The 45,755-nt window shown below is 45.6% G+C and carries 45 protein-coding genes (1 of these 45 only partly in view); 31 read left to right on the plus strand and 14 right to left on the minus strand.

From position 1 onward, the window contains the following. The 3 genes in view from ACN6NF_RS03020 to ACN6NF_RS03030 are tightly spaced (at most 42 nt apart) and all read left to right on the plus strand, a layout consistent with a single transcriptional unit that may run on beyond the window. On the plus strand, window positions 1-452 hold the 3' end of the coding sequence (locus ACN6NF_RS03020; RefSeq protein WP_474314992.1) for an ABC transporter permease. The gene continues 505 nt to the left of window position 1, outside the view; 452 of the gene's 957 nt are visible here — the last part of the coding sequence; the start codon falls outside the window, past its left edge; it ends in the stop codon at window positions 450-452. Between the two features lie 14 nt (window positions 453-466). Next, window positions 467-1,405 carry a carbohydrate ABC transporter permease gene (locus tag ACN6NF_RS03025; RefSeq protein WP_016819521.1) on the plus strand — a complete coding sequence of 313 codons (939 nt, stop codon included), beginning with the start codon at window positions 467-469 and terminating at the stop codon, window positions 1,403-1,405. Window positions 1,406-1,447: 42 nt separating this feature from the next. Continuing rightward, a complete protein-coding gene (locus tag ACN6NF_RS03030; RefSeq protein WP_474314995.1) occupies window positions 1,448-3,127 on the plus strand; it encodes an ABC transporter substrate-binding protein in 1,680 nt (559 codons plus the stop codon). Between the two features lie 226 nt (window positions 3,128-3,353). On the opposite strand, the gene ACN6NF_RS03035 is transcribed toward ACN6NF_RS03030, so the two are convergent. Further along, on the minus strand, window positions 3,354-5,324 hold the full coding sequence (locus ACN6NF_RS03035) for a glycosyl hydrolase (RefSeq protein ID WP_165084228.1): 1,971 nt from the start codon (window positions 5,322-5,324) through the stop codon (window positions 3,354-3,356). A gap of 444 nt (window positions 5,325-5,768) precedes the next feature. On the opposite strand from ACN6NF_RS03035, the gene ACN6NF_RS03040 reads away from it, so the two are divergent. From ACN6NF_RS03040 to ACN6NF_RS03050, 3 genes are all read left to right on the plus strand, one after another. Next, window positions 5,769-6,563: a GNAT family N-acetyltransferase gene (locus ACN6NF_RS03040; protein ID WP_165084230.1), complete on the plus strand. Its 795-nt coding sequence runs from the start codon at window positions 5,769-5,771 to the stop codon at window positions 6,561-6,563. 21 nt (window positions 6,564-6,584) lie between these two features. After that, the gene (locus ACN6NF_RS03045) at window positions 6,585-6,851 is read left to right on the plus strand and encodes a hypothetical protein (RefSeq protein WP_474314997.1); all 267 of its coding nucleotides are present in this window, start codon (window positions 6,585-6,587) and stop codon (window positions 6,849-6,851) included. 71 nt (window positions 6,852-6,922) lie between these two features. After that, window positions 6,923-8,257: an SMI1/KNR4 family protein gene (locus tag ACN6NF_RS03050; RefSeq protein ID WP_474314999.1), complete on the plus strand. Its 1,335-nt coding sequence runs from the start codon at window positions 6,923-6,925 to the stop codon at window positions 8,255-8,257. Between the two features lie 46 nt (window positions 8,258-8,303). Here the strand turns inward: ACN6NF_RS03050 and ACN6NF_RS03055 are convergent, their stop codons facing one another. Continuing rightward, window positions 8,304-9,065 (minus strand): SDR family oxidoreductase, encoded by a 762-nt coding sequence (locus tag ACN6NF_RS03055; RefSeq protein ID WP_474315065.1) that lies wholly within the window; start codon window positions 9,063-9,065, stop codon window positions 8,304-8,306. 219 nt (window positions 9,066-9,284) lie between these two features. Beyond that, window positions 9,285-11,717: a UvrD-helicase domain-containing protein gene (locus ACN6NF_RS03060; protein WP_474315002.1), complete on the minus strand. Its 2,433-nt coding sequence runs from the start codon at window positions 11,715-11,717 to the stop codon at window positions 9,285-9,287. A 312-nt stretch (window positions 11,718-12,029) separates the two neighbouring features. On the opposite strand from ACN6NF_RS03060, the gene ACN6NF_RS03065 reads away from it, so the two are divergent. Together ACN6NF_RS03065 and ACN6NF_RS03070 are read left to right on the plus strand one after the other, a co-directional pair. Beyond that, window positions 12,030-12,875 (plus strand): zinc ribbon domain-containing protein, encoded by an 846-nt coding sequence (locus tag ACN6NF_RS03065; RefSeq protein WP_474315004.1) that lies wholly within the window; start codon window positions 12,030-12,032, stop codon window positions 12,873-12,875. A gap of 65 nt (window positions 12,876-12,940) precedes the next feature. After that, window positions 12,941-13,729, plus strand: coding sequence for a TrmB family transcriptional regulator (locus ACN6NF_RS03070; protein WP_474315067.1), 789 nt, complete (start codon window positions 12,941-12,943; stop codon window positions 13,727-13,729). Between the two features lie 8 nt (window positions 13,730-13,737). Here ACN6NF_RS03070 and ACN6NF_RS03075 read toward each other — a convergent pair whose 3' ends face one another. After that, entirely contained in the window at window positions 13,738-14,370 is a 633-nt protein-coding gene (locus ACN6NF_RS03075) for an NUDIX hydrolase (RefSeq protein WP_474315006.1), read from the minus strand. Between the two features lie 173 nt (window positions 14,371-14,543). Between ACN6NF_RS03075 and ACN6NF_RS03080 the strand changes: the two genes are divergently transcribed. Together ACN6NF_RS03080 and ACN6NF_RS03085 are read left to right on the plus strand one after the other, a co-directional pair. Then, on the plus strand, window positions 14,544-14,837 hold the full coding sequence (locus tag ACN6NF_RS03080) for a hypothetical protein (RefSeq protein WP_016819532.1): 294 nt from the start codon (window positions 14,544-14,546) through the stop codon (window positions 14,835-14,837). Window positions 14,838-14,913: 76 nt separating this feature from the next. Further along, window positions 14,914-15,615 (plus strand): histidine phosphatase family protein, encoded by a 702-nt coding sequence (locus ACN6NF_RS03085; RefSeq protein ID WP_474315008.1) that lies wholly within the window; start codon window positions 14,914-14,916, stop codon window positions 15,613-15,615. 85 nt (window positions 15,616-15,700) lie between these two features. On the opposite strand, the gene mscL is transcribed toward ACN6NF_RS03085, so the two are convergent. Beyond that, on the minus strand, window positions 15,701-16,195 hold the full coding sequence (mscL, locus tag ACN6NF_RS03090; RefSeq protein ID WP_474315010.1) for a large conductance mechanosensitive channel protein MscL: 495 nt from the start codon (window positions 16,193-16,195) through the stop codon (window positions 15,701-15,703). Window positions 16,196-16,345: 150 nt separating this feature from the next. Between mscL and ACN6NF_RS03095 the strand changes: the two genes are divergently transcribed. Together ACN6NF_RS03095 and ACN6NF_RS03100 are read left to right on the plus strand one after the other, a co-directional pair. Continuing rightward, window positions 16,346-16,789, plus strand: a complete 444-nt coding sequence (locus tag ACN6NF_RS03095) for a carboxymuconolactone decarboxylase family protein (RefSeq protein WP_016819535.1) — start codon at window positions 16,346-16,348, stop codon at window positions 16,787-16,789. A gap of 17 nt (window positions 16,790-16,806) precedes the next feature. Further along, a complete protein-coding gene (locus ACN6NF_RS03100; RefSeq protein WP_474315012.1) occupies window positions 16,807-17,763 on the plus strand; it encodes a sigma-70 family RNA polymerase sigma factor in 957 nt (318 codons plus the stop codon). A gap of 57 nt (window positions 17,764-17,820) precedes the next feature. Here the strand turns inward: ACN6NF_RS03100 and ACN6NF_RS03105 are convergent, their stop codons facing one another. The 5 genes from ACN6NF_RS03105 to ACN6NF_RS03125 form a co-directional block, all read right to left on the minus strand. Next, the gene (locus tag ACN6NF_RS03105; RefSeq protein WP_019686043.1) at window positions 17,821-18,159 is read right to left on the minus strand and encodes a DUF4870 domain-containing protein; all 339 of its coding nucleotides are present in this window, start codon (window positions 18,157-18,159) and stop codon (window positions 17,821-17,823) included. 144 nt (window positions 18,160-18,303) lie between these two features. Next, window positions 18,304-18,987, minus strand: coding sequence for an MOSC domain-containing protein (locus ACN6NF_RS03110; protein ID WP_474315015.1), 684 nt, complete (start codon window positions 18,985-18,987; stop codon window positions 18,304-18,306). Between the two features lie 444 nt (window positions 18,988-19,431). After that, entirely contained in the window at window positions 19,432-19,713 is a 282-nt protein-coding gene (locus tag ACN6NF_RS03115) for a transposase (protein ID WP_474315016.1), read from the minus strand. 30 nt (window positions 19,714-19,743) lie between these two features. Beyond that, on the minus strand, window positions 19,744-20,895 hold the full coding sequence (locus ACN6NF_RS03120; protein WP_474315018.1) for an MGDG synthase family glycosyltransferase: 1,152 nt from the start codon (window positions 20,893-20,895) through the stop codon (window positions 19,744-19,746). Between the two features lie 44 nt (window positions 20,896-20,939). After that, window positions 20,940-21,977, minus strand: a complete 1,038-nt coding sequence (locus ACN6NF_RS03125; RefSeq protein WP_474315020.1) for a serine hydrolase domain-containing protein — start codon at window positions 21,975-21,977, stop codon at window positions 20,940-20,942. A gap of 363 nt (window positions 21,978-22,340) precedes the next feature. On the opposite strand from ACN6NF_RS03125, the gene ACN6NF_RS03130 reads away from it, so the two are divergent. From ACN6NF_RS03130 to ACN6NF_RS03140, 3 genes are all read left to right on the plus strand, one after another. Continuing rightward, complete coding sequence (locus ACN6NF_RS03130) at window positions 22,341-22,529, plus strand: hypothetical protein (protein WP_007428354.1); 189 nt, start codon at window positions 22,341-22,343, stop codon at window positions 22,527-22,529. 105 nt (window positions 22,530-22,634) lie between these two features. Beyond that, a complete protein-coding gene (gene map / locus ACN6NF_RS03135; RefSeq protein ID WP_474315022.1) occupies window positions 22,635-23,417 on the plus strand; it encodes a type I methionyl aminopeptidase in 783 nt (260 codons plus the stop codon). A 182-nt stretch (window positions 23,418-23,599) separates the two neighbouring features. Next, entirely contained in the window at window positions 23,600-24,109 is a 510-nt protein-coding gene (locus ACN6NF_RS03140; protein WP_474315068.1) for an N-acetyltransferase family protein, read from the plus strand. Here the strand turns inward: ACN6NF_RS03140 and ACN6NF_RS03145 are convergent. Continuing rightward, the gene (locus tag ACN6NF_RS03145; RefSeq protein ID WP_474315024.1) at window positions 24,101-25,366 is read right to left on the minus strand and encodes a DUF438 domain-containing protein; all 1,266 of its coding nucleotides are present in this window, start codon (window positions 25,364-25,366) and stop codon (window positions 24,101-24,103) included. The genes ACN6NF_RS03140 and ACN6NF_RS03145 overlap by 9 nt on opposite strands. Before the next feature lie 14 nt (window positions 25,367-25,380). After that, entirely contained in the window at window positions 25,381-25,608 is a 228-nt protein-coding gene (locus ACN6NF_RS03150) for a DUF1858 domain-containing protein (protein ID WP_474315026.1), read from the minus strand. A 236-nt stretch (window positions 25,609-25,844) separates the two neighbouring features. Here ACN6NF_RS03150 and ACN6NF_RS03155 point away from each other — a divergent pair, with 236 nt between their 5' ends. The 10 genes from ACN6NF_RS03155 to ACN6NF_RS03200 all read left to right on the plus strand — a co-directional run bounded on the left by ACN6NF_RS03155 (window position 25,845) and on the right by ACN6NF_RS03200 (window position 34,210). Beyond that, window positions 25,845-26,564 carry a hypothetical protein gene (locus ACN6NF_RS03155; RefSeq protein ID WP_474315028.1) on the plus strand — a complete coding sequence of 240 codons (720 nt, stop codon included), beginning with the start codon at window positions 25,845-25,847 and terminating at the stop codon, window positions 26,562-26,564. Window positions 26,565-26,605: 41 nt separating this feature from the next. Continuing rightward, a complete protein-coding gene (locus ACN6NF_RS03160) occupies window positions 26,606-27,007 on the plus strand; it encodes a GntR family transcriptional regulator (RefSeq protein ID WP_474315030.1) in 402 nt (133 codons plus the stop codon). Between the two features lie 5 nt (window positions 27,008-27,012). Beyond that, the gene (locus ACN6NF_RS03165; protein WP_474315031.1) at window positions 27,013-27,978 is read left to right on the plus strand and encodes an ABC transporter ATP-binding protein; all 966 of its coding nucleotides are present in this window, start codon (window positions 27,013-27,015) and stop codon (window positions 27,976-27,978) included. Then, window positions 27,975-28,877: an ABC transporter ATP-binding protein gene (locus tag ACN6NF_RS03170; protein WP_474315032.1), complete on the plus strand. Its 903-nt coding sequence runs from the start codon at window positions 27,975-27,977 to the stop codon at window positions 28,875-28,877. Before ACN6NF_RS03165 ends, ACN6NF_RS03170 begins: the two co-directional genes overlap by 4 nt. Beyond that, window positions 28,870-30,192 carry an ABC transporter permease gene (locus ACN6NF_RS03175; protein ID WP_474315034.1) on the plus strand — a complete coding sequence of 441 codons (1,323 nt, stop codon included), beginning with the start codon at window positions 28,870-28,872 and terminating at the stop codon, window positions 30,190-30,192. Before ACN6NF_RS03170 ends, ACN6NF_RS03175 begins: the two co-directional genes overlap by 8 nt. Window positions 30,193-30,218: 26 nt before the next feature. Continuing rightward, window positions 30,219-31,424 carry a TraB/GumN family protein gene (locus tag ACN6NF_RS03180; RefSeq protein ID WP_474315035.1) on the plus strand — a complete coding sequence of 402 codons (1,206 nt, stop codon included), beginning with the start codon at window positions 30,219-30,221 and terminating at the stop codon, window positions 31,422-31,424. Window positions 31,425-31,860: 436 nt separating this feature from the next. Next, the gene (locus ACN6NF_RS03185) at window positions 31,861-32,013 is read left to right on the plus strand and encodes a hypothetical protein (RefSeq protein ID WP_220388326.1); all 153 of its coding nucleotides are present in this window, start codon (window positions 31,861-31,863) and stop codon (window positions 32,011-32,013) included. Window positions 32,014-32,021: 8 nt separating this feature from the next. Further along, window positions 32,022-32,522: a hypothetical protein gene (locus ACN6NF_RS03190; protein ID WP_474315036.1), complete on the plus strand. Its 501-nt coding sequence runs from the start codon at window positions 32,022-32,024 to the stop codon at window positions 32,520-32,522. Window positions 32,523-32,915: 393 nt separating this feature from the next. Continuing rightward, window positions 32,916-33,650 (plus strand): SDR family NAD(P)-dependent oxidoreductase, encoded by a 735-nt coding sequence (locus tag ACN6NF_RS03195; protein WP_474315037.1) that lies wholly within the window; start codon window positions 32,916-32,918, stop codon window positions 33,648-33,650. A 131-nt stretch (window positions 33,651-33,781) separates the two neighbouring features. Beyond that, the gene (locus ACN6NF_RS03200) at window positions 33,782-34,210 is read left to right on the plus strand and encodes a MarR family winged helix-turn-helix transcriptional regulator (RefSeq protein WP_474315039.1); all 429 of its coding nucleotides are present in this window, start codon (window positions 33,782-33,784) and stop codon (window positions 34,208-34,210) included. 69 nt (window positions 34,211-34,279) lie between these two features. Here the strand turns inward: ACN6NF_RS03200 and ACN6NF_RS03205 are convergent, their stop codons facing one another. Next, window positions 34,280-35,254: a bile acid:sodium symporter family protein gene (locus ACN6NF_RS03205; protein WP_474315041.1), complete on the minus strand. Its 975-nt coding sequence runs from the start codon at window positions 35,252-35,254 to the stop codon at window positions 34,280-34,282. A gap of 121 nt (window positions 35,255-35,375) precedes the next feature. Between ACN6NF_RS03205 and ACN6NF_RS03210 the strand changes: the two genes are divergently transcribed. After that, window positions 35,376-37,229, plus strand: coding sequence for a beta-galactosidase (locus tag ACN6NF_RS03210; RefSeq protein ID WP_474315042.1), 1,854 nt, complete (start codon window positions 35,376-35,378; stop codon window positions 37,227-37,229). A 109-nt stretch (window positions 37,230-37,338) separates the two neighbouring features. Here the strand turns inward: ACN6NF_RS03210 and ACN6NF_RS03215 are convergent, their stop codons facing one another. Beyond that, complete coding sequence (locus tag ACN6NF_RS03215; RefSeq protein ID WP_474315044.1) at window positions 37,339-38,322, minus strand: glycoside hydrolase family 5 protein; 984 nt, start codon at window positions 38,320-38,322, stop codon at window positions 37,339-37,341. Between the two features lie 498 nt (window positions 38,323-38,820). Between ACN6NF_RS03215 and ACN6NF_RS03220 the strand changes: the two genes are divergently transcribed. The 5 genes from ACN6NF_RS03220 to ACN6NF_RS03240 all read left to right on the plus strand — a co-directional run bounded on the left by ACN6NF_RS03220 (window position 38,821) and on the right by ACN6NF_RS03240 (window position 45,135). Then, window positions 38,821-39,384 (plus strand): 5' nucleotidase, NT5C type, encoded by a 564-nt coding sequence (locus tag ACN6NF_RS03220; protein ID WP_474315046.1) that lies wholly within the window; start codon window positions 38,821-38,823, stop codon window positions 39,382-39,384. A gap of 127 nt (window positions 39,385-39,511) precedes the next feature. Beyond that, complete coding sequence (locus tag ACN6NF_RS03225; protein ID WP_474315047.1) at window positions 39,512-40,306, plus strand: Nif3-like dinuclear metal center hexameric protein; 795 nt, start codon at window positions 39,512-39,514, stop codon at window positions 40,304-40,306. 82 nt (window positions 40,307-40,388) lie between these two features. After that, window positions 40,389-42,737, plus strand: a complete 2,349-nt coding sequence (locus ACN6NF_RS03230) for a glycoside hydrolase family 2 TIM barrel-domain containing protein (protein ID WP_474315048.1) — start codon at window positions 40,389-40,391, stop codon at window positions 42,735-42,737. Between the two features lie 328 nt (window positions 42,738-43,065). Continuing rightward, the gene (locus ACN6NF_RS03235; RefSeq protein ID WP_474315050.1) at window positions 43,066-43,731 is read left to right on the plus strand and encodes an ArsR/SmtB family transcription factor; all 666 of its coding nucleotides are present in this window, start codon (window positions 43,066-43,068) and stop codon (window positions 43,729-43,731) included. A 120-nt stretch (window positions 43,732-43,851) separates the two neighbouring features. Beyond that, entirely contained in the window at window positions 43,852-45,135 is a 1,284-nt protein-coding gene (locus ACN6NF_RS03240) for an MFS transporter (RefSeq protein ID WP_474315052.1), read from the plus strand. Window positions 45,136-45,755 lie beyond the last annotated feature (620 nt).

Below are 45,755 nucleotides of genomic sequence, written 5' to 3' on the forward strand. Positions count from 1 at the left end.
TCCAGTTTATGGCCCAAGGTAAATTATTTTGGTGGGTTGTAACTTTCGGAGACATGTGGAAGGAAACCGGTTGGAACGCCATTATTTATCTGGCTGCCATCGCCGGTATTGGTCCTGAATTATACGAGGCTGCGCGGGTGGACGGCGCTAGCCGATTCCAGCAAATGTGGCACATTACGCTGCCGGGAATCCGGCCGACCATTATCATTCTCCTGATTATGTCTATTGGCCATCTGCTCGGTACGGGATTCGAGAAACAATTTCTGCTGGGCAATCACCTGGTCATCGATTACTCTGAAGTACTTGATTTGTATGCGCTTAATTATGGTCTGGCGATGGGACGTTACTCTTTCGGAACGGCCATTAATATTTTCAATTCGGTGATAAGCCTAGTCCTATTGTTTGCGGCTAACGGAATCTTTAAGCGCTATACCAACGAGAGCATTATGTAAGGAGGAGAATGGACATGGAGGCTGTCAAAAGCACTACGCCGGTCGGCGGTTTAAACAACAAGCTTCAGGCGAAATCACCACAAGACCGAATCCTGGGGGTAGTTGTTTATCTTTTCATGATTGTGGTCACCGTTCTGACGATCTACCCGTTCTTAAATGTGTTGGCTATCTCTTTTAACGATTCGGTAGACACCATTAGAGGGGGAATCACCATCTGGCCAAGGCAATTTACGTTGAAGAATTACGATTTGATTTTCACCTATGAGGGGTTAATCACTGGATTCAAGATCTCCTTTCTGCGGACCATCATTGGCACCGTAGCGGGTTTGGTCAGCGGCTCGATGCTTGCCTATACGCTTGCCCGAAGTGATTTTCAAGCTAGAAGGTTCATCTCCATCTTTCTTGCCGTCACTATGTATGTTTCCGGGGGGTTAATTCCAGGTTTTATCCTGATGAAGGAACTGCATCTAATTGATACATTTGCCGTCTATATTTTACCAGGTCTTGTAAGTGCGTTTAACGTCTTCATTATTCGTTCCTTCATTGACGGTCTGCCTTATGCGTTACAGGAATCAGCTAAGCTGGATGGTGCCAACGATTTCACAATCTACTGGCGCGTTATACTTCCTCTTTGCAAACCTGCATTAGCGACCGTAGCACTCTTCTTGGCGGTTGGGCAATGGAATTCTTGGTTCGATACTTATCTGTTTAATGGGTCCAATGAATCGTTGACCACCCTGCAATATGAATTGATGAAAATTTTGCAAAGTACGACAACAAGCGCAACCAATTCCCAGGACGCTGCCAATATGGCGGAGCGTATGGCACAGGTATCCCCGGAATCGGTTAAAATGGCAATTACCATCATTGTTACCGTGCCGATTCTTATCGTCTATCCTTTTTTACAAAAATATTTTGTTAAAGGTATGACGCTTGGAGCGGTAAAAAGCTAAAACGAAGCAGCAAACATTCATTATACAGGGAGGGTTCACTCCATGAAGTCAAGAAAAAACAGAATGATCGTATCTTTCGTAATGTCACTGACTTTAGTGGCTACCCTAGCAGGGTGCAGTGGTAATAATCCGTCTGAGGCTACCAAGGCCGTAACTACAGGTGACATCACGCTTACTTATTTTTCGGAAGACTCCAGCACGAATTGGAATAATATGGAGGATGAAGTCGGCAAGGTCATCGCCGAAAAAACCGGAGTAACTCTAGATGCTGAATTCGCTGTCGGTGACCCGGTCCAAAAGATTTCATTGATTGCAGCCACAGGAAACTATCCTGATTTAATCGCTGCTAAGGCGGATGTCGGCAAACTTGTCGATGCTGGCGCAATCATTGATTTGACGGATTTGATCGACAAGCATGCACCAAACATCAAAAAAATGCTAGGAGACAAGCTTGTTCGGGCGAAGTACAGTTTGGATGACCAATCCATCTATGTTATTCCGACCTGGTCCGCTGTCGAAGAAGAAAAAATCAAACCCGACGTAGGATTTAAACTCCAGCACCGTGTCGTCAAGGAAGCGGGATTCCCGGACATTCGTACAGTACAGGATTTCGAAAAAGTCATTAAGGACTATATAACCAAGCATCCGACGGACGAAAATGGCAACAAAAATATCGGACTGTCCCTAAATGCCGACGATTGGCATATGTACCAGGTAACCAACTCAGGCTTCCAAACGACCGGGGGACCAGACGACGGCGAATACTACATTGATCAAAAAACTCACCAAGCGACTTATCATTTCCGCCGACCGGAAGAAAAGGAATATTTCCGTTGGTTAAATCACATGAATGCCATTGGATTGCTTGATTCGGAAAGCTTCGTGCAGAAGACCGATCAGTTTAAGGCAAAAGTGGCTTCTGGCCGCGTACTGGGTCTAGCCGATCCGGAATGGGACTATGGCGATGGACAAAATGCGCTGAAGGCGGAGGGCAAATTCGACCAGACTTACGGTCATTACCCAGTCACCATGAGCAAGGAGTACAAGGATACCAACTTCTGGTTGCCTGGTTTTGATGGGGGATACGGAATCTCGATCTCAAGCAAGTGCAAGGACCCGGTACGCGCTATTAAGTTCCTCGACTTTCTGGCATCAGAAGAGGGTCAAGTCCTGAATAACTGGGGAATTGAAGGCAAGCATTACACAGTTAAAGATGGCAAACGGACGATTATTCCGGCAGTACTTGAACGGATGAACAATGACAATGCGGCTTTCCAAAAAGAGTCCGGAATCGGTCTATATTGGAACTTGATGGTCCATTATGGTGATGGCATCAAGGACTCAACTGGCAACTATTTTACTCGTAATTATCCGGAACTGCTGACGGCGACTTATAACAAGTCGGAGAAGGAAGTTCTGAAGGGCTATAAGATTGAGCACTGGAAGGATCTATTCCCGAAGGAAGATGAATTCCAACCGAGAGCATACGGAGCAGCTTACACGATGTCTCTCCCCAATGACGATCCGGCTGTTATTCTCGGAGCCAAGATGAAGGATATTACATGGAAACGAATTCCGGAAGCTGTCATGACCAAGCCGGAAAACTTCGACAAGGTTTGGGATGCCTATATGGCAGAACTGGAGAAAGCCGGAGTACAAGAAATGGAAGAATCTTTTACCAAGCATATCCAAGACCGAATTAAGCTGTGGTCCACTAACTAACTTGATTCACATAAAAGAACGGGGCCGCTTCCACTTTCCTGCCGGAAAGGAGACGGTCCTTTTTCATAATGGTTTGCCATAGACTTTTGCTCAAGGCACAAACAAACAGCGGCTACCCCGGATATTTTAGAGGTGGCCGCTGTTTGTTTAAAGTAGGCTACTTCGTTACTTCATGACGCTGACGGGACGGTATAGTTACGGATATGGTAATTCCCATAAAAGCGCCTTACTCCGCTTTATTTTCGGATAAAGTAAACAGGTCTTGAGGAAGCTCATCCCTTGTGAGCACGTAATCGCTATTGAACACTTTTATGAGATGATCCAGGGAGTTATATTGTCCATTGCGGATGAAGTCGCCCGTCCACGTCGTGAAAAAGAGCCAATGCGCTGAATATGTTTGAAGTAATTCGGGATCGCTAATCGGGCCGTTTTCAGACAGACCAACCAGCTTCTTTCCCTGCACGAGATTCACCAAACTGTCGTACTTGCCAATACTTGGGCTATAATTAGCCGCCTGGTTGTAAATATCCACACTTACAATATCGACGACATCGTCCCCCGGATACCATTCGGGGCTCTCGGAGTTCCATACCCAGATCAGGTTGTTCAGGTGATGGTAGTGTGTTAGCCGGTCGTACATGATACGGTACAGCTGCTTGGCAGAGTCTGGACCTTGGGCGCCCCACCAGAACCATTTGCCCTCCGCCTCGTGCAGCGGTCTCCACAGCACCGGAACGTGAGCGTCTTGGAGGCGTTTCAACTGAGCAGCAATGGCATCGATATCCCTTAGGATAAGCTGATACTCTTCCGACTCGGGATGACTAAGTGCATATTGAACGTCGAATGTAGTAGCGTCCGTGTAAAACCCGCGCCACCATTCTTTACCGGGAATATCATGCAGTCCCTTAGGAGCATTCCAGTGCCATGCAAATGTGACAAGTCCACCTTCTTGGGCCCATTGAATTGCCTTTTCCACCTCAGTTGAGGTGGCGCCATGCTCGATGCGAGAGGGGGAATAATCCATCATGTCCATTGATAACATGGCAGGATACTTTCCAGTTTGGTCTTTAATCCACTGTGCATCCTCCAAAGTGTGCTGACCGGAAAGAATGTGGCTGCCGTAACTATCCACGAGATAACCCATGAGTGCCTTGGTTTCCGCAGTCGCATTCGGGTTTACTGGCTTTTTCTCAATTTGATGCAGTTTCGGGGGGGACACTGCTGATAGCTTGACGTAGTCGATATGATATTGATCCGAGTCGACATTGAACTGTATAGTATTGTTTCCCGAATTCAGCATTAGTTTACCGCCAGATACCTCTGTGTAACTTGCTGTTGTCGGCAGTAATATTTCGCTGGTCTGGCCGTTGACCACCAATTGGGTCTTTTTGTCTTCATTGGGGTTACTGTAACCGATTGCAAGATTGTAAAGCCCGCTTGAAGGTGCGTTATAGGCAAAGGTTAACGAACCTGTGCTTTTGAAGGCTGCGTAACCGCTACCCGAATAGCCTGTATCAGCGGCTTCGATGTTGACCTCACCAGTAATGACTCCGTCTTCGGCTTCCATTTTGCTAATTGCAGCAGGCAGATTGGCGAATTCAACCTTCACGTATTCGATCCCGTAATATCCCCAGCCTCTTGCAAAAGTAAGCTCATTTGTGCCGGCATTCAGCATGATCTTGGTTAACATTTTCTCGTTCACTGCCGCACCCTTCGGAGGAGCAGCCAGCGTTATGTTCTCAGCCATTGTGCCATTGACCTCGATGCTGGTATCCTTGGAGCCAGTGCCCGCCGGAATGTAGTAGCCGAGGCTCAGTCTATAAAGACCTGCTGTAGGCACGTTCACTTTAAACGTGGCCGTCCCGTCAGACTTGCCGGAATTTGGGTCGTAGTCATAAAAGAAGGATACATAGCCATCGCCTTTATAAAGCGTATCGCCGGTATAGGGGGTATCCCGTTTTTCTACACCGTAACCTTGAAGAATTGCATCTTTGGAGCTGACGACGATAGAAGAGGAATTGTCGTTAGTGGATGAATCTTGACTTGCATTCATCAACGTTCGGTCTTCAACATCGGTGACCAAGTGAGCTGATTCTGCTTTAGCAAAGCTTGGAATTAAATCAAGAGATACCAACAAAAAGGATAAGAGAACAAAACTGAGAATACTGAAAAACCTTTTTTTCCATGGATCTGGCATATGACTCACTCCTTGAATTAGTAGTTGTTACCGCCTCAATTGACCTGCAACATACATTGCGGAAAACGCTTTCATTTTTGTGTACATATGAAGTACGCTGTGAAGTAATCGATGACAGGTGATTAAGGACCAGCTTGCACTTTTAAGTGTTTTTTCTTCATTTGTATACGTTTTCAATATTTGGTATTCGTTTTTTGGCACCTCACCTCTCTTTAATTTCATCATAAATTAGAGGCGAGGCAGGAACCATACAATGAATTTCGGAGAAAATCATCCTTAAATTATGGATTTTTATACTCTGGTGGCAAGCAATCTTCATATATTTTTTGAAATGTATAACCCAAGATTATTAACGCTATATGGGGTAAGCGGGAAGGATAGTTTCAATTTGTGGTATCATGCCCATAAGAAGATTACCCACATGGAAATGAAAGGGACTAATACATGATTTCTCATCGACTGCTTACCTATGAAACTATTTATCAATTAACGGATCAGATTCATAGGGATCAACACTTGTTATTCTATAGCTATTTAACTCAACGTAAAGAGCAGGCTAAATTCGTTGGTCAATATGTAGACGACAAGCTGACGGCGGTTTTAGCATATTTTTGGGGGCTTCCTTTCCCTGCGTTTTCTTTCCACTGCATCAACCGAGAGCAGCTTAACTTTCTAGCTCTTATCGCTTTTACTGAGGAAACCATTCAACTTAAGAAAAATACCGTTTGTGGTACAATCCTCTGTGATTGTGACCTACAACTTTTTCAGTCTCATGGGCTCATAACGGGTAACCCACAACGTTTCTTAACAATGAAGCATAGGGATCAATCGAAACTGCTCGATTCAAACTGGGCTGAGTTAGTTAAGGAAAATGACATTTCAGATATAGTGGATTTTTTACGAAATGGAGGCATGAAATTTTTTACGAGCAGCGAACTCGAACATTATCCTTTCCTTGGGATCAAAGAATGTGGCCATTTTATTGCCGCAGGCGGCTTCCACTTTTATGATTCTAAGCTCGTAGAGCTCGGAAACATATATACAAGCCCTGCTCACAGGGGGAAAGGACTAGCAAAGCACTTGACGAGCCAACTTACAAAACTGGGTAGAACGCTATCATCAGATGTCTATCTGGGAGTACTGGAGGAGAACCAGGCTGCTGTACAACTTTACAAAGGATTAGGATATGAGGTTACGGCTGAGCAAACGATTGTTGATTTTAAACTATCTATTGATTGACGAACGAGGAGGGAGAAGGCCTTGGAACAGAATGATATTAAGGTTCATCAACTGGCTGGCGAGATCCATCAAATTGTACATAAGAGAATGGATAAACTAGGTATAGCATACGGCATCGTTAGCGAATTTAGTTATAATCCTGAGGAGCCACCATCTTGGATTATTAGTATCGAGGATTCTGAAATCGTACTCACTTCGACCATCTTGTTCCAATATCTGAAACGGCATCATAATTTGAAGGATGCATTAACTCATTTTATGCGCGATCACTTTTCATGCTTTAATTAAATAGTATCCACTGGATTATATAAAACTTACTTAAAGGTACATATCATATAGTCAACAGGAGGGTACAAAATATGTGGTTTGGGAAGAAAGAAACGCAACTGGATCGAATACAAAACAAACTGAATCAGGCTATGAGCAAAGACAAGGATTTCTTGGTGTTTGGAGCATCCTCACACCAATATAAGGTCAATGAGAAACTTACAGCAAAAGAGCTGGCGGACTGGCAAGCCCACCATCAGGTCACACTTCCTGAGCCTTACGCACAATTTTTAACGAACGTCGGCAACGGAGGCGCCGGACCCTATTATGGAATTTATCCGATTAAAAAGGCAACTTCCTATACCGATCGCCAGGCAATCCTTGCAAAATCCGTTCTGCATCCCGGAATGACCAAAGAGGAATGGAACCATCTGATTGAGCCCCTGACCAAGGATGAGGACATCCCCGACGAGGAATACGATGACGCCCGTAATAAGGTGCTGGGCGGCATGTTGTGCATAGGCACCCAAGGCTGCGAATACGACATGTATCTCGTACTTGAAGGGAAATACAGGGGGAGAATTGTGTACACCTCCGATTTTCATCCCGATCATCCCTTTTTCTTTGTCTATGAAGACAGCTTTCTGGACTGGTACGAACGCTGGCTGGATGAAATTATTCTGGATTATGATATTGGGTGGTTTGGCAGTCGAATGCCGGGTGATGAGAATGCGCTGATCCAGATTTATCAGAGCGCTCCAAACGAAGAAATTCAAGCAAAAGCGCTTGATGGAATGTTCAAATTTAAAGTAGTTTCTCAGCCAACCCTTGTTTTTTTGAAAAATATTGCGGAGCAAAGTCCAAAAAATCGGGCTACAGCCATTAGGCTAATTTGCAAAACTTCTTTTGATACGGGTAGAAAATATCTTCTGGAGTTGTTGCGATCGGATGAACATGAGGATTTTCTGCAAGCTTTAATGATTCTGCACGCTTCCAGTAAAACAGTAAATTTAAAGGAATTTATTCCAGTGATTTTGCACAGTCTTGATAGGATTCACGACCCGGAAACGTTGCGTTATGCAGGATACATCCTGGAGGATTACGGTGCGATTACGCTCCAGAACTTTGCGCCTTTCTTGTGTGACGCCGATCCGAAAATGCAAACCACTGCCATCTATGCCACACGCAGTTGCGAAAACAAGCTGGGAAGCTGGCAGATCATTGAACAGATGTTGGTGGGGAGCGACTCGCATGTTCTGAAAAACTCTATTTTATATTGGGGCATTATTCCACATGAGAAGTTGCTGCCTCACTATAAGGCGGTATGGCCTGAATATAAAAGAAATCCGAATTTCAAAGAAAAATTTATCGGTTGTTTGCGAGAACTGCATTTGCCAGATTATTATTTCGACAAAGACGAATCGTGAGAAATGAAAAAGGGCAATCCCGCAAAAGGACAGCCCCATAAGCGAGCTATTCTATTGAATTTTTCGTTGCCTTATACATATTTTCTACGTGTTCGTCTACTTCGTCTCGTGACATGCGTAAGCGAGGCACAGAGGTACCAAATCCGATTTCTATTTTTCCCTCTTCTAAACCTTTGAAAATTCCATCTGCGAAAGCATTTAACGGCTCTCCATGCGTATGCAACCCAGCTCCACCTAAATCTGTATTCACTGCTGGCGGGACAACTTCAATTACCTCTACAGACGTATCAGAAAGCTGGTGTCTTAGGCTGATTGTAAATGAATGAAGGGCCGCTTTCGTTGCTGAATAAATCGGAGCAACCACAAACGGTGTAAAAGCTAGCCCAGAAGTGACGTTAATGATAGTCGCCTCTTCTTTTGTTGCAAAATATGGAGCGAACAGCATAGATAGATGGAATGGTGCTTCAATGTTAGTTGTGATTTCTTTGCTAAAAAAATCCCAATTGTTTTTTGCATCCGTTTTTAGAACGTTAAAGCGTTGTTGGATACCGGCGTTGTTAACTAACACATTTACTTCTGAATAGTTGGCTGTTACCCAATCCGATAATGCTATACGCTCGGATTCAATAGTCAAATCACTGACATGAGTAATAAGGCCAGGCCATTTTTCTTTCGCTTTTTGAAGCACATGTTCACGTCGCCCAGAAACAATGACTTTATTTCCAGCTTTTAAAAATCGTTCTGCAAAAGCTAATCCTATTCCAGAACTTCCACCAGTAATTAGTATTGTATTTCCTGAAAGTTTCATTTTAATGTTCTCTCCTTTTATCAGTTTTCGTTCTTGTTTCATGAAGGCGTTGTGCCTAAACTGTAATTAGATGAAATTATAGATAAAAAAACGGCAGGCTAGGATTTTATTCTCATATCCTAGTCTACCGTTTTTTTATTTTATTTAGTCTGTCCAAAATTTATTCCGCAGGTTGTCGTTAAAATGGTACAGTTCCATCCGGCTATGCTCGCCTCACATTTATCTGGCCGGGATGTTGCGTGTTCCCTCCGTCATCGGGGAAGAGCAGAGCGGACACACTGGCGGCGTGCCTGCACTCGCCGAATTTGTGCGGCGCCCACCTACGGTGTCGCGCCGCATCCATGCCTTGCAGGCGGCGTCCGTGCATTTCCACACAGGCACATTGACGCGTGACTCTGTCTGTGACCTAGCCGCCGCCGAGGTTGTACGTGCTGTAGTGGCGGCTGGGGCTGGTCCCGGCCTGCTACTCACACGGATTGTCGTGCCAGATGCTGGCGAACCACCGCCAGCACGGCTGCCATACCCTGAAGTACCCTTCGGTTGGCCGAAGCTGGTGCGGCGCGTTTCTGGCTTGGAGACCTCAGGGGTGACCCCATAGGCTTCCAGCAGAAAACGCGACACGGCGGCAGGCTTGCCGTGATTGGAGGCGGGGGAGGTGATATACAGCAGCTCCTTCGCCCGGGTAACGGCTACGTAAGCGAGGCGACGCTCTTCCTCCAGCGCAGCATCGTTATCCACGGCTGTTGCGGGAGCAGCGCCTGCCCGACGGTCCTCCGGCAGCTCGCTGTGTAGTGCGGAGCTGTGCGGCAGGATGCCTTCGCTGGCCCCGATCCAATATACGCAAGGGAACTCCAGTCCCTTGGCGCGGTGGATCGTCATGAGCCGAACAGCATCGCTGTCTTCCTCTCTGCGCAGCGATTCCATCTGGCGGTGGCGCTCGGAAAGCTCGTCCGCAAAGTTGACGAATTCCTCTACCGTGTCGAAGCGCTTGGCTGCCGTTTCGAGTTCCTCCAGACTTTCTTGCATCGTTTCCTTATAATGTGTCCACGCGCCCGTATCCCCGCTTTCCAAATATTTGTCATAGAAGACGCGCCGCATTTCTTGAATGGCATAGACCGGTTTCATGGTAGTGAGACTGCGAATCAGACGAATGCGTTCTTTCACCTGCTCACGCTGAAAATCACGTAGTCGATCCCAGCGGCTGAGGTGGATTAGCGGGTATTTTTTTGCCTGCTGCTTCTCTTCACGCATAATCCATTCCATCCCAGCCTCACGGGAGACATACAGCGGTCCAAGGGTGCTCGGAATGGCTTCCATTCGCCGGGGGTTCAGTGACAAACGCAAGTGATCCATTAAGGGACGAATCAGAGACTGATCGTAAAATACGGCTCCTGCTCCATACTGAATAAATGGAACATCCCGCATAATTAATTGCTCAAAAATAGATCGGCTTCCGCTGGCTGTCCGGTGCAAAATAGCGATATCCCGGTAACGAAGTCGACCTTCCTCTACCAGCCCTAGCAGATGAGTAACAATATGCCCCGCTTCCTCCTCAGGCCCGGATGGGGTGGCAAACTGCGGCGGCAAGCCCTCACGCCCGGCAGCCGAAAGACGTTTGGAGCGTCGATGAACATTTTTGGCGACAATGTTAGAACCCAGCCCCAAAATGCGCGCATCGCTGCGATAATTAATATCAAGGGTGATGACCTTTGCATCTTTATAGACCTTGTCAAATTCCAGAATGGATTCCTGGCGGGCTCCATTAAAGGTATAGATCGTCTGGTCATCATCTCCGACGACCATCAGATTGCGGTGCCTCGCAGCCAATCGCTGCACCATTTCGTATTGCAAGGCATTCGTATCCTGAAATTCGTCGACCATAATATAGGAGAAACGCCGTTGAAGCGGCTGAAGGACATCCGGGTCACGCAGGAGAACGGAGGCACGTAGCAAAATATCGTCAAAATCCATTTTGCCCCGTTCCTGTTTCCACGCTTCATAGGCGAGCAAGGCACGCTTGGCATCCGCTTCCTCGCGTATGGTTTCCGGCAGCTCATCTGCGCTACGGCCTTCCGCTTTCCAGGCGGAGAGGGCGGACAGCAGGCTTTCCGGCTGGAAAGCCTCGCTCAGTCCCAATTGGCGCAGCATCATTTTCATAACGGTATGCTGGGCCTGCGTTTCACCGAACACTTCGTCTTGCACGCCGCGATGTCGCAGCATCGCCAAAGCAAATGAGTGGAAGGTACGCGCCTGTACTGCACGTGCAGCGGCAGGTCGCACACCGGGTAATCCCGCGATGCGCAGCTTCATTTCGGCAGCTGCTTTGCTGGTGAAGGTCACCAGCAGGATAGACGATGCAGGGACATCCCGCATCGCCATGAGATAGCCTGCACGGGCTGCCAGCACCGTGGTTTTGCCGCAGCCAGCCCCTGCCAGGGTTAGAAGGGGGCCTTTACCATGGCGTACAGCCTGAATCTGCGGGCGGTTCAAATGAATGCCCGCGTTCTCTATAGCACGAAAATAAGCCGCGTCTTGGTCGGTGTCGGGTACCAGCGTTATACTGGTATCCATAGAAGCTCGACGTGCCTGAGGGCTAGTCGTTGAATAAGGAACCCCGATGGGTCGGGGGTGAAATGCAGGATTTGGGTTCATGATCCTGAAACCCCTTTCGTTCTTAAAATCTTCCATTTTCACAAATGGGGGTAGTTTTTGGTATGATAGAGTTCTAGTCAGCTTTATGTTGATGATAAGAAAAAGGCGATGGACTAAAATGATACTGAATTCATGCCGGTCTAGAGCTTGAGCGTCAGAACGTCAACATGTTGACGCCAATGCCTATAGCCTTCAAACAGGCGATATGACCGCATTCCATTATACAGGAGTTCGAGGCTTGCCAACAGAAAAAAACTTTGGGATATACGGACGGTAGAGTGAAATCCGGCTGGATATGGGGAGGAAATAACGATGAAGCTGATTCAACGTATAAAGGAAGGCGCTAATCGCGCAACAGAAAAGGCGCAGCATGCTGTCGAGATTAGTAAGATCAATTCGCAAATTACAACAATTCAGCAGGAAATGGATGTTCATTTCTTACGAATGGGTCAAATCTTTTACGAAGGTTACCGGGCATCCGATATGTCAGTGGCTGAAACCGAGATGACACAGTTGTCTACTGCTTGTGATGAGCTTCAGGATGAAATTGATGAGCTGCGCAGTAGAATTGCAGAATTGAAAAATGCCCATTTATGTACCTGTGGTGCAGTTGTGCCCCTGGATGCGAACTTCTGCCCCAAATGCGGACGCAAGCTGAATGAAGGGCAGGCTGCCTCCAAGCAAGTAGCGGCTGTGCGGGAGGAGGTGCCAGTAGACGCCTATTCTTTTGATCTGCGCAAGTCAGAGGCATTGAAGGATGCTGCGCCTGCTTACATGGAGTATGCAGAAGATGAAGTAGTCGATCGGCATGAACAGGATGAGCGGTATGAAACGCATGATCCGGCGGGATTAGACCGCAATTACACGGTGTCTGATTTTACTCCGGAGGAAAAAGCGGCATTCGACGAAGAGTGGGAGCGCCGTCGTCAGGAAGAATTGGAGAAAGAACATCGCCGTCTTGAAGAACTGGAACGTGAGCGGGAGCGTCAAGAGGAGCTGGACGAGCGCATTCGATATTGGAAGGCCAACAATTCCTTGGGTGAGAAGCCAACAATGACGTCTACACAGATACGTGAAAATGTAAAATGCCAAATCTGCACAGCGGAACTACCCAAAGGCTCCAAATGGTGCCCGCGCTGTGGAGCTGAACAGATTTGACGCAGCCGAACAGGCTGCCGCAGGACACAGACATAACGCCGGGCAGCATAGGGGGAACAGAACATATGGAGCGTTTGCTGCAACATCTGCGGAATCTGGGTTTTACGGAGATGGAAGCCAAGGTGATGGTTGAGCTTTCAAGACAAAATGCGGCTTCCGGCTATGAAGTGGCTAAGCGACTTGGAGCATCGCGCTCCAATGTGTACGCAGCTTTGCAGCGTTTGGCCGGGCAGGGATATCTCAGAGCCAGTGCGGGAGAACCTGTACGCTACAGTATGCTGCCACCGGGTGAGCTGACCCGGATGATCGAAGGACAGATGCGGGAATCCCTGCTGGCGGTGGAGAAGGAGATGCCACGAACAGAAGCAGCCAAGCCGACCTTTTATAATGTGGAAGGTGACCGGAAGGTGCTGGAAAGCCTCACACGCGAATTGGAACGGGCAAAGCATGAGATTGTGCTGGATTTGTGGCGAGAGGAAGCCGAACTGCTGCGGGAAGCGTTGAAAAAAGCCGAGAGTCGGGGTGTGCGTCTGTTATGGTCCTGCGACAATGGAGAAAGTATGTTGGGACCGTGGCTACCGCATACGTCTGGTGCAGACGGCCAGGAACCGTCAGGGCGCAAGTTTTCCTTTGTTATTGACCGACGTTGGTGCATGCTGGGGATGCGGGGAGACAATTGCCCGACACAGGCGCTTATTACCGAGCATCCGGTGATGACAGGTTTGCTGCTTGATCATTTTGCCCAGGATATTATTCTGTATGAGCTGGAGCATGATATGGGCAGCGAGCTGTCGACCCGGTATGGCTGGCGGTATGAAGGCATTATTGGCAAATATATGTCAGCCGGAGAATAGCATAAGGACTACAGTGAAGGAAGTTTCATCAGAGCTCGGCATATAGCTGTAATGTAGCCTGCTTGATGAGGCACGAATTGATCTGCTGTAATCAGGCGGCGAGTTCTTTCTGGGTTCGGCCCCGACGTAATGCCTTGGGCTTCGATAAAGGAAATATGGCCTTCAAACAGGGCCAGTGCTTGGTCAAGGTCTGCTTCGTACAGTCCGGCTACTTCTTCCTGCTGGAGACGATAGGCCTCCAGGGGCTGGTTAGACAGCAGTCCAAACACCGAGCTGACCTCCCGATCCCAAAAGGAGGTGCCCTGTGCGGTACCTTTACTTTCATACCGAACGGTCATCAGCGGTGTTAAGGAAGTAAAGGGAACATGAAGGCCCAGTTCTTCCTCCAGCTCGCGAGCCGCCTGGGACATATCCTCGCCTGAAGTCAAATGCCCAGCTGCTGTAATATCGTAGCATCCGGGGAAGGTATCCTTTGTATCCTGGCGCTGTTGAAATAGCAGGCGGCGGCCTGTCGAAGTGTCCCGTGCCAGCCAGCAGTGAAAGGTATGGTGCCAGTATCCCTTGGCATGTGCTTCCTGTCGGGAGGCTGTGCCAAGGGGGGTGTCTTCATCGTCATAGATATCCAGAAGCTCGCTAGTCATCGTGGTACCTCCTAATCATAAGCACAAAATCAAAGTCTACTTTACAGTATAACGTGTTTTCCGCCCTGACGATATGATGGTCGATGTGGAATGTGAAGTAGCTTTTGGGGTATGCTGGGAACATGGAGATTTGCGCCATAACATAGGTTTATGATTGAAAGGAGCGATTTTACATGGAATGTATTGTACATTTCCGAGTTATGCATCCAGAGGAGCCCAAAGAACTGCGCGGGCTGATTATGCTGGAAAGCGGAGGCAAGCCGGGGATTGACCAAATAACAGATATGTTCAAAAATATGGGCTATGATGTGCGTCCAGACAACCCGGAGGAATTGATTTTTAAACCAGTCGATGCCAGAGCGAACTATACATATATCCGGGTTATTGAGCTGGATACGGGTGAGGAAGTTTACCAAGAAGACAGAGATTTGCGCGCGATTTTGGAAAATTTGCTGAATAAACATTAATTAAAGATCAGGAGAGCTAATCGATGGAATGAGATCAAGCGATCCTGTCGCCATTCTTAGGAACGGAGAACCAATGATGAGATTGTATATTATCCGACATGCAGACCCTGATTACCCTAACAACACCATTACGCCGGAGGGACATTTGGAAGCCAAGGCACTGGCCAAACGACTGTCCAGTCATGGATTGGACCGTATTTACGTCTCTCCATTGGGGCGGGCTTTGGACACAATGCGCTACACCACCGACTCTCTCGGTATGAGTTATGAAGTAGAGGACTGGACGCAGGAGTTGGCTCTAAAGCTGGAGGATACTCCATATGGTCGTCTTTCCCATTGGGATTTGCCTGGTGAAGTGATTCGTTCCGGGTCGCCTCTGCCGACTCATGATTCTTGGAAGGAAATTCCCTATTATCAGGGGACGCAAAGTCCCGAAACCTTCGAGCGACTGAAGGTTCATTCTGATGAATTCCTGAAGCGGCAAGGCTTTGAGCGGGTGGAGGGCAGGTACCGAATTTTGAAGCATACCGAAGACAGGGTAGCCGTATTTTGTCATGGCGGCTTCGGGCTGACCTGGCTTGCACATCTGTTGGAACTACCTTTGGCTTTGGTCTGGTCCGGTTTTTGGATGCCGCCTAGCTCTGTAACCACCATCTTGTTTGATGAACGCTCCAAGGAATGGGCAGTTCCCCGTTGCATTGGCTTCGGTGATGTCTCCCATCTGTACGCAGAAGGTTTGCCAGTCAGACCTCGGGGTATTATCACCAACTTCAATTAATTAGGTTTATATACTAATGCCAAAACGGCTTAAGACGATACACCGTCTTAAGCCGTTTGTTGTATTTATAGGAGTGTAGGTTGAGTCAGCGTGATTCAACGAATCCCTCTAGCTTGGAAGTGCAATGTGCGCAGCGAGTAGCAGCTATAGGAATATTGGACAGGCAATGAGGGCACTCCTTGATCGTTTTTTCCTCGAGAGGTTTTTCTTCCTCTTTGCGCTTCAGCATGTTAATCCCTTTGACCAGCATGAACACACAGAAGGCCACGATGAGAAAGTCCAGCAGGACATTAATAAACTGACCATAGGCAAGGACCGCAATTCCTGCTTCTTTGGCTTGTGCTAGGGTTTTGCGTGTACCGTCAGAATTTAGAGGATCGGCAGCTTGTAAAGCTACATATAAGTCTGGAAAATTCATGCCGCCCAGAAGTTTACCAATCGGAGGCATAATAATATCGTTCACCACAGAAGTGACAATCTTGCCAAACGCTCCACCAATGATAACGCCGACCGCGAGGTCAATCACGTTACCCCGTACAGCGAATTCTTTAAATTCTTTAATAAAACCTTTTCCGCTCATGTGATGTACACCTTCTTTACATAAAATCATTTATTTATAATACATGCTATGCCTACTGAGGGCAATTCCAAATTGATGTATTGCACTTTGTCACAAAACCACATGTTCATTTGTCTTCTATATGTAAACCAATAATGGAGGCGATATATCGTGAGTTTAAGATTTAATCACAGAGCAGTGAGTCCTAGTACATTCAAGGCAATGATGGAGATGGAAAAATATATTTCCGGCCGTTTTACAGACAAAGTATTGTACGAACTATTGAAAATTAGAGTATCCCAAATCAATGGCTGTTCCTATTGTCTTGATATGCATGCAAAGGATTTGCTAAAACTAGGCGATTATGCTGACCATATTTTGCAGCTTGCTTTATGGCGGGAGGTTCCTTTGTTCACGGAAAAAGAACGTGCTATGCTTGAATTAGCCGAAGCGGTCACTCATATCTCAGAGCAAGGGGTACCTACAGACTTGTATAATCGGGTCAGAGAACATTTTACAGAGGAAGAGTACGTAGATTTGATTACCGCAATTAATGTGATCAACAGCTGGAACCGGATTGCCATAGCGACCGGAATGTATCCAGGCAGTCTTTAATGAATGGGGGCTATGTTTTGTCTGGCAAAGAATACGGAATTGAACAAGAATCGGTGGATGTAAGTCTGGAGGAGCTGTATCAGAAATATCGCAAATATTCTTTTGCCATTGCTTATCGCATGCTTGGAACGGTGACGGATGCCGAGGATGTCGTTCAAGACTGCTTTGTCGAGCTGGAGCATAAGCCCCTGAATGACATACAGAACCCCAGAGCCTATGTAGCCAAAATGACGATGAATCGGTGCTTGAATCTGCTGAATTCTGCGCGCAAGCAAAGAGAGACGTATGTAGGACAGTGGCTGCCGGAGCCGCTGGGTGAGAGCGCGGATCTTCCTGCCGATTGGTTAGAACGCAAAGATATGATATCTTACGCATTTCTGGTTCTGCTGGAGCAACTAAAGCCGATAGAGCGGGCTGTTTTTGTGCTGAGAGAAGCTTTTCAATATGATTATAAAGATATTGCGGAATTACTGGGCAAGTCCGAGAGCAACTGTCGTCAGTTGTTCAGTCGCTCCCGCCGTATTCTATCTTCCGGAGAATCTGCTCCTGAAGCTCCAAACAGTCCTAGTATAAATAACTCTTCCCGGGTAAAACTGCTGGAACGTTTTACAACTGCTTTTCTCGCCTACGATGTGACTGCTATGCTGGAACTACTGGCTGAACAACCTGTATTCGTGTCAGATGGTGGAGGTAATGTGCATACGGTGATGAGACCGATGGTTGTACGCAAAGGCGTTCTCGCCCTGTTGACCTCTCGTCGGGTATTAACTGTTTTACGAGAAAGAGATGTGGTCCACACGGTCATCAATGGTGAGGTTCAGCTGGCATTTCTGAAAGACGGTGAAGTGAGAGAGACCTTGTGTCTCAGACTGGCACCGGACGGGGAGCATATTCAGAATTTTTATTTAATGGTTAATCCAGATAAGCTAGGACACATTCATATAAGGACAGAAGAAGCAAGCGTAAAAGAATGAACTGCCCAAACGGAAAAACCTTGAATCCTTGTTTAGGATCAAGGTTTTTTGCTGTCTTTATAACTGCCGGGCTTGATGAAGAGCCAGATCGCCTATCCAGGGAAGCTTGAGCCACTTTCCTTGTCCCGCACGAATTAACAAGATAATCCACATGGCAAGGCTTGCCAGCGTTAGCAGGGAAGCGAGCAAAGGACCGAGTAGCGGAATGAATCCGACCAGCACATGCCCGATCATGAGGGCTACAAAAAGAAGTATGGATTGCAGTGCGTGAAATAATACGAATCGGCTTTTCTTTTCCAGCATGACAAAGGCCAGCGCTCCAATAAATGCGAACAAATAGCACAGGACAGCTGCTATATTTTCATCCAATCCTGTGGAAGACTTATAGACTGACATGTCAGGCATATCCTCCTTTATTAATGATTCAAGCTAAGTCTCCGTACTATACAAGCTATGAGGACAGGATTGAAGGATATGCCCGATCTCGGTAAAAAAGTTAACTCTACACAAAACATACTAACTCATTGAACCACTTCCACCTTACGAATTGCCTGATAGTCTTTCCCGAGAATCCGTTTCGGTTCCCGCCAAACGTTTTAGAAACGTATTTCTCCAGTTTACGGACAATTCTTCCACTTCGAGAATTTGTTTAATGCCCTCGATATGATCCTTCTCTTGATGCATAATTCGATTGGCAAATGAAACCGTAATTGCTTTCGGATGGCGATGAAGGAGGGATAGTCCGTCGGCTTTAGAGACAACTCCCTCTTCCAGAACGCGGAAGTAGAATCCCGTGTAGCCTGTTTGCTGTACCTTCAAGGGCATGTCCGGTACGCCGTACTTGATGGACAACTTGTAGCAAGGCTGTCTCGGCTGGCTAACTTGAACGATAGCTTTGCCAAGCTTAAAGACGTCTCCAATGCAAACGTCGGATTCTAGCAAACCCTTTATCGTTAAATTTTCACCGAATGCGCCGTAATCGAGCGGACTCCGCAATTCATTTTCCCAGAACGGGTAGTGCTCGTAGGGATAGACGCATACAGCTTTATCGTGCCCTCCGTGATGAACTAGATCGCCCTGCCCATCCCCCTCGAAGTTTAGATAAGATAAATACAGATATTCATCTGTGGCCGACTTGAATATTCCCGTAGAAACATCCTTCTGATTAAACCGGATCTGCTTGGGCAAGCCGACATTAAGAGAAAGGATTTTAATAGATGCCATTCGGATCACCTCTACTCCAAATTTTGGTCAACGATTTTCGCTAGATACTTCTATATTCGCGTTCCTGCATTCCTGTTCCGCTTTCATCACGTCCATGATGACTCAGCCTTTTTACATTTCGCGAATTCCTCTTTTGGCTCTGTTCGTCCCCGTTTCCATTTTACACTCCTCCATGCGCTATTTGCGAACTAGAAAATGTGTATAAAAATACGAAAAAGGCTGAACGAAAAGGATTCGTTCAGCCTTTTAAACGTTTATGCACATGTTTTGCACATGTTGTACGCACTTTATCCACCGCATACTAGTGTTTATCCACAAAAACAACGTGGTTTATACACAACTTGTGCACAAACTGTAGACAATATTACAATAATTCATAGTTTGCACACAGTTTGTCCACAAACTATCAACATATTGGTAGTAATTGTGGATATACTTCCGTAATTATCGGTCACCAGTTTTTAAATGACGGCGCGGGTGTGTGATTTTACCCATCTTATTCTTGTCATCCTCTTTGGGGATAAGTCGTTTATCGGTACGTCCTTCGTGATGGTTATCAAAGGCATATTCGGTCATTTTCCACTCAGAAGTACCCAAAACAACATCAGCGGGAAAGTGCTGGCCCCTGTGCAAATGCTGCTCATGTCCATCCTCATCAACATAAATACCATCCACTTCTACCTTTTCACCCGTTAGTGGGAGTAGATCCTTACCTTTGCGTTCCATTGGTATCCCCTCCGTCTGGCTTATTCTTCGTTAATTTGTCCGGACGGAGGTTCTTTTATCCACAAGCTGCTGTAAAATATCCTCGGCAATCAGGTCTGCGGGATGAGGTTTGCGAAGTAACTCAATCGCCTGCTTCATTTCCTTAGCAAGGGAGGGCGTGGAGATCAGATCCAGACAATGTTGAATCAGTTCCTCCGTTGTGCGAGCAATGCGGGCAGCTCCTTTTTGCTGCAAATACAGGGCATTATTTAGCTCCTGACCGGGTACGGGCTTGAATACCAGGATAGGCAAACCGGATGCGATGCTTTCCGAGAGCGTGATACCGCCGGGCTTTGTAATCACCAGGCTGCTTGCTCGCATAAGTGCTGGAACGTAGTCCACAAATCCATAGGTGTAGATGTCCGGGTTGTCTGCATACAGCGCATCCAATTCTGCTTTTAGCTGTTGGTTGCGTCCACAGACGATTAGCAATCGCAGCTGCGGCAGCTGGCTTAAATGATGACAGATATCCAGTATGCCGGATAACACACCATATGCACCCGCCATAATCAGCAGCGTGGTTGTCTCAGCCCGTAACGGTGGGATTACCTGTTGCTGATCAGGGGGTTCGTTGACAGATAGGTTATAAAAAGAAGCGTGAATCGGAATCCCAGTAGCGGCAATACGTTCGATAGGTATTCCCCGCTGTGCGGCCTCCTGCTGCAGATCCTCAGTAGCTACATAGTAGCGGTCAATATCGGGGTGTAGCCAGCGCCCATGCAGGTCAAAGTCTGTAACCACGTTGACAATAGGCAAATTCATCCCCATTTTGCGGCGTAACGCTGGAAGAGCGAGCTGCGGGAACGTATGGATCACGAGATCCGGTAATTCCTTTTTCAGTGTGAGAGCAAGTTGACGCATTCCGAATGAATGCAACACATGACCAAATGCTGATTTAGCCTGCATACCGCGCGTGATGTTATACACCCAGCCGTAAAGCTGTGGAATGGTTTTGAAGCTTTGCATATATACAAATTTGGTCAGCCCATTCAACCATGGATGAGATTCAGCCATCAGGTCGAGTAGTTGTACCTCGCAGTGTCCGAGTCTTCGCAGACTTTCCATGATTGCCCGGGCGGCCTGCACATGGCCTTCCCCGTAGCTGGCGTATAATATTAGAATTTTCGGTGTTGAGACTTCCATGATTGTTTTAGCCCCCTATATTCAATAAGCACATGTAGCTCATTTCAGGAACGTTCTAAGTTGAGGGAGGATACGGCTGGCAAAACGAAACGCTCTAACAGTGTCCGCGGATTTTTCCAACGGCTCACCTTGCTGTCTGCTGTAAATACCACGACTGCATTCGCTTCCGGTAACAGATAAATTTGCTGTCCTCCATGTCCGTGTGCACACGCATAGTCAATGCCGTGGAGTCGTCCAGTCCACCATTGGAATCCGTAATCTCCGAATTCTGGATAGCCTTCAATCTGTCGCTGCGTCGCCTGATGCAGCCAATCGGCTGGAATCAATTCTCTTCCATTCCAGATGCCTTGATGAAGGCAGCAATCGCCGAATTTAGCCATGTCTCGCGACGTCAAATATAGTCCGATGTGGCCCATGGTGTAGCCCTCTGGATCTTGTGCCCAACCACTTCTCCCGAAGCCTAATGGTTCGAATAAATGCTGGAGCGCGTACGTATATGCGTCAATCCCACAGCAACGGGTCAGCAGCACGGACAACAGATGCGAATCAACACTGCGATATTGGAATACCCCGATTTGATCCTCCTGTACAGGTAAGCGTAGGGCAAAGGACGGCCAGCTTTTGCTGCGATGAAAACGGTGGATAAAGGCTTCACCGAGCTTTTTGCCCGTCTGCCAATACAAGCCGGATGCCATGGTCAACAGATGACGAATCGTAATCCGTTCTAGCAGTTTTTCCTCCCGCCGGGGTAAATACTCAGACAACAGCTGATGAACAGCCGTCTCTGGTCCGGGCATATCCCCGCGTGCCATAGCAATACCGACGAGTGTGGAAGTGAAGCTTTTGGTCGCAGAACGCAAATCGTTCAGCGAGCTGGCTTCATGACCGTTGTAGTAGCGTTCCCAGATCAGCTTGCCGTGACGAAGCAGCAGGAAGCTGTGCATTTTCGGAAATTTGGCTCGGATTTCGTGGTCTGCCTGATCAAGTAGGGAGGCATTGATGCCCTCCTCTTCACAAGTTCCGAGGCTCAGCGCAGACAGACGGGCAACAGGTGCAGTGAACAGCGGAGCATAACGGCTCATCCTTTTCCCCCCTTGTTATGTTTATTTATTTTACCCCAAACACATACGCTCCAAAAGCCGATAAATAAGGTATACCTCTATGCAGCAGCTAATTGGGAATTACAAATGATATGAAGCGTAAAAGATAGGTAAAATCAATGTAAATTTACTGGAAAGCTGAAAGCTGTATCTGAATATGGTATAATGGGGTAGTGATTCAGCCAATAGAAAATCGGTTAATAATAGTGTCAGGTACGTGCCTTCCATAAGGCATTCCCGACCTAAGCTGCATTAGACATACTACTTCACTGCATAAGTACATCAATACTTTTCGGCATTCTCTTCAACGGAGCACTTATTTTCAACGTTTTGGGAGGGAGTTACATGGCAACGAAAGGTCACAATGAAGTTAAGGAAAGTCTGCGGGAAATGACTCGAATTTTCCGGCCTAAGGATCCCAAAAAATTTGTAAAGGAATATGTGCGAAAATACCGGATAACAGGAGGGTATGAGGAAGAGTTGACCATGGTGGTGGAAAACGAACTCGGCCGCATCAATTCTTCAGTATCTTAAAAGGCTTGCTTACCCGAACAACTAGAAATACGACTTTTATAAACCGTCTATCCATAGAGGAGGCGGTTTTTTTGTGTCCGTCCTGCATACAATGGGATAGGTTTAGTGAATTTGTATGCTCAAAGGAGGCGGATTCCAATAGAAATAGCGATACGAACACCGGAGGAAATCGGCTACATGAGGGAGGCCGGACGTATTTTGGCAGATTGCCATCGTGCGCTGGAAAGTCGTATTCTTCCGGGAATCACAACGCTTGAAATTGATGCTTGGGTGGAGCAATTTCTAAACAAGCGTGGAGCTACGCCTGAACAAAAGGGCTATAAGGGATTCCCTTATGCTACCTGCGCTTCGGTCAATGAAGTGGTATGTCATGGCTTTCCCTCAGAGCGTGTGCTCCATGATGGGGATATTGTGACCATCGACATTGTGGTCAATAAGGACGGGTGGCTGGCTGACCGGGGGTGGACCTATGCAGTGGGCAACATCAGTCGACCGGTAGCAAGGCTGTTGCGACAGACCCATAAGGCGCTGATGCAGGGCATCGAGGTTGCCCGTCCTGGCAGGACCTTAGGGGATATCGGGCATGCGGTGGAAAAAGCGGTAAGATGGCGACGGTACGGTAACGTCAAATCTCTAATCGGGCACGGGATCGGCCGCCAAATGCATGAACCGCCGGACGTTCTCCACTACGGCCGTGCTAGAACGGGATTGCCGCTGCGCGAAGGGATGGTGATTACCATTGAGCCGGTATTTACCCTCGGACCCGAAGGCGCGGTGCTCTGGGGAGATGATGGTTGGACCATCAGCACAGCAGACGGCAGTTGGGGCGCTCAATACGAGCACACCATTGCGATTACAAAAAACGGTCCTTATATTTTGACCTCGTAAAGAGTGTTGTGCCATAGGGAGTCCAATGTGCGGGTTGTGTGCACAAGGCTCTCTTGGTAGTTTTTTTAGGATGGCTTGCCCACTTCGCCAAACAATGAGCCTCTTGTTATAGATCATAGATCGAGATTCGGATCGTCGATATAATAGGAGGCATATATTTGGAAACTAGGAGTGGAACCCACATGATGATCAGGGAAGCGACGATATCAGATGCCGAAGACATCGCCAAAGTGCACGTAGACTGCTGGAGAACGACCTACAAAGATATCATGCCTGCCGAGGTTCTGGAACGGCTTTCCTATGAGCAAAGAACAGAATTGTGGAATGCGAATCTATCTACTGAAGACGGTCATCTTGTATATGTGGCTGAAAATGAGAAGGGGGAAATGATCGGATTTGTGAGCGGAGGTCCAGAAAAGTCAGGGGAATATCCCCCATACGGGGGAGAGATAACGGCTCTTTATGTTTTGAGTGAATACCATAGTCTAGGGCTCGGCAAGAGACTATTTTTGCGTTTGCTTCAACACTTTAATAGTATGGATATTCACTCTGTCATGGTGTGGGTGCTGGCAGATAATCCAGCGTGTACTTTTTATGAAAAGCTCGGGGCCAAGCCTGTAGTAGAACAGCATATTATAAATATGGGCGGCAAAAATCTGAACATGGTGGCTTATGGCTGGTTGCTATTCTGATAGAATACGCTTTTGTCCTTCCAAGGCGCGTATTGGCGCGATATTCTGCGTGAATTCCAGTGTTCCCAGATAGCGTCCTTCGGTATCACGAACGGCAAAATAACGGATGTAGACAAATTTGTCCTTGATTGGAATCCAAAAATCTTCAACATCCTTGCGGCCTGCCTTAAAATCTTCCAGCAGTTTCTCAACGACATGCACGCTTTGCGGCGGATGGCAATTTTGCACGGTACGACCAATAACAGCCTTTGTGCGGGCAAAGATTCGTTCTTTACCGTGAGAGAAATAGCGAACAACATCATTTTCATCGATAAAGGTCAGATCCACAGGCAGATGATTCAACAGCAGCTCCAATTGTTGTACAGATACAATCCCTGTCTCGAATCGTATGAACCCTTGCGGAGTACCAGATGTGGAAGTGTCTTCTGTTTGCTCAAGGGCTTCTACGGGTTCCTTTGCCCGTTCAGGTATCCATTCACGCTCAGGAGCGGTCAGGCAGAACCCGATTTCCTCGCTTTCCCGGGCTATTTTCAGCCATTCATCCTCGGTTAGCTTACTGAGTGCCATCGGCAGCAAAATATTCTCTTCCTTGAATATCATTTCATTCACTTCGCTCATGATATGGGCAAGTGCCTTCCCGATCTGCTCACGATCTCCGTTATATTCGGCGAGCAGCTTCTTCGCATCCTTGATTGCGGCGCGAATGCCGTCGTCCACCCCCCACATCACTTTGGTTGGACCAAAGATCCCATAGCGTTCCAGATAAGGGAAGACCAGATTTTCTTTGCGGCTATAGTGCTTGTCGACATCCATCAGCAGACTTAAATCTTCAAGCAGCTTGTAAATAACCTTGGGGCTGTCTTCCTTTTGAAATTGCTCTGCATGGAGGGCCAGCTTAAAGTTGACCAGTCGTTCGATCTCACGATTTTCCAGCTTGAAGGTGTGAACAGGATGTCCCGGTTGTTCTTCAGGTCCCGATGGACGGTGAATATCCTCAATAGAGCCCTTGAATATCGACGTGTGAACGGAACAGAGACGTTGGACTTCCGACACCGGAATTCCCTCCTCGGTCATCAATGCATGTTCCATCGCTGAAATCTCCGCCACGCTTACTCCACCAACAGCCTCTGCAAAACGCGCTTTGACTTCCTCCACGCTTTTCCCGGCATGTAGTTCTTTTATAATTTCCTTCAGTGTTCGCTGACGTTCCGTTAATTCCTGTGCTGTATGTTCACGGTTGTTAATTAGCTCGCTCATGATCGTTAACCCCTTTATTTTTGAATGGTAAAACCATGTTGCATAAACGTCTGCTGCACAGTTTCCATATCTATTTTCTTCAACGCAATTCCCTTGGACAGTGTCATAAAACGTCCTGCGGTTTGGAGCATGCCGGGCTTAGCGATATCGTGAAAACCCAGTTCTACCATAATGTCCTGCACTTCAGGATAACGATTAACAAGGTTAAATATGGACTCATCCCAATGCAGTATTTTATCCATTTGTTCATCCCCTCGATTGAGAACGTTTTTCATTTACAGAGTAGCATAGGTCCTGACGAGCTATTGTGATTGTACGCACAATTTTGTTGAGGTGGTTGACAAAGGTAAATCTTGGTTTGTATATTGTGTATAAAGATATATACAGTAATAACACTGAACACTGTTATCACACTTCGAATGAAGAGCGAACGAGGTCGTTATTATACAGACAGTGCAGAAGGGATCAGGATAAGAAAATGACAATCATGAAGCAGGCATGGATGATTACCCGTCAGGATTTTCGCAAGAACCCATATGCAGCACTATGGACGTTGCTGTTTATTGCGTATTTGGGATTTACCATGAGTTTTGCGGTAAGTGTGCAATGGGGTGAGCATGCAGCCTTAAGTCCAGTAGCTGATTTCATCATGCTAGTGTTGATTCCGTTCTTAGGGTACGTTTATAACCGTCGAGCGTTCAAATATTTGCAGGAAGATTCTTATACACACATGTTAGCCTTTTTCCGCACGTTGCCTATACCGATGAAAGCGGTGATTATGAGTCGAATTCAACAGGCGGTGTTGGCGTTTGTTGTGAATAGTGTGATATTTTTTGCTCTTTTGTTTACATTGTCAGGTACGCTTCGGGTATATGCCAGCACAGGTTTCTTTGTATCGTTTGCTCTGACCTGGATAGGCTACGGAATGCTCATTCAAGCTATTTATATTCATTTGGAATTTCTGAAAAAAGGAAAAGAATACTTCTGGCTATCCGTTGTCATCATGCTAATGTGCGGGATGGTTACGATTATAGTTCGAGTATGCGGGGCCAATCTGGTATCGATAACGGCATCTTACAGTAAGGAATGGATGCTGTTGTCCCCAGTAATGTGGGGAGTATTGCTAGCAGGAGTTCTGGCTATGTTCGCCTCCTACCGGGTGACACAGCGTAAGCTCATGAAACGGGACTTAACTTAGTCGTATGTATACAAAAATAACTAAAAAGGGGGGGAGAGCAGGTGAATATTCCAGTGCAAATTGATGAGAATAGCGCGGAACCGCTGTATGCACAGATTGAAAAGCAGCTCCGTTCACTCATTGTAACCGGACAGATTGCAGCGGGAACGCTGCTTCCCTCCATTCGTGAGTTTGCGGGGACACTCCGTTGCAGTGTAATCACCGTCCGGCGGGTCTATCAGGATTTGGAGAACGAAGGCTTGCTTCGTACCCGGCAGGGAACGGGCACCTTCGTCGCTCTGGTTGAGGATGATATGCGCTCAGGTTATCGCCTTAAAGCGGTGACCGAGGCATTGGAAACAGCGATTGCCACAGGCCTCGCTGTACAGATGACAGAGCAGGAATTATTAGACCTTTTCGCAGAAATGGTGAAAAGAAGGTATGAAGTCCAGGAGAAGGAGTGACAGCCGTGAACAATCATGTGGAAGTTCCTATGGAAATACAGAGGAGAACACCAATTATTGAAATGAGCCAGGTCTATAAAACCCGGGGTGACCGGAAAATTGGACCGATTAATTTAACGGTTGAGCCAGGGTATGTGGTCGCTTTGGCTGGACATAACGGATCGGGGAAAAGCACATTGATTCATTTGCTGACTCAGCTTATTCATCCAGATTCGGGTGAGATTCGTTGGTTCGGTCAAGCGTATCCAGACGGCATGCCGGCAGGTACACGACAATGGGTTGGGTATCTGCCGGAGCAGCCGGCTCGCGAGGAGGATCGATTAACGGCAGAAGCAGCAGCGGCTTTTCGAGCATTGTGGTATCCCGGCTGGGATGAAGCGCGTTTTCAGCGTCTAATGGACCGCTTTCAGGTTCCAGCACACACGAAATTATCGCGTATGTCCAAGGGACAGCGCCGGAAGTTTGAACTGGCTGCTGCCTTGGCACCGCACCCTCGTATGTTGCTGCTGGATGAGCCTTCATCGGGTCTAGACCCTTTTGCCTGGAAGATCATGCTGGAGGAACTGCGGGATTGTATGGAGAACGGCAAAACGACGATCATTATTGCTACTCATATCATGGACGAGATCAAACGTTTGGCGGATTATATTGTCTTGATGCATGATGGCAGGCTGCTTGGCAAGCTGGAAAAAGACTATCTGCTCGAAAATAGCAAGGAAATGTGGTTTGAAGGTACACCAGAGGAGGCATCGGAGCTCCCGGGGGTTGTAGAGACGGAGAGTGAAGGGAATCTGCAACGAATTGTAACGCTGGCAGCCGGAGAGACCAGTGCCATATTGGAACAAGCGGGTATTCGCCCCATCCGTGTGCGCCGTCTGGAGCTGGATGATATTTTAGTACATTGGTCTGCGGGACAACTATCTGCGGATGCAGAGACATTCATGAAGAAGGAAGGGATAGAGCAATCATGAGCATGTTGGAATTGGAAAAGGTCGTAAAGCAATATGGAAATCATACGGCGGTAAATGGAATATCGCTGAATGTGAACGGCGGGGAGATTTATGGACTGCTGGGAGGCAATGGAGCAGGCAAAACAACAACGATGCGCATGGTGCTCGGCCTGATTTACCCTGACGGGGGAAGCATCCAATATGAAGGCAAGCCATACAGCAAGGAGCTTCAGCGGACGATGGGCTATTTGCCCGAGGAGCGTGGACTGTACCCCAAAGTGAAGGTCAGCGAGCAGATTAACTATTTGGGCAGGCTACGCGGAATGTCGGCCAAGGAGGCGGACAAAAGTCTACGCTACTGGCTGGAGCGCTTTGGAGTGCCGGAATATTACGACAAGCGGATTGAGGAGTTATCCAAGGGAAATCAGCAAAAAATGGGCTTTATTGCCGCGGTCGTGCATCGCCCGAAGCTGCTCATTTTGGACGAGGCCTTCAGTGGACTAGACCCGGTGAACGTCGAATTGCTTAAGGATACGGTGAAGGATTTGCGGGATGAGGGGGCAGCGATTTTATTTTCAACCCACCGCATGGAGCATGTAGAGGAACTGTGCCGACATATTACGATTTTGCATCGCTCGAATACCGTAGTGCAGGGAAGTGTTCAAGAGATTAAGGGCCGTTACCCACGTGAAAAAGTTCGCCTCATCACTACAGGTGAAGTGAACGGACTAGAACAACTGCCCGGCGTTCGCCGTGTAGAGCATATGGATCGTGGCTGGATGCTGCACATTGAGCAGCCGGATGCGGCGAAGTTAATTTTGCAAACAGCGTTGAAGCAAACGGATGTGGAGCATTTTGAGATCAAGGAACCTACGCTCAACGAGATTTTCATAAGAGAGGTGGGAGATTCCCATGAATAGACTGGGTACGGTAATCGGTTTTACGTTTCGTCAGAAGGCGAGGACCAAATCCTTTATCATTACGACACTGGTATTGGCCTTGCTCATTACGCTGGGCATGAATCTGCCGTATTTGATTTCTTTGTTTAAAGGAGGAGGGGCAGAAGGGGGTTCCAGCACAACGGCAGCCGAGCATCAACGCTTGGGTCTGATTGCCGGCAACCAGACAGAAGTGGCAACTCAGCTGGAGCGATTCACCAAGGAGCAGTCCAACCCGGCAGCCATCTGGGTACGTTATGACAGCGTACAAGCACCGGCAATGCAGCAAGACCTAAAAAATGGGAAGCTGCAAGGTTACGTGCAGTTTACGGAGCCTGCCGCTAAGGGAGACACATTTCCCAAAGTGGAGTACGTCTCTGTAGAAAAAGAGCCGTCTCCGGCTGTCATTACATTGGTGCAAACAGGACTTCAGGAAGCAAAGGTCAAGGCTATTATGGGAGACAAATCGCTGACCGGTGACCAAATCCGTGAAATTAGTACACCTGTATTGGTGGATAGTAGGAAAGCAGACAGTCCTTCTGAAGCAGGGGGAGCTACGGGGACAGAGGAAAAAGCGACCTCTATGATTAACTATGGTTTGGTCTATGTACTGATGATTTTATTCTTCACCTCCTCCATGATGACAGGGAATATGATTGCCTCAGAAGTAACATCGGAAAAAAGCTCACGGATCATGGAGATTCTCATCACAAGTGTTTCGCCGTTGACCCAAATGTTTGGGAAGATTATCGGTATCTTTCTTGTGGGACTGCTGCAAATTGCCGTTTTCGCAGCCGTTATGTTCGCCAACCTCATGCTGCCGCATAATAATGTCATTCTTGGCTCGGTCGGATTGGATCTGTCTCAGCTGAATATGGCAGTGCTGGGATATGGACTGGTGTTTTACATCCTTGGCTACTTTCTGTATGCAGTATTGTTCGCCGCGGTGGGCTCCATTGTTAGCCGTACCGAAGAGTTGGGGCAGGCAATCATGCCGATTACCGTGCTGTCACTCGCAGCCTTTTACATCGGGATCTTCAATATTGCCGCACCTGATACGATTTTCATTAAGGTGGCCGGATACATTCCGTTCTTTTCTCCGACCGTCATGCTGCTACGCATCGGGCTGGAACGGGCGAGTCTGCTGGAAATTTGGCTGTCACTAGCCATTCTAGTTGCTTCCATCCTATTATTTGGCTGGCTGGCCGCCAAGATCTACCGTACGGGTGTCTTAATGTATGGCAAACGACCTTCGTTCAAAGAGCTAAGAAAAGCGATGAAGGCTTACAAGATTTAATAAATTTAGGTGTAGGAGAACTCAACATGAAAAATTGGAAAAGAACACTCTTATCCCTTATTGTTTCGGCAGGCATGCTTGCAACAACTGCTCCGGCAATCGCTGCTCCACAGCAACCTTCATTAAAGGTTAATAACGAAAACGTCGAGTTTGCAATGAATGCACCTGTTGTGGAACAAGGTACAACTATGGTTCCGCTGAAAAAAACTCTGCAATCGCTGGACATGGAGCTGACCCATGTACAAAGCGGAGCTATTGATATTGTTGTTGATGGAAAGAAAATTACACTGAAGAGTAAAACTAAACTCATCAACGGTGTGACGTATGCACCGATTCGGGTGCTCGGTGACGCCGCAGGCTACGATGTTCAATGGGATCATAAATCCCGCACTGTGCTTCTGGTCTCCCCAATAAGCAATGCAAATGCTCGAGGATTTATGTGGGAAGTTGAGAATAAAGGGAATACCGTTTATTTAGTCGGTTCGATCCACATTGCGGATGACAGTTTCTATCCCCTGCGTTCGGAGTTTGAGAAGGCTTTTGCTGAAGCCGATTATTTGGGGGTAGAGATCGACATCAGCAAAGCAGCAGATGAAGAGCAGCAACAATTGATTATGAAAATGGGTATGTATCAGGATGGCACGACACTGAAGGATCATGTATCCAAGGAGACGTATGCGAAGATTGGAGAAATTCTGAAGCAAAACGGAATGGAGCCAAATGCGTTTGATGCATATAAGCCTTGGGTTGCTGAGACGACGCTCAGCAGTCTGAAATCAATAAAGGCAGGATATAAAGCGGAAGCGGGAATTGATCTGTATTTTATTCAGAAAGCCCTGAAGCGTAAGTTACCGATCTTGGAACTGGAATCGTTCGAATCTCAACTGGGCATGTTCGATAACTTCTCCCAGGAACTACAGGAAAAGAATCTGAAAACCGCGTTGGATAATTATGATACGCTGGATGACAACGTGGATCAATTGGCTGAAATGTGGAAGTCAGGAGATGACAAGCAACTGCTTGAATTCACCAACAGTATGGCTGCTAACCCTGAATATAACAAAGCAATGCTGACTGATCGGAATATTGGCATGGCCAATAAAATTGAGGGCTATCTTAACAGTGACAAGAAAGCGGAGTATCTCATCATTGTTGGCGCTGGGCATTATCTGGGTGAGCATGGAGTCATCCAATTACTGAAGAATAAAGGCTATGACGTCGTACGTAAATAAGCAATCACTTCCAAAAGATGAGTCGATAGGCTCGTCTTTTTTGTTATGAGTGATTCAAGTTCTCATCTCAGGCGTGGACAAGAAATAACCCAACACCATACAACCGGCTCCTTGAGCCACAATATTGTAAGCTTCAGTGGACTTAATGATTTGAACATGACTATCAGGATAACATTGTAATCGCTCCTGTGCTGTTTTAGCTGCTACCTCAAAGAAACGCGGTTTTGGTACTATAATAAGCCGCGTCCTCAACGACTTCTAAACAAAGCACATCGTTTTGCTCTAAAAAAGAGTATGGGCTGTATAGGGAAAGTCCTTTTCTTTTATGAAAGACCTGGATGAGACTAAGCGGAATTGTGTTCAATGAAATAAAAAACTCTGCCAATGAGAGTGTAGAAGCGACATGGGGGAAATACGTAACTTTCCTAATCTAGTAGTGGAAACAATAGAGTCTGTAGACGCTTTTGTTAAGGGGGATGCAGTTGTTTTAGTTAATCGACAAACAAACGAGATATTGACTTTCTTAAATAAAAAAGGAGATCGTTTATCAAGTAAGTTAAAATCAGAATTAGATTTGATTAGAGAGTGAGGACGACTATGAATAACTATATAATATCTTTTACAAAAAAGTTTGATTATTTTTTCGAGCAAAAAGAAATCTCTAATATTATTTATTTACATGATGAGGATGATAATGAGAGATTAGATCATGTCCTTTTCCTTGAGAAAGATGATGGTAATGTTATAGGCTTATATATAAGAGGCATGAATCCGTTAATCTCAGTGAATAGAATTTACGATTTGGATGATTTTAATTTATTTGCAAGTTATGAAGGATTGGCTGAATCTAAAGAAAATATTAAACTCAGAGTAGAATATATAGGTTTGTTTTTTAGTACTCAATACAACGAATTATTGGGTTTCTATTTGGCGAATAACGATGCATCTACTTCTATATTTATATTAATTTCACAAGATGAAATTTATGTGGAAAAGGATTGTAGTAAATATGAGGCTAGTAGGGCGCTTGAGAAAAGGTTTTCGGCTGAAGGTTTTATAACATACGAAAAAAATGTGAGACTGATTGGAAAAAAATAAACTTCTAATCGGAAAAAATTAAGTATATAAGCCTAAGCTTCGCTCTACTCAGAAATAATATTTTAGATTCCTAATATTGGACAGTGTTTTAAAATCGAAATAATATAATTGAAAAGATCACTGAACACAAGAATATAAACACATAAAAAAAGCTGTCGAGAAAGTTTCTCGATACTCTGCGCACCGGAGAAATCTCCGGTGCTTTTTATTATTCGAGAGCGATAATATTACTCCTTTCTACATAGCAACTAACCATATGGCTGGGATAAAGCAGCAGTTGTATGTTGAGTATAAAAGGAATATAATTTAGGCATCTAATATTTAGATATCTAATTAAAATATCTAAATATATAAATTTTGAGTAAATTGATAATGATAAAAGGAGATATCAACATGAATAGACTGGTAGGTAAAATTGCTATAATCACAGGCGGAGGATCAGGGATAGGAGAAGGGATGGTTGACCTCTTCAGTGAGGAGGGAGCTGTAGTTATTGCTGCAGACATCAATGATCAAGCTCTTGAACGGGCTAGTAAGAAAACGAATGTGTACGGAATGAAACTGGATGTTTCTTCTGACGAGGATTGGAAGGCTCTTTCCGCAGAAGTGAACAATAAATTCGGTAAAATTGACATTTTGGTTAACAATGCAGGAATAACTTCTGAGAAAGGATATCAGGATATCGACCTAAATGACTGGCATAAATTAATGTCGATTAACGGGTATGGTCCGTTTGCAGGTATTAAGCATGTAGCCCCGTATATGGCTGCCCAAAAGAGCGGCGCTATCATTAATATTTCTTCTTACACCGCTCAAATCGGTCAGGGATTCAATCATTATTCCGCTTCAAAAGGTGCTGTACGTGCTTTGTCGAAGGCTGCGGCAACAACGTTTGGCCGGTTTGGGGTCCGTGTAAATACGCTTTTTCCGGGCATTATTGAGACACCAATGACTGAAGCCCTTAGCACATCTAAAGAAATGCTTACCCACTTAATTCAAGCGACTCCATTGCAGCGACTTGGTCGACCTGATGATGTAGCTAACGCTGCTTTGTTTTTGGCTTCGGACGAGTCTTCATACATTACGGGATCGGAGCTTGTTATTGATGGTGGTTTTTCTGCCCAATAAAATTAGGCTTCACTTTACTGGGAAAAGGATATATGCCTGACTTTCTTTCAGTAAAGAATGACTTTTATACAAGCCCCCTATACAATATAGGGGGCTATTACTTCATTTGAGAAAGCAGGTTAAGAATATTAATGAAAGAACAAAATATATTTACATTGATTCATGCAATGGACCAGGTTACCAATAACCTGTTAATTAAGTGGAATAAAATGTTTAATGAGAATCTGGGGATATCACATATTCTTATTCTTTCGTATCTAAATAATTACGAAAAGTGCCGTCCTTCTGATCTGGCCAGGTTATTGGGGCTAACTCCTCCGACATTAACCCATCTATCTGGAAAGCTTGTAAAAAAAGGACTGGTTATCCGAGTGGCGAATGAGGAGGACAGGAGGATTGTGTACCTCCAAATAACTGACGCGGGGACCGAAATGCTAAATAAAGCGCAGGAAGACGGACGACAGCTTAGAAGAGAACTATTTGAAAACCTAACTGAAGAAGAAAGAGAGGCCTTGTTGTCTGTTTATGAAAAACTAAATAAGGTCATGAGTGAGGATTGATACAGGTAATCACAAAAGAAGCCGCCATGTGGCGGCTTCTTTTTATTAATAATTGTAACCGCTCTGACTTTAAGAAGCAGAGAGCGTACTGTGCTTATTCTTAGCGTTGGCGCGGTCACGGCGACTCAGCAAAAATCCGACCAGAGATGCTGTGGACTGTTGGAAAATCATTCCGAGTACTACAGGCAGCGCTACCGGAGCCGGGAAATAGGTGATGGCTAGCACAGCCCCCGCGCTGATATTGCGCATGCCGCCGTTAAAGACCAGCGCCGTTCGGTCTGCATTATTCCACCGCATCAGCCATGATATGAGATAACCAATCGCATATCCAGTGGAGGCAAGGATAATGATGAAGAGGCATACTCCGACAAGCTTGAGATTAAAGTCGACCAAGTAAGGTGCGATGACAGATCCGTTAATCATGACGACTAGAGCCATAGCCAGCTTGGAAAACGGGCCCAGCCGAGGCCCCCACACTTGCTTAATCTTTCCTTTGGTCCATTCGTTCAACACCATGCCGATTAATGAAGGAACGACAATCATCCAGAACAGGCTCTGCATCATTGCCCAGGTGTCGAGTTGGACATCCGCTCCGATCAGCAGGGACATAATGCCTGGCACAGCGAACGGGGCCAAAATTGTATCAATTAGAATGATCGCCAATGTCAGCGCAGTATTGCCTTTGTAGATATTAACCCACACGAAGCTGGAAATGCCAGTAGGGATAGCTGCACCAAGAATCAGTCCAGTAATCGTATAAGGATCATCACTGAAAGCCAGGTGCCCAAGCATCATGGCGAGAAGCGGCATGGCCAGGTGAAGAATAAACAGACAGGCGATCAGCGGACCAGGATGCTTGATCACATGTATAAAATCCTTGAATCCCATGCTGATGCTGCCCGCGAAGGTCATGAAGGCAAACAGCCAGGGAGAAAGCTCGGTATATTGGGACAATGGCGTACCGATCAGGACGCCAATTAGAATACTAATGGGTGTGATTAGCGGCATAGCTGCATTGAGTCTTCGATTCAACGTTAGGAGCATACAAAACTTCCTTTTTTGTACTTAAGTATAGACTTTGCCCTTTGATCCGTAAATGATCGGTATAGGTGGGATCATCTATGAAATGAATGAATCAGCCCTTTAAATTATTCAGGTTCAAGGGTTGTTATATAAGGAGGGTGGGCCGATCATCGGCACCCAAATCGAAAACGAGCATCATCATTCCTCTGCTCAGTGGGGATTGACTGTAGGAATTAATGATATGTGGCTAAACTCTGGGAGTGACGGTAATTCCCATATGTTAAAACTTAAACAAATAGCACTCGAAGCAGGGATTAATACACCGATCTATACGTGTACAGGATGGGGAGGAGCGACAACGCCTGTTCCTGATATGCTGCCGTTATGGGGCGGGTATGCCTACTGGCCGTGGATCTATTATGAAGAGGGACGTTTGGAGGGGAAGGACGAGCATCCTGCGACACCGGAATACATTTTTCGAGACAAGCATAATAACAAGATTCCGAAAAGCTACAATTTTGAGCCCCTATATGACCCGGAAGACTATCCGTACGCTTGCTGCGAAATGGGTGGCGGCATGGTTCAGTTTTATAAATACCGGTTTGCATTTCCCTATCGTAGTGTTCCAGCGATGACTGTCATGAAGGTTGCAGAAGGCTGTAACCTGATCGGATACTATATGTATCATGGGGGTTCCAATCCACGAGGTAAGATTAACCCGTTCACGAACGATCTGGCAACACCTAAAATATCCTATGATTTCAATGCCATGATCGGCGAGTTCGGTCAATTAAGGGAGTCATATCGAAGAACAAAGCTGCAGCATTATTTTCTTTCAACATTCCAAAAGCAATTCTCTCTGACGAAGACTATTTTGCCAGAGAATGCGTTCCAAATGGACCCTTATGATGTGGATACCTTACGTTATGCAGTGCGCTCCAGTGCCGGGTCAGGGTACCTGTTTCTAAATAATTTCCAGGACCATGTTGAAAATTACGACCTATACGATTTTAATGTAAGCATTGAGCTGCCTGAGGAAACGATTGTAATCCCTAGTCAAGGTGAACTGACCTTAGGAAGGGATAGCTTCGCTATATTGCCATTTAACCTTAATTTGGATGGAATAAAGCTCAAATATGCAACAGCACAGCTGATAACAAGGATAGAAGAGGATGGAGAAATATATTATTTTTTCTTTGTACCAGATGGGATGAAAGGAACATATGCATTGGAGTCAAAAGATATCATCCGTGCCACAATCGACAAAGGTTCGATAGAACAATTGGATGGGAATACGATCATTCGGGTTACTGAAGAGGAAGAGAGTGTCATCCGCCTGGTATCTGAAAGTGGTCAAAAAGTCGCCATCTACACGATGACTGATGAACAAAGCTTGGAGTTTTGGAAGGTCAACCTGCAAGGTCGGGACAGGGTTATTTTTACAAGTGCTAATTTACTTGTATCTGGAGCAGAGATAAGACTGGAATCAACAGATCAGGAGACTGTAACACTGAGTGTATTCCCGGATTTTGACGACTCAATCACATCCATATCCGGTGGAGAGTTGTTTGAGATAACAGAAAGTGAATTATTTACAACGTATCGGTTAAGAGCCCCTAAGAAAGAAATACACTTCAACCTGAATAGGGTGAATAGTGGTAAATTCGTCCTTGATTTCGAAATAAATGCCCTGGATGGGATCAAGGAGGCTTTGCTTCGTATCGATTATACGGGAGACATCGGTTATGCATTTATTGATGGCGAACTGATTCACGATAATTTCTGCAACCATACGACATGGGAAATAGGTTTAAAATCATTTGAACATCGGCTTATCGAGCGAGGGATGTACGTATACGTTGCTCCAATTCGAAAGGGCAAGGTTCTAAACAGCAATACGACCATGGCTGGCTGGAAAGAGTCAACGGAGGAACGAATTGCGGACATTGGCACGGTCAGCATTGTGCCTGTGTATGAAATCCAAATCACCGTATAACAGGGTAAGATCAGAGACGCTCAGCGAGTGCTTTTAGTACGAAGTATAAAAATGTAATAGACTCATGGTGGTTCAACCATGAGTCTATTACATTTTCTTTTCTTATAGTTTAGAAGATACCAGCTTTCTTCGATGTTTCTTTGATCCCGTTGGCTCTCTCTACCACGGTGCGACCCCAATCGGTCAGATTGCCATTAGGTCCGGTTACAAGATCAAGATAAGAAAGGTTGGAGCTATTGCCGTACCAGGACCAGGCTAACCAGCCTACGCCTTTGGATTGGCCGTATCTCATAATTTCTGTTTCGTCGACATCTGCTCCTTGGTGGTAACCGCCAAATTCACCAATAATGAGTGGAAGTCCTTGATTCAGAACGTTATCAATATTGGCTCGAACAGTTTGGACATCTTTACCAGCGAACTCATACATATGGATGGAGAACACTGTATTTCTCAATTGATCCGCTTCAAATACAGATTTACCAAAGTCATTGATAGACTGAGGATATTGCCCCCAACCAGCACAATCGACGATGAGCGTATTTTTGATACCTGCGTTTCTCAGCTTGGGAATCGCTTGCTTATACCCATCTGCCCAACCGCCTCCATTCCAGGAGCCATACCATTCGTTCGCAATATTCACGATAACCCGATCTTCCTTGCCGATCAGGGCCTCTTTTATACTAATCCAGTAATTCACAGCCGCATCCAAAGACGCATAGTCGTCTTTACCCGTAGCGTCATGAACCTCAAGTACAGGAATCATTTTATAACTTGTGACTAGGGAGATAATATTTTTTACGGAATTTATGTCATCTTTGGTGTATTGGGTTCCGTTAGAAAGGACAATCCGCACGGTATTAGCACCTGTCTTGGAAATGGCTGGGATGGCAGTATAAAGATCGTTTTTGTACCAAGTGTGAGCATGATTAACGCCTCTCATAACGAACGGTTTGCCTGTAGAGTCATACAATTTGGTACCGCTTACATAAAAAACTGAAGCAGCTTGCGCCTTGGAGAAGAATCCCCCCAAACCAATCATGATAAGCAGACTGGCGAGTCCAGACAATAATGCTTTTCTTAACAATGCTTTCACTTTTATTCCTCCCTAAAATATATTATTCAACTTCCTGCTATGTAGAGGTGGAGTAGGTATGTAAGTATGTAAATAGCAGTAAGCTAAACACAATATAAAGCGCTTTCATTTTTGTTATTAGTTATTTTTCGTTATTCTACCATTTGTGTTTTTGTTATTCAATTGATTTTTTTAATTTATTTTTGTTTTCAGATCATATCTGTATAGATTTCTTATTAAAGTGTGATTTTTAAAGGTTTTATTATAATTTTTCTCCCTGTTATGATATGTTTAATTGATTTATATGTATGGTGAGTTAGTTAAAAATAATAAAATTAAACCTAACTAATTTTGATAATTAATCTGTTGAATGTAAACAAACCTAACAATATGTTTGGTTGGCTATCAGGAGTCATGTGAGGAACCGATAGTATAGCTTCATGCCAAGCTTCACCCCGGTATTAAATTATTGTATGATATTCTCGTAATACTTTTACCAGAATGGATAGGGGCAAGATGATGAGAAAACCAATCATAGCAGTCGATATGGACGATACGATCTGTCATCTCGTCAAACGGGCTATATACCATAACAATAGTGAATTTCCCACTCATCCGCTTCGTTATGAAGAAATGTTAGATTGGAACACCGATCATCTACGTCATCCCAAAAGCACACATGATGTATTTTATGGACGACCGGGTTTGTTTGAGGAACTTGAACTGTATGACGAGTATGTCGTAGAAGAAATGGAGAAGCTTTGCAATGCTTTTGATGTCATTATTGTGACAGCGGCAGAACCAAAAACCGTCGTGGAGAAATGGAATTGGCTTCAAAGACATATGCCATTCATTCCGATTGAGAACTTTTTCCCATGTAAACGAAAGAATCTGATTAACTATGATCTCCTGATTGATGATGGTCCTCATAATTTAGTGCCTGCACTGCAGGAGGGGAAGAAGGTGCTTTGTATTCCTCATCCATGGAATATGAAGGCAAGAGAGCAATATGAGTTCCCGGTCATGGCATCTTGGCAAGGAGCAAAAGAACGAATTGACTCCATTTTGGGAGTTCTGAAATAAAAAAAATAGATGCATTCGTAAAACAGCTAGCTCACTTGGAGCTGGCTATTTTGCTAGAAATAATAGACCCCATAATAGAATAAAATGGTACAATTGATACATATCTTTCATGGGGAGGGATACGTGTATGACCATGACTATGGGGCAGATGGTGAATCATCTGACAAAGGGAATAGACATACCCAATACGACCGTAGATCTGCTTAACCCAGAGCTCAGGGATACTGAGATTCAAGGAATTGTAACCGCTTTCTGTGCGTCGCAATATGTGATAGAACAAGCTATTTCGCTTGGCGCGAATTTTATCATTACGCATGAAAGTATTTATTATAGCCATCACGGGATGCAGGAATGTTTACTACATGATCCCGTCTATTTGCACAAATCTCGCCTGGTCGCCGATTCAGGTATAGGGATTTATCGTTTTCATGACACCATACACCGTTATCAACCGGATGGAGTGATGGTTGGACTTCTTCAGGCGCTTGACTGGCACGCCTACGTTGTAAAACAGCAGCCTGCTTCCGCCATTTTGGCTATTCCGACTATGAAAGTTAAGGAGATTGCTGAATATATAAAAGCCAAACTTCATATTCGTTATGTACGAGTTGCTGGCGAGGCATCCATGCCATGTGAACGAGTGGGAATCTTAGTCGGATATAGGGGGAGTGGTGAACTAACCATCCCATTATTTTCACATGAACATGTAGACCTGATTATTGCTGGTGAAGGGCCTGAATGGGAAACACCAGAATATGTGAAAGACGCTGTTTATCAAGGGCAAAATAAAGCACTTATCATGCTGGGACATGCTGAAAGTGAAGCACCTGGTATGAAGTATCTTGCTGATACACTTTCCGCCCAATTTCCAATGCTCCCCGTCTACTTTGTTGAGGACCGCCCCGTGTTTGCAATATTGTAAGCGAGTATGTACCTATTTATGATGATCATCCCGCACTGTTGTTTATATCCGTTCATCCACTTTATGAAATGGAGGCAAGATAATGGGAAGCAGAGTGACTATGCCATTCAGAACAGATTGGAAATTTATAGAGGGTAACTACACAGGTGCTGAGAAGAAGGATTATAACGATGAGCATTGGCAGAACCTTCATATCCCTCATGATTGGAGTATTGAAAAGTCCTTTGATCCATATATGCTGTATGGCGGAAATCAAGCTTATTTGCCCAGGTGGTCTGTCGGGTGGTACAGAAAGCATTTTAATGTGAAGCTCTCCTCTCCAAAACAGCGCGTATACATACAATTCGATGGTATTCACAGTAATAGTGAGGTGTGGGTGAATGGGCATTTTGTGGGCAAACGGCCCTATGGATATGTGAGCTTTCAATATGATTTGACTCCTTATATTCGATGGGATAAGGAGAATGTGATTGCCGTCAAAGTGGACAATACGCTTCTCCCACCTGACAGATGGTATTCGGGGGCTGGTATTTATCGTAATGTCTGGCTGATTTGTACGGATTATCTTCACATAACCGAATGGGGGACTTACATTACGACACCTGAAATTTCACTGGATGAAGCCAAGGTGAGTGCCAAAATCCAGGTCAGTAATCACCATGCGCATGCCGTAGAGTGTACGATTATGACTGAGATACTGAATTCACAGGGACAACTAAAAGGAAAAATTGAAAACCGAGTGACTCTTGCGGGCTCTGAAACGGAGGGAATAGAGCAAAATACGCGCGTTTTAGAACCAGAATTATGGTCACCGGACAACCCGGTGCTCTATGAAGCCCAAACGACGATCTATTGCGACAATACTGAGGTGGATCGTTATCGTATCCCTTTTGGCATAAGAGAAGTGATCCTCGATTCTCAAAAAGGATTATTGCTAAATGGAAGCAGCTTGAAGCTGAAGGGAGTGTGCATTCACCATGATTTAGGCTGCCTGGGGGCTGCTTACCATGATACAGCAATGAAGAGAAGGCTGGATAAGCTGAAGGAAATGGGCTGCAACTCAATCCGTTTTGCTCATAATCCTATGGCGCCCGAATTATTAGACTTATGTGATCAGATGGGTTTCTTGGTGGTGGATGAGGCTTTTGATAAATGGAAATCTCTTTCCTACGAGCATTTATATGATGAATGGTGGGAAAAGGATCTGGAGGCCATGCTTGTTAGAGACAGGAATCATCCTAGTGTTTTTATGTGGAGCGTTGGTAATGAAGTGGAGAACCAAGGTCAACCGTCCATGCTAAACATGTTGGAGCAACTCGTTGCCTTTTGCCATGAAAAAGATCCAACCCGGCCTGTTACCTGTGCGCTTGAGCCGTATAATACACCGATCAGCTTGCGTGATGGTTCGATTGAGGCCAAGGTAGAGCATACCAAGCTGCTGGCCCAACGAGTGGATGTGCTGGGGCTGAACTATCAGGAGCAGTGGTATGAACACTATAGAGTGGCTATGCCGGATACGCTTATCCTTGGAACAGAGACATTCCCATATTATCGGGGTAAAGATAACCGGGTTAAAGGTTATTGGCCCTTGAATCCCTGGTTTGATGTCGCTAATCATGATTATGTGATCGGTCAATTTGTTTGGAGTGGAATCGACTATTTGGGTGAAACAAGCTACCCCTCCAAAGGGTGGTCCTCCGGCCTGATTGACACTTGTGGGTTCCGCAAACCTGTTTCTTATCTCCAGCAAAGTCTTTGGTCTGATCAGCCAGTTGTGCACATAGCCGTATTTAATGAGCACATGAAATCGGAATATAATCCGACATGGACGATGCACTGGAAATCGCCGGCTATGGAAGATCATTGGACATTTCCAGAATACGCAGGAAAACTGATACGATTGGTTACCTTTACCAACTGCGAGAGCGTGGAATTGATCGTGAACGAGGAATCATACGGTGAGAGAAAGTTGGCTGATTACCCTAATCATTTAATCTTATGGGAGCTCCCCTATACACCAGGCAAAATTCGGGCTATAGGCCGCAATGGGAATCAGCAGGTTTGTGAACATGAACTGACTACCGCCGGGCTTCCTTATGCTCTGAAAATGGAGGCTGATCGGGCGACTCTACCTGCTGATGGGCATGAGATATCTCATGTGGAAGTAACCGTTATAGATCAACGCGGGATCATTGTACCTAACCGGGATTTTGAGTTGAGCTTTGAACTGCATGGTGATGGCCGTATCCTTGGGATAGACAATGGCGATCTCACCAGCGATGAACTCTACAAGGGGAAAGAGAGACGAACACACAGAGGAAGGTGTCTTGTAATCGTACAATCCGGGGATGTGGCTGGTGAGCTGTTGCTTCAAGCCTCAGCAGATGGGGAGTTACAGGGAGAAATCAGTCTGAAAGTGGAAGAAGAATAATGACTACTCAAATGAGCTGCTTCTATTTGTATTGTTCTGTGTCTCGCTATTTATGTGAACAGCAAAGATGCTTGATGAGAGTACAGTAGCTTCGCTAATATATAGAGCCGAATTACTTATATACGGCGGATCGAATGTCATACTGTTATAAAGTTTCCCTGTCCCTTGAAATTGGGTTAGGGGGGAAATGAGTTTTGGCCAGCTCTTGTAGCTGGCTTTTTTGCGTGCAAACTGAATATATTTCAGAATTGACATGAAAAAAAGGAAGACTTATAATTCCATTATTAAAGGAGTTAATTGAATAGTTTAATGAATGGGGTGTTTAATAGTGAACGAACGAGATTTCAAAGATGGGCTTTTCACCGAATACGCACGGATCGGAAAATGCTTGTCCAGCCCGAAAAGGTTGGAAATTCTTGATATTCTCATACAAGGACCCAAATCAGTTGAAGTTCTATCTAAAATGACTTCGATGTCCGTTGCCAATGTTTCCCAGCATCTACAAACGCTATATCAGGCTAAGTTGGTTCAATCCAAAAAGCAAGGGAACTTTGTCTATTATGAACTTTCTGACTCTTCTGTTTTGGATTTTTTAAATTCACTGTATGACCTGTCTGAAAAGCAGTTAATTGAAGTTCAGCACATTAAAGAGCAATTTTTGGGTCAATTCTCAGATGTTGAAGGAGTCACAATGGAAGAATTGGCAATGCGGATGAAAAAAGGGGAGGTCACACTTCTTGATGTGCGGCCGCGAGATGAATATGAAACTGCTCATATACCAGGAGCTGTTTCCATTCCAATTGAAGAATTAGCAGAGCAGTTGTCTTTGTTGCCAGCCGACTCGAAGATTGTGGCTTATTGCAGAGGCCCGTATTGCTTGATGGCGGTTAGAGCAATAGCATTGTTGCAAGCTCGTGGTTTCGAAGCTAGACACTTGGATAAGAGTGTGCATGATTGGAACAACTTTATTCTTAACGAGGAGACAGGATCATGAAGCTTGGAATGCTTTTCGTTTTGCAAATGCAGCTTATCGAGTGGGCCGATAAGACCGTCACTTTTTGATGAAAAAATAGATAACTGTTCTGAAGGGAATCAGGGGAGGATGTTAGCCTTAATGAATTTGACAAATGCTTCGCAGAAGAAGCAAGCGCTTATCAATTCCTATGCGGAATCTACAGATAAGCAAAGAAAACTGTATCGTCGTACGCTTATCACCGTCATTTTCTCTCAAATTTTTGGAGGCGCCGGACTAGCGGCCGGAGTAACCGTTGGTGCGTTGTTGGCGCAAGATATGCTGGGTACGGATAAGTTCACGGGGATTCCTACGGCACTATTTACACTTGGTTCAGCAGTTGCAGCGCTCCTCGTTGGTCGATTTTCCCAAAGATTCGGCAGACGAATGGGGTTGGGACTCGGTTTTATTGCAGGGGGAGTTGGGGCGATTGGTGTCGTTGTTGCAGCTCTTATGAATAGTATTACCCTGCTTTTGGTCTCCCTTCTTGTTTATGGATCGGGAACGGCTACAAATCTGCAGGCTCGTTATGCCGGTACAGATCTTGCAAATTCAAAACAGAAAGCAACAGCTGCGAGTATGGCTATGGTCTTTACAACGATCGGAGCGGTAGCTGGTCCCAACTTAGTTAACGTTACCGGAGAGTTTGCGCTTTCCATTGGAGTTCCAAGTTTAGCGGGACCTTTTCTTTTAGCGGCTGTAGCCTATACATTAGCAGGCTTAATATTATTGCTACTCCTTTATCCAGACCCTTTATTGGTGGCCAAAGCGGTTGCGAATCAGGCAGCGCAAGGAAGCCAGTCGTCTTCTGATCTTGAGGTTACTCGTGATGGCAAAAAAGGAATTATTCTCGGTGCTTTAATCATGATAATAACTCAAATTGTCATGGTTGCAATTATGACGATGACTCCCGTACATATGAAGCACCATGGTCATGGACTCGGCGAAGTAGGATTAGTCATCGGTTTTCATATTGGCGCTATGTATCTCCCTTCTCTGGTTACGGGTATTCTTGTCGATAAGATTGGTCGTATAGCGATGGCGATGGCTTCAGCTGTAACGCTACTTCTCGCTGGCGTAGTAGCTGCGTTGGCTCCCACAGATTCGATGGTTATGCTTATTGTGGCGCTTTCTCTTTTAGGGATAGGGTGGAATTTTGGACTGATTAGCGGAACCGCTTTGATCGTAGATTCGACGACAACATCTAATCAAGCTAAGGTACAGGGATCAGTGGACGTACTTATTGCTTTGGCAGGAGCTTCGGGAGGAGCACTGTCCGGGATGATTGTAGCAAATTCAAGCTATTCCATACTTTCTTATGCGGGGGGGATTCTGGCGCTGGCGTTACTTCCTATCATGTTATGGATGCGTCCAAAGAGAGTATAGACTAGAAAAAAACGACCATATGGTCGTTTTTTTTGTGTTTAAATGTCGAGGGGAGCAGCTTGCATGAAAACGAATAGAGAAGTCCTCATTTCATAATTTGCACAGGTCCCTATTCTAAAAGTAAAAGGTTCAATTGCTCTTCTTATAATATAATATATTTTTGGAGGAACGGTGTGGCGATCTGTCTAGATGTCCAAATGCACAATAGGAGGTATAAACCGAAATGTTATCGTTGTATATAGTTAGTTGTATAATTTACCTGTGGTAATCAGCAAAGCAAAATGGTATATTAATTGAGCTGACAACAAAACAGCCGTTTCAAAAAAGAATAAATAGGGTGAAATGATCTTTGTAAAAAAGAAAAAATAACCCTTGCATTTTTGAAATGTACATGGTATGATCTTATAGCTGCTGAAAAACGCAGTGAAAAAGAATTTGATCTTTGAAAACTGAACAACGAGTGAGTAAACTGATTTTGTTCGCAAAATCAAACAAGAGATATTTTATCTCGTCAGTTTCAACATGAGCTAATCGCTCTTTCTATAACCAACCTCGGTTGGTCTTTAATGGAGAGTTTGATCCTGGCTCAGGACGAACGCTGGCGGCGTGCCTAATACATG

This window comes from Paenibacillus sp. TSM33 (assembly GCF_056099025.1).

What these genes read in the sequence shown, in the direction of transcription:
- ACN6NF_RS03035 (WP_165084228.1), bottom strand. Translation starts at nt 5,324, where the DNA reads ATGCCAGATCCATGGAAAAAAAGGTTTTTCAGTATTCTCAGTTTTGTT.
- ACN6NF_RS03220 (WP_474315046.1), top strand. Translation starts at nt 38,821, where the DNA reads ATGAGAAAACCAATCATAGCAGTCGATATGGACGATACGATCTGTCAT.
- ACN6NF_RS03140 (WP_474315068.1), top strand. Translation starts at nt 23,600, where the DNA reads ATGATGATCAGGGAAGCGACGATATCAGATGCCGAAGACATCGCCAAA.
- mscL (WP_474315010.1), bottom strand. Translation starts at nt 16,195, where the DNA reads ATGAGCGGAAAAGGTTTTATTAAAGAATTTAAAGAATTCGCTGTACGG.
- ACN6NF_RS03230 (WP_474315048.1), top strand. Translation starts at nt 40,389, where the DNA reads ATGGGAAGCAGAGTGACTATGCCATTCAGAACAGATTGGAAATTTATA.
- ACN6NF_RS03200 (WP_474315039.1), top strand. Translation starts at nt 33,782, where the DNA reads ATGAAAGAACAAAATATATTTACATTGATTCATGCAATGGACCAGGTT.
- ACN6NF_RS03080 (WP_016819532.1), top strand. Translation starts at nt 14,544, where the DNA reads ATGGAATGTATTGTACATTTCCGAGTTATGCATCCAGAGGAGCCCAAA.
- ACN6NF_RS03155 (WP_474315028.1), top strand. Translation starts at nt 25,845, where the DNA reads ATGACAATCATGAAGCAGGCATGGATGATTACCCGTCAGGATTTTCGC.
- ACN6NF_RS03085 (WP_474315008.1), top strand. Translation starts at nt 14,914, where the DNA reads ATGAGATTGTATATTATCCGACATGCAGACCCTGATTACCCTAACAAC.
- ACN6NF_RS03175 (WP_474315034.1), top strand. Translation starts at nt 28,870, where the DNA reads ATGAATAGACTGGGTACGGTAATCGGTTTTACGTTTCGTCAGAAGGCG.
- ACN6NF_RS03050 (WP_474314999.1), top strand. Translation starts at nt 6,923, where the DNA reads ATGTGGTTTGGGAAGAAAGAAACGCAACTGGATCGAATACAAAACAAA.
- ACN6NF_RS03195 (WP_474315037.1), top strand. Translation starts at nt 32,916, where the DNA reads ATGAATAGACTGGTAGGTAAAATTGCTATAATCACAGGCGGAGGATCA.
- ACN6NF_RS03030 (WP_474314995.1), top strand. Translation starts at nt 1,448, where the DNA reads ATGAAGTCAAGAAAAAACAGAATGATCGTATCTTTCGTAATGTCACTG.
- ACN6NF_RS03180 (WP_474315035.1), top strand. Translation starts at nt 30,219, where the DNA reads ATGAAAAATTGGAAAAGAACACTCTTATCCCTTATTGTTTCGGCAGGC.
- ACN6NF_RS03060 (WP_474315002.1), bottom strand. Translation starts at nt 11,717, where the DNA reads ATGAACCCAAATCCTGCATTTCACCCCCGACCCATCGGGGTTCCTTAT.
- ACN6NF_RS03040 (WP_165084230.1), top strand. Translation starts at nt 5,769, where the DNA reads ATGATTTCTCATCGACTGCTTACCTATGAAACTATTTATCAATTAACG.
- ACN6NF_RS03170 (WP_474315032.1), top strand. Translation starts at nt 27,975, where the DNA reads ATGAGCATGTTGGAATTGGAAAAGGTCGTAAAGCAATATGGAAATCAT.
- ACN6NF_RS03065 (WP_474315004.1), top strand. Translation starts at nt 12,030, where the DNA reads ATGAAGCTGATTCAACGTATAAAGGAAGGCGCTAATCGCGCAACAGAA.
- ACN6NF_RS03240 (WP_474315052.1), top strand. Translation starts at nt 43,852, where the DNA reads ATGAATTTGACAAATGCTTCGCAGAAGAAGCAAGCGCTTATCAATTCC.
- ACN6NF_RS03205 (WP_474315041.1), bottom strand. Translation starts at nt 35,254, where the DNA reads ATGCTCCTAACGTTGAATCGAAGACTCAATGCAGCTATGCCGCTAATC.
- ACN6NF_RS03150 (WP_474315026.1), bottom strand. Translation starts at nt 25,608, where the DNA reads ATGGATAAAATACTGCATTGGGATGAGTCCATATTTAACCTTGTTAAT.
- ACN6NF_RS03115 (WP_474315016.1), bottom strand. Translation starts at nt 19,713, where the DNA reads ATGGAACGCAAAGGTAAGGATCTACTCCCACTAACGGGTGAAAAGGTA.
- ACN6NF_RS03125 (WP_474315020.1), bottom strand. Translation starts at nt 21,977, where the DNA reads ATGAGCCGTTATGCTCCGCTGTTCACTGCACCTGTTGCCCGTCTGTCT.
- ACN6NF_RS03025 (WP_016819521.1), top strand. Translation starts at nt 467, where the DNA reads ATGGAGGCTGTCAAAAGCACTACGCCGGTCGGCGGTTTAAACAACAAG.
- ACN6NF_RS03120 (WP_474315018.1), bottom strand. Translation starts at nt 20,895, where the DNA reads ATGGAAGTCTCAACACCGAAAATTCTAATATTATACGCCAGCTACGGG.
- ACN6NF_RS03130 (WP_007428354.1), top strand. Translation starts at nt 22,341, where the DNA reads ATGGCAACGAAAGGTCACAATGAAGTTAAGGAAAGTCTGCGGGAAATG.
- ACN6NF_RS03190 (WP_474315036.1), top strand. Translation starts at nt 32,022, where the DNA reads ATGAATAACTATATAATATCTTTTACAAAAAAGTTTGATTATTTTTTC.
- ACN6NF_RS03055 (WP_474315065.1), bottom strand. Translation starts at nt 9,065, where the DNA reads ATGAAACTTTCAGGAAATACAATACTAATTACTGGTGGAAGTTCTGGA.
- ACN6NF_RS03225 (WP_474315047.1), top strand. Translation starts at nt 39,512, where the DNA reads ATGACCATGACTATGGGGCAGATGGTGAATCATCTGACAAAGGGAATA.
- ACN6NF_RS03075 (WP_474315006.1), bottom strand. Translation starts at nt 14,370, where the DNA reads ATGACTAGCGAGCTTCTGGATATCTATGACGATGAAGACACCCCCCTT.
- ACN6NF_RS03145 (WP_474315024.1), bottom strand. Translation starts at nt 25,366, where the DNA reads ATGAGCGAGCTAATTAACAACCGTGAACATACAGCACAGGAATTAACG.
- ACN6NF_RS03105 (WP_019686043.1), bottom strand. Translation starts at nt 18,159, where the DNA reads ATGTCAGTCTATAAGTCTTCCACAGGATTGGATGAAAATATAGCAGCT.
- ACN6NF_RS03110 (WP_474315015.1), bottom strand. Translation starts at nt 18,987, where the DNA reads ATGGCATCTATTAAAATCCTTTCTCTTAATGTCGGCTTGCCCAAGCAG.
- ACN6NF_RS03070 (WP_474315067.1), top strand. Translation starts at nt 12,941, where the DNA reads ATGGAGCGTTTGCTGCAACATCTGCGGAATCTGGGTTTTACGGAGATG.